Source organism: Streptomyces sp. AV19 (assembly GCF_015999245.1).
Lineage (GTDB): Bacteria > Actinomycetota > Actinomycetes > Streptomycetales > Streptomycetaceae > Streptomyces.
Genome location: NZ_JAEAMR010000007.1, coordinates 881281 through 937938, shown reverse-complemented (window position 1 = coordinate 937938; position 56658 = coordinate 881281). Strand labels below are relative to the sequence as shown.

At 73.1% G+C, this 56658-nt stretch carries 50 protein-coding genes and 2 tRNA genes (1 of these 52 only partly in view); 21 read left to right on the top strand and 31 right to left on the bottom strand.

Annotated features, from left to right (window positions below; genetic code table 11):
• Both I5Q34_RS13995 and I5Q34_RS13990 read right to left on the bottom strand, forming a co-directional pair.
• On the bottom strand, window positions 1–276 hold the 5' end (the start) of the coding sequence (locus I5Q34_RS13995; RefSeq protein ID WP_199892498.1) for an MMPL family transporter. It extends 1977 nt beyond the left edge of the window; 276 of the gene's 2253 nt are visible here — the first part of the coding sequence; it begins with the start codon at window positions 274–276; its stop codon lies beyond the left edge, outside the window.
• Window positions 277–393: 117 nt separating this feature from the next.
• Window positions 394–981, bottom strand: coding sequence for a TetR/AcrR family transcriptional regulator (locus I5Q34_RS13990; protein ID WP_199892497.1), 588 nt, complete (start codon window positions 979–981; stop codon window positions 394–396).
• Window positions 982–1131: 150 nt separating this feature from the next.
• On the opposite strand from I5Q34_RS13990, the gene I5Q34_RS13985 reads away from it, so the two are divergent.
• On the top strand, window positions 1132–4419 hold the full coding sequence (locus I5Q34_RS13985) for a S41 family peptidase (RefSeq protein ID WP_199892496.1): 3288 nt from the start codon (window positions 1132–1134) through the stop codon (window positions 4417–4419).
• A 47-nt stretch (window positions 4420–4466) separates the two neighbouring features.
• On the opposite strand, the gene I5Q34_RS13980 is transcribed toward I5Q34_RS13985, so the two are convergent.
• From I5Q34_RS13980 to I5Q34_RS13970, 3 genes are all read right to left on the bottom strand, one after another.
• Window positions 4467–4655 carry a hypothetical protein gene (locus tag I5Q34_RS13980; protein WP_199892495.1) on the bottom strand — a complete coding sequence of 63 codons (189 nt, stop codon included), beginning with the start codon at window positions 4653–4655 and terminating at the stop codon, window positions 4467–4469.
• 75 nt (window positions 4656–4730) lie between these two features.
• Window positions 4731–5642: an SDR family oxidoreductase gene (locus I5Q34_RS13975; RefSeq protein WP_199892494.1), complete on the bottom strand. Its 912-nt coding sequence runs from the start codon at window positions 5640–5642 to the stop codon at window positions 4731–4733.
• Entirely contained in the window at window positions 5639–7138 is a 1500-nt protein-coding gene (locus tag I5Q34_RS13970) for an NAD(P)/FAD-dependent oxidoreductase (protein WP_199892493.1), read from the bottom strand. The genes I5Q34_RS13975 and I5Q34_RS13970 overlap by 4 nt, the downstream gene beginning before the upstream one ends.
• A 180-nt stretch (window positions 7139–7318) precedes the next feature.
• On the opposite strand from I5Q34_RS13970, the gene I5Q34_RS13965 reads away from it, so the two are divergent.
• Complete coding sequence (locus I5Q34_RS13965; protein ID WP_234428939.1) at window positions 7319–8038, top strand: MerR family transcriptional regulator; 720 nt, start codon at window positions 7319–7321, stop codon at window positions 8036–8038.
• 2 nt (window positions 8039–8040) lie between these two features.
• Here I5Q34_RS13965 and I5Q34_RS13960 read toward each other — a convergent pair whose 3' ends face one another.
• Together I5Q34_RS13960 and I5Q34_RS13955 are read right to left on the bottom strand one after the other, a co-directional pair.
• Window positions 8041–8412, bottom strand: a complete 372-nt coding sequence (locus I5Q34_RS13960; protein WP_199892492.1) for a VOC family protein — start codon at window positions 8410–8412, stop codon at window positions 8041–8043.
• A gap of 70 nt (window positions 8413–8482) precedes the next feature.
• Window positions 8483–9271, bottom strand: coding sequence for an exodeoxyribonuclease III (locus tag I5Q34_RS13955; RefSeq protein ID WP_199892491.1), 789 nt, complete (start codon window positions 9269–9271; stop codon window positions 8483–8485).
• 67 nt (window positions 9272–9338) lie between these two features.
• Here I5Q34_RS13955 and I5Q34_RS13950 point away from each other — a divergent pair, with 67 nt between their 5' ends.
• Window positions 9339–9821 carry a GNAT family N-acetyltransferase gene (locus I5Q34_RS13950; RefSeq protein ID WP_199892490.1) on the top strand — a complete coding sequence of 161 codons (483 nt, stop codon included), beginning with the start codon at window positions 9339–9341 and terminating at the stop codon, window positions 9819–9821.
• Between the two features lie 114 nt (window positions 9822–9935).
• On the opposite strand, the gene I5Q34_RS13945 is transcribed toward I5Q34_RS13950, so the two are convergent.
• Window positions 9936–11186 carry a HAMP domain-containing sensor histidine kinase gene (locus tag I5Q34_RS13945; RefSeq protein WP_199892489.1) on the bottom strand — a complete coding sequence of 417 codons (1251 nt, stop codon included), beginning with the start codon at window positions 11184–11186 and terminating at the stop codon, window positions 9936–9938.
• Window positions 11187–11219: 33 nt separating this feature from the next.
• Window positions 11220–11669, bottom strand: coding sequence for a hypothetical protein (locus I5Q34_RS13940; protein WP_199892488.1), 450 nt, complete (start codon window positions 11667–11669; stop codon window positions 11220–11222).
• Window positions 11670–11877: 208 nt separating this feature from the next.
• On the opposite strand from I5Q34_RS13940, the gene I5Q34_RS13935 reads away from it, so the two are divergent.
• On the top strand, window positions 11878–14067 hold the full coding sequence (locus tag I5Q34_RS13935; protein ID WP_199892487.1) for an alpha-N-acetylglucosaminidase: 2190 nt from the start codon (window positions 11878–11880) through the stop codon (window positions 14065–14067).
• A 386-nt stretch (window positions 14068–14453) separates the two neighbouring features.
• Here I5Q34_RS13935 and I5Q34_RS13930 read toward each other — a convergent pair whose 3' ends face one another.
• The 12 genes from I5Q34_RS13930 to galU all read right to left on the bottom strand — a co-directional run bounded on the left by I5Q34_RS13930 (window position 14454) and on the right by galU (window position 25764).
• Window positions 14454–15890, bottom strand: a complete 1437-nt coding sequence (locus tag I5Q34_RS13930) for a hypothetical protein (RefSeq protein WP_199892486.1) — start codon at window positions 15888–15890, stop codon at window positions 14454–14456.
• 143 nt (window positions 15891–16033) lie between these two features.
• Complete coding sequence (locus I5Q34_RS13925; RefSeq protein ID WP_199892485.1) at window positions 16034–16891, bottom strand: putative RNA methyltransferase; 858 nt, start codon at window positions 16889–16891, stop codon at window positions 16034–16036.
• A 207-nt stretch (window positions 16892–17098) separates the two neighbouring features.
• On the bottom strand, window positions 17099–17548 hold the full coding sequence (locus I5Q34_RS13920) for a hypothetical protein (protein WP_199892484.1): 450 nt from the start codon (window positions 17546–17548) through the stop codon (window positions 17099–17101).
• Window positions 17549–17654: 106 nt separating this feature from the next.
• Complete coding sequence (locus I5Q34_RS13915) at window positions 17655–18578, bottom strand: AraC family transcriptional regulator (protein WP_199892483.1); 924 nt, start codon at window positions 18576–18578, stop codon at window positions 17655–17657.
• A 265-nt stretch (window positions 18579–18843) separates the two neighbouring features.
• A complete protein-coding gene (locus tag I5Q34_RS13910; RefSeq protein ID WP_199892482.1) occupies window positions 18844–19890 on the bottom strand; it encodes an LLM class flavin-dependent oxidoreductase in 1047 nt (348 codons plus the stop codon).
• 554 nt (window positions 19891–20444) lie between these two features.
• A tRNA-Ala gene (locus tag I5Q34_RS13905) sits at window positions 20445–20518 on the bottom strand.
• A 95-nt stretch (window positions 20519–20613) separates the two neighbouring features.
• The gene (gene glpR, locus I5Q34_RS13900) at window positions 20614–21690 is read right to left on the bottom strand and encodes a gephyrin-like molybdotransferase receptor GlpR (RefSeq protein WP_199892481.1); all 1077 of its coding nucleotides are present in this window, start codon (window positions 21688–21690) and stop codon (window positions 20614–20616) included.
• 151 nt (window positions 21691–21841) lie between these two features.
• Complete coding sequence (locus tag I5Q34_RS13895; protein ID WP_199892480.1) at window positions 21842–22477, bottom strand: GNAT family N-acetyltransferase; 636 nt, start codon at window positions 22475–22477, stop codon at window positions 21842–21844.
• Window positions 22474–22980, bottom strand: a complete 507-nt coding sequence (locus tag I5Q34_RS13890) for a molybdenum cofactor biosynthesis protein B (RefSeq protein ID WP_277965486.1) — start codon at window positions 22978–22980, stop codon at window positions 22474–22476. Before I5Q34_RS13890 ends, I5Q34_RS13895 begins: the two co-directional genes overlap by 4 nt.
• The gene (gene moaC / locus I5Q34_RS13885; RefSeq protein ID WP_199892478.1) at window positions 22965–23456 is read right to left on the bottom strand and encodes a cyclic pyranopterin monophosphate synthase MoaC; all 492 of its coding nucleotides are present in this window, start codon (window positions 23454–23456) and stop codon (window positions 22965–22967) included. The genes I5Q34_RS13890 and moaC overlap by 16 nt, the downstream gene beginning before the upstream one ends.
• A gap of 93 nt (window positions 23457–23549) precedes the next feature.
• Entirely contained in the window at window positions 23550–24857 is a 1308-nt protein-coding gene (gene glp, locus I5Q34_RS13880; protein ID WP_234428756.1) for a gephyrin-like molybdotransferase Glp, read from the bottom strand.
• A 4-nt stretch (window positions 24858–24861) separates the two neighbouring features.
• Entirely contained in the window at window positions 24862–25764 is a 903-nt protein-coding gene (galU, locus tag I5Q34_RS13875) for a UTP--glucose-1-phosphate uridylyltransferase GalU (protein ID WP_199892476.1), read from the bottom strand.
• Window positions 25765–25845: 81 nt separating this feature from the next.
• On the opposite strand from galU, the gene I5Q34_RS13870 reads away from it, so the two are divergent.
• A complete protein-coding gene (locus I5Q34_RS13870) occupies window positions 25846–26430 on the top strand; it encodes a 5-formyltetrahydrofolate cyclo-ligase (protein WP_199892475.1) in 585 nt (194 codons plus the stop codon).
• Window positions 26431–26665: 235 nt separating this feature from the next.
• On the opposite strand, the gene I5Q34_RS13865 is transcribed toward I5Q34_RS13870, so the two are convergent.
• Complete coding sequence (locus I5Q34_RS13865; RefSeq protein WP_199892474.1) at window positions 26666–29518, bottom strand: penicillin acylase family protein; 2853 nt, start codon at window positions 29516–29518, stop codon at window positions 26666–26668.
• A gap of 255 nt (window positions 29519–29773) precedes the next feature.
• Here I5Q34_RS13865 and I5Q34_RS13860 point away from each other — a divergent pair, with 255 nt between their 5' ends.
• The 5 genes from I5Q34_RS13860 to mscL all read left to right on the top strand — a co-directional run bounded on the left by I5Q34_RS13860 (window position 29774) and on the right by mscL (window position 35171).
• Window positions 29774–31297: a potassium/proton antiporter gene (locus I5Q34_RS13860; RefSeq protein WP_199892473.1), complete on the top strand. Its 1524-nt coding sequence runs from the start codon at window positions 29774–29776 to the stop codon at window positions 31295–31297.
• Between the two features lie 190 nt (window positions 31298–31487).
• Window positions 31488–32771 carry an MFS transporter gene (locus I5Q34_RS13855; protein ID WP_199892472.1) on the top strand — a complete coding sequence of 428 codons (1284 nt, stop codon included), beginning with the start codon at window positions 31488–31490 and terminating at the stop codon, window positions 32769–32771.
• A gap of 66 nt (window positions 32772–32837) precedes the next feature.
• Window positions 32838–33161, top strand: a complete 324-nt coding sequence (locus I5Q34_RS13850; protein ID WP_199892471.1) for an FmdB family zinc ribbon protein — start codon at window positions 32838–32840, stop codon at window positions 33159–33161.
• 114 nt (window positions 33162–33275) lie between these two features.
• Entirely contained in the window at window positions 33276–34151 is an 876-nt protein-coding gene (locus I5Q34_RS13845) for an S-methyl-5'-thioadenosine phosphorylase (protein ID WP_199892470.1), read from the top strand.
• A 540-nt stretch (window positions 34152–34691) separates the two neighbouring features.
• Window positions 34692–35171 (top strand): large conductance mechanosensitive channel protein MscL, encoded by a 480-nt coding sequence (gene mscL, locus I5Q34_RS13840; RefSeq protein WP_199892469.1) that lies wholly within the window; start codon window positions 34692–34694, stop codon window positions 35169–35171.
• Window positions 35172–35210: 39 nt separating this feature from the next.
• On the opposite strand, the gene I5Q34_RS13835 is transcribed toward mscL, so the two are convergent.
• On the bottom strand, window positions 35211–35375 hold the full coding sequence (locus I5Q34_RS13835; protein WP_199892468.1) for a hypothetical protein: 165 nt from the start codon (window positions 35373–35375) through the stop codon (window positions 35211–35213).
• A 60-nt stretch (window positions 35376–35435) separates the two neighbouring features.
• Here I5Q34_RS13835 and I5Q34_RS13830 point away from each other — a divergent pair, with 60 nt between their 5' ends.
• Entirely contained in the window at window positions 35436–36656 is a 1221-nt protein-coding gene (locus tag I5Q34_RS13830; RefSeq protein ID WP_199892467.1) for a low temperature requirement protein A, read from the top strand.
• A gap of 12 nt (window positions 36657–36668) precedes the next feature.
• Window positions 36669–37775 carry a P1 family peptidase gene (locus I5Q34_RS13825; RefSeq protein ID WP_199892466.1) on the top strand — a complete coding sequence of 369 codons (1107 nt, stop codon included), beginning with the start codon at window positions 36669–36671 and terminating at the stop codon, window positions 37773–37775.
• A gap of 343 nt (window positions 37776–38118) precedes the next feature.
• On the opposite strand, the gene I5Q34_RS13820 is transcribed toward I5Q34_RS13825, so the two are convergent.
• Entirely contained in the window at window positions 38119–39618 is a 1500-nt protein-coding gene (locus I5Q34_RS13820; RefSeq protein ID WP_277965264.1) for an MFS transporter, read from the bottom strand.
• 96 nt (window positions 39619–39714) lie between these two features.
• On the opposite strand from I5Q34_RS13820, the gene I5Q34_RS13815 reads away from it, so the two are divergent.
• Window positions 39715–40707, top strand: a complete 993-nt coding sequence (locus I5Q34_RS13815) for a YafY family protein (protein ID WP_199892465.1) — start codon at window positions 39715–39717, stop codon at window positions 40705–40707.
• Between the two features lie 57 nt (window positions 40708–40764).
• Here the strand turns inward: I5Q34_RS13815 and I5Q34_RS13810 are convergent, their stop codons facing one another.
• The gene (locus tag I5Q34_RS13810; RefSeq protein ID WP_199892464.1) at window positions 40765–41763 is read right to left on the bottom strand and encodes an RNA polymerase sigma factor RpoD/SigA; all 999 of its coding nucleotides are present in this window, start codon (window positions 41761–41763) and stop codon (window positions 40765–40767) included.
• 488 nt (window positions 41764–42251) lie between these two features.
• On the opposite strand from I5Q34_RS13810, the gene I5Q34_RS13805 reads away from it, so the two are divergent.
• Window positions 42252–42713, top strand: coding sequence for a hypothetical protein (locus tag I5Q34_RS13805; protein WP_199892463.1), 462 nt, complete (start codon window positions 42252–42254; stop codon window positions 42711–42713).
• A gap of 91 nt (window positions 42714–42804) precedes the next feature.
• Here the strand turns inward: I5Q34_RS13805 and I5Q34_RS13800 are convergent, their stop codons facing one another.
• Window positions 42805–43563 (bottom strand): dioxygenase, encoded by a 759-nt coding sequence (locus tag I5Q34_RS13800; RefSeq protein ID WP_199892949.1) that lies wholly within the window; start codon window positions 43561–43563, stop codon window positions 42805–42807.
• Window positions 43564–43722: 159 nt separating this feature from the next.
• Between I5Q34_RS13800 and I5Q34_RS13795 the strand changes: the two genes are divergently transcribed.
• A complete protein-coding gene (locus I5Q34_RS13795) occupies window positions 43723–44229 on the top strand; it encodes a MarR family winged helix-turn-helix transcriptional regulator (protein WP_199892462.1) in 507 nt (168 codons plus the stop codon).
• Between the two features lie 131 nt (window positions 44230–44360).
• Here the strand turns inward: I5Q34_RS13795 and I5Q34_RS13790 are convergent, their stop codons facing one another.
• Together I5Q34_RS13790 and I5Q34_RS13785 are read right to left on the bottom strand one after the other, a co-directional pair.
• A complete protein-coding gene (locus I5Q34_RS13790; RefSeq protein ID WP_199892461.1) occupies window positions 44361–45872 on the bottom strand; it encodes an MFS transporter in 1512 nt (503 codons plus the stop codon).
• A gap of 92 nt (window positions 45873–45964) precedes the next feature.
• Window positions 45965–46630: a TetR/AcrR family transcriptional regulator gene (locus I5Q34_RS13785; protein WP_199892460.1), complete on the bottom strand. Its 666-nt coding sequence runs from the start codon at window positions 46628–46630 to the stop codon at window positions 45965–45967.
• Between the two features lie 302 nt (window positions 46631–46932).
• Here I5Q34_RS13785 and I5Q34_RS13780 point away from each other — a divergent pair, with 302 nt between their 5' ends.
• Window positions 46933–48186 carry a M6 family metalloprotease domain-containing protein gene (locus I5Q34_RS13780; RefSeq protein WP_199892459.1) on the top strand — a complete coding sequence of 418 codons (1254 nt, stop codon included), beginning with the start codon at window positions 46933–46935 and terminating at the stop codon, window positions 48184–48186.
• Between the two features lie 78 nt (window positions 48187–48264).
• The gene (locus I5Q34_RS13775; RefSeq protein WP_277965263.1) at window positions 48265–50049 is read left to right on the top strand and encodes a hypothetical protein; all 1785 of its coding nucleotides are present in this window, start codon (window positions 48265–48267) and stop codon (window positions 50047–50049) included.
• On the opposite strand, the gene I5Q34_RS13770 is transcribed toward I5Q34_RS13775, so the two are convergent.
• Window positions 50046–52367 (bottom strand): tetratricopeptide repeat protein, encoded by a 2322-nt coding sequence (locus tag I5Q34_RS13770; protein WP_277965262.1) that lies wholly within the window; start codon window positions 52365–52367, stop codon window positions 50046–50048. The genes I5Q34_RS13775 and I5Q34_RS13770 overlap by 4 nt on opposite strands.
• Window positions 52368–52424: 57 nt before the next feature.
• Window positions 52425–53207 carry a glycosyltransferase gene (locus tag I5Q34_RS13765; RefSeq protein ID WP_199892458.1) on the bottom strand — a complete coding sequence of 261 codons (783 nt, stop codon included), beginning with the start codon at window positions 53205–53207 and terminating at the stop codon, window positions 52425–52427.
• A gap of 75 nt (window positions 53208–53282) precedes the next feature.
• On the opposite strand from I5Q34_RS13765, the gene I5Q34_RS13760 reads away from it, so the two are divergent.
• The 3 genes from I5Q34_RS13760 (at window position 53283) to I5Q34_RS13750 (ending at window position 55443) form a co-directional block, all read left to right on the top strand.
• Window positions 53283–54548, top strand: a complete 1266-nt coding sequence (locus I5Q34_RS13760; protein WP_199892457.1) for a hypothetical protein — start codon at window positions 53283–53285, stop codon at window positions 54546–54548.
• A gap of 92 nt (window positions 54549–54640) precedes the next feature.
• Window positions 54641–54713: transfer RNA gene (locus I5Q34_RS13755), tRNA-Arg, on the top strand.
• Window positions 54714–54909: 196 nt separating this feature from the next.
• Entirely contained in the window at window positions 54910–55443 is a 534-nt protein-coding gene (locus I5Q34_RS13750; RefSeq protein WP_199892456.1) for a GNAT family N-acetyltransferase, read from the top strand.
• A gap of 18 nt (window positions 55444–55461) precedes the next feature.
• Here I5Q34_RS13750 and I5Q34_RS13745 read toward each other — a convergent pair whose 3' ends face one another.
• Window positions 55462–56217, bottom strand: a complete 756-nt coding sequence (locus I5Q34_RS13745) for a GntR family transcriptional regulator (protein WP_199892455.1) — start codon at window positions 56215–56217, stop codon at window positions 55462–55464.
• Window positions 56218–56382: 165 nt separating this feature from the next.
• Here I5Q34_RS13745 and I5Q34_RS34675 point away from each other — a divergent pair.
• Window positions 56383–56658, top strand: a 276-nt coding sequence (locus tag I5Q34_RS34675; protein WP_234428755.1) for a hypothetical protein, incomplete at its 3' end; no start/stop codon positions are given.

The window sequence follows — 56658 nt, the reverse complement described above, 5'->3', positions numbered from 1 at the left end:
CGCCTTGTTCCTGGCGTCGGTGATCTTCTGGCCGTCCGGCGCCCGGAAGACGACGCGCGCGGACGCGGCGTCCGCCTGCTGGCCGGGGTAGCGCTCCGCGAGCAGGTCGAAGGCGTGCTGCGCCTCGGTGCCCGGGATGGAGAAGCTGTCGTCGGTGGACTTGGAGGCGGTGGCTGCGCCGGCGCCGGCGAGGCCCAGCAGCAGCACCCATATCAGGGCGGTGTACCAGCGGCGCCGGAAGGCGAGCCGGCCGATCTTGTAGAGGAACGTGGCCACGAGGCGTTCTGCTCCCGTCGGTTGGGGGGAATCGAGCAACTGGCAGTGGGGAACCAGCCCGACGTCTGGAGCGGTGCGTCAGGTGGAACTGCTGGTGAGAGTGGGGGAGTTGGGGGGTTACAGGCCGAGCGCGGGGAGCAGCGCGGCCTCGACGAAGCGGGTGAGGTACTCCGGGTCCGCGGGCCGGTCCTCGATCAGCGGCCGCACGACGAAGGCGCCGAGCATCATGTGCGAGACGAATTCCAGGGCCGGGGTGTCGGAGGCGATCTCGCCCCGGTCCACGGCCCGTTGGAGCAGCCGCCGCATCTCGGCCGTCTCGGGTTCGATCAGCTCTTCCCGCAGCGCCCGGTTCAGGTCGGCGTTGCAGTGCACGGCATGCCCCAGCCCGCGCAGGATGGCCATGTCCCGCTCCATCCGCCCGGGATCGGCGGCGGCGGCCAGCGCCAGCAGGTCGCCGCGCAGGGTCCCGGTGTCGATGTCCTCGACCTTGAACGGCTTGTGGTGCCGCAGCGCGCTCGCGATCAGCTGAGGCTTGCCCTTCCACTGGCGGTAGAGGGTGGCCTTGCTGGACCGGGTGCGGGCGGCGACGGCGTCCATGGTCAGCCCCTCGTAGCCGACCTCGCACAGCAGGTCGAGGGCGGCTTCGTAGAGCTCGGCCGCCCGCTCGGGGGTGAGCCGGGTGCGCCGGGGTGACGGTGAGTCCATCGATGACGGTGAGTCCATCGATGAGGGGTCCGCGGTCATGACGATGCCAATCGAACGAAACGGTTTCGTACAGTTCGAGCGTAAGCGGACGCGCGAGCGAAACGGGATCGTTTCGCTGTGGGATGGGTCACGGCCCGGGTTGCCGGGCCCATGAGGTCCCGAAACCATGAAACGGTGAGCGATGCCTATCTCCGGTACCCGCATGTGCACGGCGATCTGCTCTGTTTCGTCGCCGAGGACGACCTGTGGCTCTCGCCCCTGCCCGGGCCCGGCGGCGCGGACGGCCGCGCCTGGCGCCTGACCGTCGACCGGACGCGGGCGGGGCACCCCCGCTTCTCCCCCGACGGGCGCCTGATCGCCTTCACCAGCTGGCGCAGCCTCGACCCCGAGGTGCACCTCGTCCCGGTGGACGGCGGGCCCGCCCGCCGGCTGACCTACTGGGGCAGCAGCGACGCGCGGGTCTGCGGCTGGACGCCGCCGGACCACGAGGGCCGCAGCGACATCCTGGCCGTCTCCTCGCACGGCCAGCCCTTCTCCTACTTCTCCTGGGCCTACCGGCTGCCCACCGACGGCTCCCCCGGCGGCCGGCTGCCCTGGGGCCCGGTCTCCGACATCGCGATGCGCGGCACGGGCGACGCCCCGGGCGAGACGCTGGTGCTGGCGGGCAAGCCGCCGCACGAGCCCGCCTCGTGGAAGCGCTACCGGGGCGGGGCCACCGGCCGGCTGTGGCTCCAGGGCGGCACCCGGCTGGTCCCGGACCTGCGCGGGCACCTGGACTCGGTGATGTTCGCCGGCGACCGGATCGTCTTCCTCTCCGACCACGAGGGCGTCGGCAACCTCTACTCCTGCCTCCCCGACAGCTCGGACCTGCGCCGCCACACCGACCACGCGGACTTCTACGCCCGGCACGCCTCGACCGACGGCACCCGGGTCGTCTACCAGTGCGCGGGCGACGTCTGGCTGGTGGACGACTTCGCCCCGGGCGCCGTCCCGCGCCGCCTCGGCATCCGCCTCGGCGGGCCGCGCGCCGGCCGGCGGCAGTACCAGGTGCAGGCCGCCGCGCACGTCGGCGGGCTGACCGTGGACACCACGGGCCGGGCCAGCGCCGTCCAGGTGCGCGGCAGCCTCTACTGGCTGACGCACCGCGACGGCCCGGCGCGGGCCATCGCCGACACCCCGGGCGTGCGGGTGCGGCTGCCGGAGATGCTGGGCTCCACGGGCCGGGTCGCGTATGTGACGGACGCGGAGGGCGAGGACGCGATCGAGATCGCCCAGCTGCCGCGCGCGGCCTCCGCCGGGGAGCCCCGGCGGCTCGCGGCGGGCCGGCTCGGCCGGGTGCAGGAGACGCTGTCGTCGCCGGACGGGAACCTGCTGGCGGTCGCGGCGCACGACGGGCGGCTGCTGCTCGTGGACACTTCCCCCGAGGGCGACGGCGCGGTGGACCAATTGGTCCGCTCCGTCAACGGGCCGGTGCGCGACCTGGCGTTCTCCCCCGACTCGGGGTGGCTGACCTGGTCCCACCCGGGCGTCGGCCGCTCCCTGCGGAAGATCCGCGTCGCCCGGCTCGCGGACCGGCACATCGTGGACGTCACGGACGGCCGCTTCGAGGACGAGCAGCCGGTCTTCACCCGCGACGGCCGCTACCTGGCCTTCCTGTCCTGGCGCGGCTTCGACCCGGTCTACGACGTGCACACCGGCGACCTGTCGTTCCCGCTCGGCTGCCGCCCCTACCTCGTCCCGCTGTCCTCCGCGACGCCCTCGCCGTTCGCGCTGACCGCCGAGGGCCGCCCGGCCGGCGGCGGGCTCGACCTGGACGGGAGCGACGGCGCCGGCCCGATGACCGTGGAGACCGAGGGCCTGGAGAGCCGGGTCACCCCCTTCCCCGTCGCCGCCTCCAAGTACTCGCACCTGTACCCGGTGCACGGCGGCGGCCTGGTGTGGCTGCGCTGGCCGATCTCCGGCGCGCTCGGCGAGACCTTCGCCAACCCCGCCGACACCTCGGGCAAGCCCACGCTGGAGCACTTCGACCTGTGCAAGGGCCGGCGCAGCGAACTCACCGCGTCCCTCGACACGTTCGCGGTCAGCGGCGACGGCACCCGGCTGGTCGTCAACGACGACGGCGCGCTGCGCGCGGTGCCCGCCACCGAGCCGGGCGACTCCGACTCGACCGTCCACATCGACATGCGCCGCATCCTGCACGAGGTGGACCCGGCCGCCGAGTGGCACCAGGCGTACGCGGAGGCCGGCCGCATCGTGCGCGCCTACTTCTGGGAGCCGGGCATGGGCGGCGTCCGCTGGGACGCGGTGCTGGACCAGTACCGGCCGCTGGTCGAACGCGTCGCCTCCCCCGACGACTTCGCCGACCTGCTGCGCGAGGTCCTCGGCGAGCTCGGCACCTCCCACGCCTACGTCGTCGCGGCCCGCCGCAACGAGGGCCCGCCGCACTACCAGCGCGCCATCGGCCTGCTCGGCGCCAACCTCACCCACCGCAAGGACGGCTCCTGGGCCGTCCGCCGCATCCTGCCCGGCGACTCGTCCGACTCCAAGGCCCGCTCCCCGCTGGCCGGTTCGGGCGTCCGCGAGGGCGCCGTGCTCACCCACGTCGACGGCCGGCCGGTGGACCCGGTCACCGGCCCGTACCCGCTGCTGGCCGCCGCCGGCGGCACCACCGTCGAACTCACCTTCCGCTCGGCGGAGGACGAGGGGCACGCCCGCCGGGTCGCCGTGGTGCCGCTCGTCGACGAACGGCCGCTGCGCTACCAGGACTGGGTCGCCAAGCGCCGCGCGGTCGTCCGCGAGCTGAGCGACGGCAGGTGCGGCTATCTGCACATCCCCGACATGGGCGGCTCGGGCTGGGCCCAGTTCAACCGGGACCTGCGGATGGAGATGTCCCGGCCCGCGCTGATCGTCGACGTGCGCGGCAACGCCGGCGGCAACATCAGCGAGCTCGTGGTGGAGAAGCTCACCCGCACCATCATCGGCTGGGACCTCACCCGCGACGCGGAGCCGGTGAGTTACGCCTCCAACGCGCCGCGCGGACCTGTCGTCGCCATCGCCGACGAGATGACCTCCTCCGACGGCGACATGATCACCGCCGCGTTCAAGCTCCAGGGCATCGGCCCCGTCGTGGGCCTGCGCACCTGGGGCGGCGTCATCGGGATGACCGGCCGGCACCGGCTCGGCGACGGCACCGCGATCACCGTGCCCATGAACGCCGCCTGGTTCGACGCCTACGGCTGGTCCGTGGAGAACCACGGCGTCGAGCCCGACATCGAGGTCGACCGCACCCCGCTCGACTGGGCGGAGGGCCGGCACAAGCAACTCGACGACGCCGTACGGCTCGCGCTCGACCTGCTGGAGCGGCACGGCTCCCGGACCCCGCCGGACTACTCCGGCGTCCCGGACCGCGCCCGCCCGGCGCTGCCGCCACGCGCGTGAGGGGCGCGCCCCGGCGAACGGGCGCGCCCCTCACGTCACGGCACCGGCTACTCGTCGCCCTGGATGTCGTCCAGCGACTGCTGCCGGCCCTGCTGTTGCTGCTGCTTCTTCTCACGCAGTTTGTCCTGCGCCTGCTGGCCGCGCTGCTGCGCCTGCTCCTTGGCCTGCTGGGCCTGCTCCTGGGCCTTCTGTTTGGCCTGCTGGGCCTTGCCCTGCATCTCGTCCTTGATGCCCATGCTGTGTCAACTCCCGTGAGTTCGGTGATCGGGCCGCGACCAGCCTCACACGACGGGACATACCGCGCATTTCGATCAGTGACGCTGCGTATGCGAACGCTGGGTAGGCGAACCCTGTGTACGCGCCTTCTCGTCCGCCGCCCCTCCGGCCCCCACCAGCCCCCGCCCGTCCATGCCCGCCAGCCGGTCCCCGAAGTGCCGCATCTCGCGCCGCGCGCCCAGCGCCAGCAGCCCCGGCAGCAGCCCGCGCACCGGCTGCGTCCCGCGCAGCCACCCCTGGGCGTACACGTGCGCCGAACGACGCTCGATGCCCGCCACGAGCCGCTCGACCGCCGGACCCGGCGGATACGTGCGGTTGGCCGGCCACGGCAGCCGCTGCCGCATCTCGCGCATCAGGCCGATCTCGTCGACGCCGCGCACCATGTCCGTGTCGGTCCAGCTCAGATAGCCCACCCCGACGCCGATGCCGCGGTGGCCGACCTCGGCGCGCAGGCTGTGCGCGTACGCCTCCACGCCCGCCTTGGACGCGCAGTACGCCGACATCATCGGCGCCGACGCGATGGCCGCGAGCGAGGCGATCTGGAGCAGATAGCCCCGGCTCGCGGCGAGGGCCGGCAGGAAGGCCCGGCCGGTGGCGGCCGATCCCACCAGGTTGACCTCGACGACCCGCCGCCACACGGCGAAGTCGCAGCCCTCCAGCGGGCCGCCGGCCGCGACCCCGGCGTTGGCGACGACGACGTCCACCCGCCCGAACCGGTCCGCGACCTCCCCGGCGACACGCCCCATCGCCTCCGGGTCGGTCACGTCCGCGTGCCAGTGGGCGGCCTCGGTCCGCAACGCCCCGGCGACCCGGCGCAGTTCGTCGGGCTCCAGCCCGACCAGGGCCAGCCGGGCGCCGCGCGCGGACAGCTTGCGGGCGAGCAGTTCGCCCACGCCGCGCGCCGCGCCGGTGACGACCGCGACCCGCCCTTCGAGCACCGAGCTCATCGCACCGCTCCCGTCTTCTCCACCGGAATCCTCGCCTTCCTGAGCAGTTGGTACTCCTGGAGGTCCACCCGCCGGGTCACCCTGCGGAACTCGGACGTCGTCCCCGGCCAGACCGTCGTGTTGCGGCCCTCCGCGTCCAGGTACCAGCTGTCGCAGCCGCCCGTGTTCCACACCGTGCGCTCCATGCGCCGCTGGAGCATCCGGTTCCAGGCGTTCACCGCCGACGGGCGGGCGTCGAGCGCCGCCCGCCCGCCCAGGACGTCCAACTGCCGCAGGAAGTCCACCAGGTAGTTCAGCTGGGACTCGATGATCAGGATCATCGAGCTGTTCCCGAGGGCCGTGTTGGGGCCGATGACGAAGAGGAGGTTGGGGAAGCCGGAGGCGCTGGCCCCCCGCAGGGCCGCCATGCCGTCCTTCCACGTCTCGGCCAGCGTCCGGCCCTCGGCCCCGGTGACCCGGTGCCCGATCGGCATGTCCGTGACCCGGAAGCCGGTGCCGAAGACGAGGACGTCCGCCTCCGCCGTCGTGCCGTCGGCCGCGACGAGCGCCGAACCGCGCACCTCGGCGAGTGCCGAGGTCACCACGTCCACATTGGGCCGGGTCAGGGCCGGGTAGTAGTCGTTGGACAGCAGGATCCGCTTGCAGCCGATCCGGTAGTCCGGCAGCAGCCTGGCCCGCAGCTCCGGATCGGGGACGCCCCGGCGCAGATGGGCCCGCGCCATCGCCTCGACGAAGCCCAGCCGGTCCGGCTTCTTGGTGAACGCCCCGGTCTGCAACTCCCGGATGCCCCACAGGAGTCCACGGCGCAGGGCGCGCGTCGCGGGAACGCGGGAGTGCAGCCAGCGCTCGGGCGCGGTGATGCGCCGGTCGGCGCGCGGCAGCACCCAGGGCGGCGTGCGCTGGAAGAGCGTGAGCCGCTCCACCTCCGGCTGGATGCTCGGGACGATCTGGATGGCCGAGGCGCCGGTGCCGACCACCGCCACGCGCTTTCCCCGCAGTTGGACATCGTGGTCCCACCGGGAGGAGTGGAAGACCGGGCCGGGGAACGAGGAGAGTCCGGGCACGTCCGGCAGCTTCGGGTCGGCGAGCGGGCCGGCCGCGGAGACGACGACGTCGGCCAGGTACGTCCCCGACGCCGTCTCCAGCTCCCAGCGCAGCTCGCCGGCGTCCCACCGGGCGCTCAGCACCTCGGAGTTGAACCGGACGTGCGGACGCAGCCCGTACGTGTCCGCGATGTTCTCCAGATACGCGCGGATGTGCGGCTGGCCGGAGAAGTTGCGCGGCCACCCGGGATTCGGGGCGAACGAGAACGAGTACAGGTGCGAGGGGACGTCGCACGCGCAGCCGGGGTAGGTGTTGTCCCGCCAGGTGCCGCCCACCGCGCCGGCCCGCTCCAGGACGACGAAGTCGGTCACCCCTTCGCGCCGGAGCCGCACCGCGGCACCCAGCCCGCCGAAGCCGGACCCGATCACCGCCACCCGAACCTGAACGGCCATGCCATCGCCTCCCGGATCGCCCCGCAACCGTGCCAGTAATCGCTGGCACGGTGCGAGGGTAGGGCAGCGTCCTACCCAGCGGTAGGGGTCGCGCACAAGGAAGTTACCGTGGGTTCCCCGGGAATGTGCGCCTACGCTTCCCGGGTGAGCACCGACGAGCAAGCCCCCCGCGAATACCGGATGGCCGAACTGGCCGAGGCGGCCGGCATCACCGTCCGGACCCTGCGCTACTACCGCGAGCGCAAGCTCATACCCCCGCCCCGCCGCGAGGGCCGCGTCGCCTGGTACGGCGACCACCACCTGGCCCGGCTGCGCACCGTCGCGACGCTCCTGGAGCGGGGGCACACCCTCGGCGGCATCGCCGAGCTCATCGCCGCCTTCGAGGGCGGACGCGGCGTGGCCGAACTCCTCGGCCTGGGCGGGGCGATCACCGTGCCGTGGTCCCGCGAGACGCTGGTGCGCCTCTCCCCCGGGGAGCTGCTCGACCACTTCGCGGGCGAGGCCACGCCCGAGAACCTCGCCGCCTCGCTGGACATCGGCTATCTCGCCGTGGACGGCGAGGAGTTGGTGCACGTCAGCCGGCGGCTGCTGGACGTGTCCCGGCGGCTCGTCCGCGAGGGCGTGCCCCTCCCGGCCGTGCTGGCCGCCGGGCGGGAGATCCGCGTCCACGCGGACGCGCTGGCCGCGACGTTCGCCGCCCTGATCCGCGAGCACGTCCTGGCCGGCCTGCCGGCCGGAGCGGCGGAGGGCGCCCCGCCGTCGCCCGAGGAGATCGAGCGTATGACCCGCACGCTGGACAAGCTCCGGCCGATGGCCCGCACGGTGGTGGAGGCGGAGGTCACGATGGCGATGGACCGCCGGGTGCGGACCGAACTCCGGTCCTGGCTCGGGGAGGAGTGACCCTACGCGGCGGTCAGCACCTCCAGGACGTGCCCGTCCGGGCTCTTGAAGTACGTGCCCCGGCCGCCCTTGGCGTGGTAAATCGCGTCGGGCTCGTCGAGCCGGGGGCCGGAGTAGTGCGTCACGCCCGCGTCCTTGATCCGCCGCACGATCGCGTCGAACTCGGCCTCCGGCACGAGGAAGGCGTAGTGCTGCTCGGCGATGTCGAGGTGCGGGCTGGACAGGAAGTCCAGCGTGACGCCGTTGGCCAGGGACAGCGTCACGAACGGCCCGGCCTCCGGCCCGACTTCGAGCCCGAGGACGCCCGCGACGAACGCGGCGGCGGCGTGCTTGTCACGGGAGTGGACGATGGTGTGGTTCAACTCGACGGTCATCCTTGAGCGTTGCACGGCCCCCGCGCACCGGGCGAGGGCCGTTTCCGGCCAAGCGCGGCCCTGGACCGCGCTATGCGAAGACCACCGTCACCGGCGCGTGGTCGCTCCACCGCTCCGCGTGCGACGCCGCCCGCTCGACGACCGCCTTCCGCGCCCGCTCCGCCAGCCCCGGCGAGCAGACGACGTAGTCGATGCGCCAGCCCGAGTCGTTGTCGAAGGCCCGGCCCCGGTAGGACCACCACGAGTACGGGCCGGCCACGTCCGGGTGGAGGGCGCGGACGACGTCCACGTATTCCTCGAAGACCTCGGTGAGCCAGGCCCGCTCCTCGGGGAGGAAGCCCGCGCTCTTGCGGTTGGCCTTCCAGTTCTTGAGGTCGGCCTCCTGGTGGGCGATGTTCCAGTCGCCGCAGACGGCGACCTCGCGGCCCTCGGCCGCGGCCCGCGCCTTGAGGCCGACCAGGTACGGGAGGAACTCGGCCATGAACCGTTCCTTCTCGTCCTGGCGCTCCGTGCCGACCTCGCCGGAGGGGAGGTAGAGGCTGGCGACCGTGACGCCGGGCAGGTCGATCTCGACGTAGCGGCCGCTGCCGTCGAACTCGGCCGAGCCGAAGCCGATCCGGACCGCGTCCGGCTCGCGGCGGGAGTAGACGGAGACGCCCGCGCGGCCCTTGGCGGCCGCCGGGGCGTGCACGACGTGCCAGCCCTCGGGCTCGCGGACCTCGTCGGGGAGCTGGTGGGGCTCGGCGCGGACCTCCTGGAGGCAGACCACGTCGGCCCCGGTGGCCGCCAGCCACTCCACGAAGCCTTTCTTGGCCGCGGCGCGCAGGCCGTTCACGTTCACGGACGTCACAGTGAGCATTCCGGCACGATACCGACTTCCGGGACGGCCCTGTCGCCCCGGGCCCGGCCGCCCCTACCATCCCGGGATGCGGATACTGCCCGTCGCCTTCGACCACCCGGACGCCGTGAAACTCAACGCCGAGGTGCAGGAGGAGTACCGTCGCCGCTACTGCGACGACGGCGACCTCACCCCGCTGGAGCCGGCCCATTTCGCCCCGCCGCGTGGTCTTTATCTCATCGCCTACGAGGACGACGGCACGCCCGTGGCCACCGGCGGCTGGCGGGCGTGGGAGCACGTGGACGACGGGTACGCCGACGGCGACGCCGAGATCAAGCGGATGTACGTGGTCCCGCGGGCGCGCGGCCTGGGGCTGGCCCGGCGGATCCTGGCCGCGCTGGAGGACGACGCGCGCACGGCGGGGCGGACACGGATGGTGCTGGAGACCGGGACCGCGCAGCCGGAGGCGATCGGGCTCTACACCTCGTCCGGCTACGCGCCGACGCCCAAGTTCGGGCTGTACCGGTTCGAGGACGGCTGCCGCTGCTACGCCAAGCCGCTCACGGACTGAAGCCTGTCCGACGGCTCCTGGACCGCCGCCGGGCAGGCCGCATCTGCCACGTGGCGCGGCTCACGAGCTGCCGACCGCCCTACAGGGAGCACCTGCGCCTACGAGGCGGCGGCCTCAGGAGCCGTCGGACACGGCCTGGCCGGGTACCGGCCCACGGACGGCCCCCCGCAGGTCCAGGACCGCCTGCGCGCCGCCGTCCGCCGGGTTCTCGAAGGTCAGCCGGGCGCCCAGCACCCGGGCCTGGCCCGCCGCGATGGTCAGGCCGAGCCCCAGCCCGGAACCGGAGTCCGTGCGGAAGCGCTGCGGGCCGTGGACCAGGAGCTGGCGCGGGAAGCCGGGGCCGCCGTCGCGGACGCGGACCACGCCGTCGTCCACCTCGGCGACGACCGGCCCGGCGCCGTGCCGGAACGCGTTGGTCACCAGGTTGGTCAGTATCCGCTCGACGCGGCGCGGGTCGGTCTCGACGAGGCTGTCGCCCACGACGCGGACCTCGGCCGGGGCGCGGCCGGGCCCGGCCGCGGCGGTCACCGCGGCGACCGCCCGGCGGGTCAGGTCGCCCAGCGCCCGCACCTCGGTGTCGGCGCGCTCGGCGTCCGCGTCCAGCCGGGCCACCTCCAGGACGTCCTCCATCAGGGTGCGCACCCGCCGCGCCCGCTCCTGGACCATCTCGGCGGGGCGGCCCGGCGGCAGCAGGGCGGCCGCGGCGACCAACCCGGCGACGGGGGTGCGCAGTTCGTGGGCGATGTTGGCGGTCACCTCGCGCTCGGCCTGGAGGCGGGCGGCGAGCGCGTCGGCCATGCGGTTGACGGCGACGGTGAGCCGGGCGATCTCGTCCTTGCCGCCGCGCGGGCGCAGCCGCGCCGTCAGGTCGCCGGCGGCGATGCGCTCGGCGGTGCGGGCGGAGGCGTCGATGCGGCGCCCGGCGAAGGCGGCGAGGCTGACGCCGACGATCCCGGAGAAGGCGGTGCCCAGCCCGCCGGCCGTCCACAGGACGTCGTCGAGGTCCTGGATGTTGCGGGTCTCGCGGTGGTAGGGACGGCGGAGGACGATGATGTCGTCGCCGAGGCGGGTGGCCGCCCACATGACGGGCTCGGGGCCGTCGCGGTCCAGATAGGTGGCCGTCTTCCGCTCCTCGGCGGCGCGGCGCAGCGGCTCCGGCATGCGGTCGGGGTTGACGAGGGTGTGCGGGCGGTCGAAGCCGGCGGCGTGGTCCTCGACGGCGGCGGCGAGCCGGGCGGTGATGGTGTCGCGGGCGGTGGCGAGCTGGTTGACGGCCGTGCGGTGGTGCACCACGAACCCGATGAGGACGGCGACCAGCGCGGCGGTGACGGTGATCGCCGCACCGATCTTCGTTCTCAGTCCCATGGGTCAAGGCTCCTCGACGACAGTCGCTGACGGCTAACGCTTCGGCACGAAGAGCCGCAGATCACTCAACTCGGACCGCTGCCGGGCGGGAAGCCCGTCGGCGGTGACCGAGGCCCGGCTGTAGTACGCCCGGTCGCCATGGCCCAGGAGCCCGGCGAGCCGGACGCGGACCCGGACCGGCTCCCGGCGGCAGCCGGGCGCGCACCAGGTGCCCGACACCTCGCCGGTCGCCTCCGCCACCGGCCCGCCCCAGGACGCCCAGCGCAGCCCGCTCAGCCGGACCGTCCCGCCGATCTCGAAGGTCGCCGGCCGGCTCAGCAGCGGCCGGCCCGGGCCCTCGCTGATCCGCACCGGCAGTTCGCCGGTCGCCATCGGCGTCGGCGCCGGGCCGCTCACCTCGATCCCGCCCGGCTCGGCGCAGCCGCCGAGGAGCACGGTCGTGAGGAGGGCCACGAGGACGCCGGCGGCGGTGGGTCGTGGCACGGGGTTCCTCGGGGGCGGAGCGGTCCGAACGGGCGACGGCAGAAGGCCCTGTACAGGGCCATTCGCGTCAAATGTTACCGGTGGGGCGGATTCGTCTCCTGCGGTCTTGACGTTCGTCAGTCGTCGGCTCATAGGATCTCGGCGCTCCAGTGGTCCGTGCCCGTAGCCGACTCCGTGCCCGTAGCCGACGCCGCTTCGGAGGTCACCCATGCACATCGCCCGCCGCACGATCCTCGGCGCCCTCGCCGGCTCCGCGGCCCTCGGGGCCGTGGAGGCCGTGGGGGCCGCCCCCGCGGCGGCCGGGACGCCGACGGGCGGTGCCGCCGCCGCGGCACTGGCCCGGCTGCTGCCCCGCCACCACCACCAGGTCACCTTCCGGACCGTGCCCCGCCGGGGCGGCGCCGACGCCTTCCGGGTGTCGGGCCCGGCGGGCCGGATCCTCGTCGAGGGCACCACCCCGGCCGTCCAGCTCACCGGCTTCCACCGCTACCTGCGGGAGAGATGCCACGCGCACTTCTCCTGGGCCGGCGGGCAGACCGGACTGCCGGCCGTCCTCCCGGCCGCCGGCCGCGCCCTCGCCGCGACGGCCAACGTCCGCCACCGCTTCGCGCTCAACGACACCAACGACGGCTACACCGGCCCCTACCGCGACTGGGACTACTGGGAACGCGAAATCGACGTCCTGGCCCTGCACGGCTTCAACGAAGTGCTCGTCTACGCGGGCGCCGACGCGGTCTACCACCGAACGTTCATCGAACACGGTTACTCGGACGCGGAAGTGCGCGCCTGGGTTCCGGGCCCGGCCCATCAGCCCTGGTGGCTGATGCAGAACATGAGCGCCTTCGGCGGCCCGGTCTCGCGGAACCTCCTCGACCGCCGCGCCGCCCTCGGGCGGCGGATCGTGCGCCGGCTGCGCGAGCTGGGCATGACCCCGGTGCTCCCCGGCTACTACGGCACCGTGCCGCCCGGCTTCGCCGACCGCCACCCCGGCGCCCGCACCGTCCCCCAGGGCGACTGGGCCGGCTTCCGCAGACCCGACTGGCTCGACCCGCGCACGCCGCACTTCGCCCGCGTCGCCCGCACCTTCTACCGCGTCCAGAAGGAGCTCCACGGCGCGACGGGCATGTACAAGATGGACCTGCTGCACGAGGGCGGCACCCCCGGCCCCGTCCCCGTCGGCGACGCCGCGCGCGCCGTGGAGAAGGCGCTGCGCACGGCGCGGCCCGGCGCGATCTGGGCCGTCCTCGGCTGGCAGAACAACCCCCGGCGGGAGATCCTCGACGCCGCCGACCGCTCCCGGATGCTCGTCCTGGACGGCATCCCCGACCACTACCCGCACGTCACGGACCGCGAGAAGGACTGGGGCGGCACGCCGTACGCCTTCGGCACGATCTGGAACTTCGGCGGGCACACGGCGCTCGGCGCCAACACCCGCGACTGGGCCTCCCTCTACCACCGCTGGCGGACCAAGCAGGGCAGCGCGCTCAGCGGCATCGCGCTGATGCCGGAGTCCGCGGACAACAACCCGGCGGGACTGGCCCTGTTCTCCGACCTCGCCTGGACGGACGGCCCCGTCGACCTGGAGAACTGGTTCGCGCGCTGGCCCGTCCAGCGGTACGGGGGCACCGACCGGTCGGCGGCGCGGGCGTGGGACGTGCTGCGGCGGACGGCGTACGGGACGACGCGGGCCGACGGGTGGAGCGAGGCGGCGGACGGTCTGTTCGGGGCGCGCCCCGACCTCGCGGTCAACCGGGGCGGCGCGTGGTCGCCGCGCAAACTCCGCTACGACGCGGCCGAGTTCGAGAAGGCGCTGCCCGCGCTGCTGGCGGTCGCGCCGTCGCTGCGGCACAGCCCGGCGTACCGGTACGACCTGCTGGACGTGGCGCGGCAGTGCCTGGCGAACCGGAGCCGGGCCATGCTGCCGCGCATCAAGAAGGCGTACGAGGCGGAGAACTTGCCTCGATTCCGCGAACTCACCCACACCTGGCTCGACTTGATGACCCTCCTGGAGGAACTCGTCGCCACGGACGAACGCCACCTCCTCGGCCGGTGGGTGGCGGAGGCCCGGAGCTGGGGCTCGTCGGCGACGGAACGCGACCGCCTGGAGCACGACGCGGTCTCGCTCCTGACGGTCTGGGGCCCACGCCCGTCGGCGGACGGCGGCAAGCTGCACGACTACGCGAACCGGGAGTGGGCGGGCCTGGTCGGCGGCCTGTACCGGCTGCGCTGGAGAACGTACTTCGCGGAACTGGAGGCGGCACTGGACGCGGGCCGGAAGCCGAAGCCGATCGACTGGTTCGCGCTGGAGGACGGCTGGACGCGACGGCGTCCGACGTTCCCGGCGAAACCGGTGGGGGATGTACTGGAGGTGGCGCGGCGGGTGGCCGCGCGGCTGTAGGCGTTTCCGCACAGTGCGCTGAGCGCGCTGAGCGGAAACGCCGGACGGGCTGGTTCGTGCGCCTGGGCGCGAAATCCAGCCTGTCTGGGGGTTGCCCCCTCCGGGGAGCTTGAGGACGAGCGGCGGAGCCGCGAATTCAGCCCGTCCGGCGTTTGAGGACGAACGCGGCGCAGCCGCGTTGCGGGGCCCGGGGCGGAGCCCCGAAGCGGGGTCCAGGGGGCGGAGCCCCCGGCGGGGTGCAGGGGCGGAGCCCCGCTCGCCCGCGCGGAGCACGGGCCCGGGGTGCAGGGGGCGCAGCCCCCGCCCCCACCGCGCGAAGCACGGTGCCGGGCCGAGGGGCAGAGCCCCGGAAGAAACGGTGAAAGGGCGGGCCGGGGGCAAACCCCCTACGCCCGCGACCCCGCGAGCTTCCACTCCCGATGCAACCCCGGCAACGCAACCCGCCGCTCGAACACCGGCGTACCGAAAATCTTCAGCTGAAGCTGCAACGCACCGTTCAAATCAACACCCCCGAACGCCGCCCACTTCCCCTTCACCGACTTCTTCCCGTCACTGGAAACATCCCCGCGAACGACCCCCTCCGCCCGCAGATACGGCGACAGATCCCCGACAACACCCACGGTCCCGTACAGACCGACAGCCGCCTCCGCCCCCAGCGCGGCCTTCACCTTGCCGCCCGCCGACGCGGACGCCTTCACCGGCGAACCCTTCAGGGCCGCCCGGCTCACCGGCGCCCAGCCCTTCGCCCGGCTGTAGGAGCCGCCGACCTTGAAGTCGCCCTTGACGTCCTGCTTCACATCGACGGTGATCTTCCCGTCGCCGTCCACCTGCAGATAACACGTCAAGTCGGCATTGACGACGACCGGCACAGGGCCGACCTGGATGACCGGCGTCGCGTGCAGCTTCGCGAACGGCAGCCGCAGCGGCTTGCCGTTCTCCGTCGACGCGGCGGCCCGCCCCTTCAGTTCCCAGGCCGCCTTCCAGTCGCCGGCCAGCGCCAGCGACGCCGTGCCGGGCGCCCGCCCGTCCGTGCCGCGCCCGTCGTACGCGAAGTCGACCTCCGGCGCGAGCTGCACGAAGCCGTTCACGGACGCCTTCGCGGACGCCGGGGCGCCCTTCGCCGTGGCGATCGACGTGCCGACGTCCACCCGCAGGCTGCCCAGCGGCAGCTTCGCGCCCTTCGGCCCGAAGTTCAGGTTGCCCCGCTTCGCCCAGGACACCTTCACCCCGGGAACCAGCGGCCGGACCTTGACCGCCGACGGGTCGACGGCGACCTTGCCGCCCGCCCTCGCGTCGCCGAGCAGCGCGGGGAGCGTGGCCGGCTCGGTACGGACCCTGGTGCCCTTGGCGGTCGTGCCCTCGACCTTGGTGACCTTGGCGAGGACGCCGTTCGGGGCGCCGGGCGCGGGCGCACTGGCGAAGACGTCGCCCACGGCAACGGACTTGGCAGGCGCGGCCCCCGGGGACGAGGACGCGGCACCGGGCTTCTTCGTACGCGCCGCCGTGAGCACGGCAGTTCCGCTCTTCCGGTCGTACGAGGCGACCCGCAGCGCCGACTTGTGCGGCTGCTGCCGACGCGGAGCGGCGGAGGACGGACGGGCCACCGCGCTCGGCGCGGCGCTCCCGTCCGCGGGGGCCGCGGCGACGCCCATCGGCGCGGCGGCGACGGCCATCTCCTGGGGCGCCTCGGAGGCGGCGGAGGACGGCGAGGAGGCCGGCTCCTCGGCCTTCGCGGGGGACGAGCCGGACGCCGAACACCCGGTGACCGCCAGGGACATGGCGGTCAGGGCAGGCAAGAGCACTCTCTTGTAAGGCTTGCGCAAGGTGAATCCTCGGGGGCGTGCCGCACGCAGCGGGACGGACTGCGGTCACCTGCAGGGTTACTTGCAGGTAAGGAACCGCATGATCCTGTCATGCACGCCACGACCCGGAGATCGATCCGACGGCGCGGGGAGAATGATCTGCGTCACAGGGCCCGGTGGACGGAGATGACGCAGGAGACCGTGGTCCGGACCGGCAGGTCCAGCGCCCCGACGCGCTCCCGGAGTTCCTCCGGCGTGATGTGCCGCGCGCTCGGCCCCATGAGCACGAGGTGCTCCACGTCCTCGGCGCCGAGGACGACGGTGTGCTCGTGCACGTCCCGCCCCTCGGCCCGGAAGCGCCCGCCCAGCGTGCGCTCCAGCCGGTCCTCCTTGGCGGAGTCCACGCCCAGCAGCCCCAGCGGGCCGCGGAGTTCGGCGAGGTGGGCCGGGTTCGGCGTGACGACGACGAGCGCGCCGCCGGGGCGCAGGACCCGGTGGAACTCCTCGCCGTTGCGCGGCGCGAAGACGTTGAGCACGACGTCCACGGAGCCGGTGCGCACCGGCAGCCGGCGCCACACGTCCCAGGTGGCGGCCCAGGCCCTCGGGTGGCACCGGGCCGCCTGGCGCAGCGCGTACTTGGACACGTCCAGTCCCAGCCCGACGGCGTCGGGCAGCGCGTCGAGGACGGCGGCGAGGTAGTGCCCGGTGCCGGCGCCGGCGTCCAGCACGGTCCCGGCGCCGAGCGGTTCGACGACGCGGGCCAGCGCCCGGGCGAGCGGGTCGTAGTGCCCGGCGCCCAGGAACGCGCCGCGGGCGCGCACCATGTCGGCGGAGTCGGCCGTCCCGGCCTTCATGTTGCCGGTGAGCAGGCCGACGTACCCCTGGCGGGCGATGTCGAACGCGTGCCGGGCGGGGCAGCGGAGCGCACGGTCCGCGAGGGTGAGCGGCTCACCGCAGTGGGGGCAGGCCAGCACGTCGAGAAGCCGGTGCCGCGTCCCGGGGACGTCGGGGGTGGCTGTCATGAGTGGAGTCCTCCGCGCGAACGATCTCGGGACCGGGTCCCGGCTTCAGCGGTGAGAGACGTGAGGACAGCCGGTGAATGTGGTGGTCACGAGGCTAACACGGGGCGGCGGGGCGGCCGATGGGCTACGCACGGAGGGGCCCGGCTCCCGCCCGACGGGCGGACAGGATCCGGCCCCTGGAAAGCGGCGAAAGGACGTGGCCGGGCCTCAGTCCCGCCCCGGCTCGCGGCGCGGCGGCACCGCACCCCTCATGTCGAACGTCAGCCCGGAGAAGTTCTGCCCCTGGACGACCGGCCCGTACTGCGTCCCCCCGATCACGTTGTTGTGCACGTGAACCCCACCCTCGGCACGGCCCGCCGGCTCCAGCTCGGCGAGCAGCCCCCGCAGCTCCCCCGCGGCTCCCGGATCGTCCCGGAGCGCCTGCCGCAACCGGTCCCGCCAGCGCCGTTCGACCTCGGCCGCCGCAGGACCGTCCTCCCGGGCGGCCAGTTCCTCGCCGTCGCGCCGCAGCTCGTCGTCCACCGCGGCCTCGTCCTCCCCGCCGCGGGCGAAGAACCGCGCCACCCGCCCACGGGCCTGCGACCAGGCGTCCGTCACCATCAAACCCACCAGCGTCGTCGCGCCCGACGCCGCCAGCGCCGTCAACTCGGCCTCCACAGGACCCCCTTGCCGTACCGCATCGGTCGTCTCGCCCGTCCACGGTAGAGAGCCGGGGGATCTTTTGGGTAGCCCCGCACGCACGCCCCGGAGCGGATCGCCACGTTCACGGCCGCTCGGACGGCTCCTCCCACGCCCACCACGGCGCCCCGATCAACTCGCTGGGATGCGCGGACGTCCTGGGGCGATCGGACTCCCACGAGCCGGTCCACTCGGTCGTGAGGGCCCGGAAACTGCTCGGGGTGCAGCCGGTCAGCATCCGGAAGTCACGGTTGAAGTGCGGCTGGTCCGCATAGCCGGACGCCACGGCGGTGTCCGCCCACGAGGACAGCCGGGTGTCCCGCATGAGGAACATGGCCCTCTGCAGCCGCGCGATGCGGGCCACGGTCTTGGGGGACAGACCGATCTCCTGACGGAACCGGGCGTTCAAGTGCTGCCGGGACCACCCCACTTCGTCCGCGAGCGCACCGATCCGCACGTCGCCCGAGAGGGCCGTCAGCCGCTGCCAGGCCCGCCGGACCGGCACGGGCAGTTCCGGCCCGCCGCAGATGCGGGCGATCAGATAGCCGTCCAGCAGCCGGAACCGCGCGGGCCAGTCAGGGGCCTCGGCGAGCCGCTCGGCCAACTGCCGGGCGGCGCGGGCCCCCAGGATGTCGGCCAGGCCGACGCACGTGTTGGCGATCTCGCACAGCGGGAGGCCGAACAACGCGCGGGCCCCCGGCGCGGTCAGCCGCACCGTCAGCCCGTACAACCGCCCGGCCTGCTCGATCGCCATCGGCCGTTCCCTCACCCCCGTCACCGGGGACACCACCGAACACCGGTCCGCCGCCCGGGAGTCGTCACCCACCCTGCGGGCGTGCGGCTCGAAGTCGATGACGAAGAGCACGGTCTCCAACGCCATGACCCGCCGCACCAACGGCCGCGCGAGCGTCCAGTCCTGGCCCGTGTACTCGAGCACGAAGCCGGCCAGCCGGGGATCGGGGACGCAGAAGGCGAGTTCACCCGAATCGGACTTCCGGAGACCGCTCACAGATGCCTGGCTGTCCACATCGCTCCCCTCGGAAGCACAGAACACCGGATCCCTGGCCACGAATCCTACCCACGCCCGGTCCCGCCCCGGCGGCCCCGCTTCTCCGGAACGCAGAAATCCCGTGACGTGGGGCTGCGAAGTCCTTCAAAGATCGTTCCCCAACGGGTTCGAGGAGCGGGCCCGCCCAGGCAGCCTGCCCGCCGCCACGCCGGACAGCCAAAACGGCCCGCTGGACGATCCGACGGCCGTCCTTCGCCGAGGGGTGTCAGACCAGCAGCCGTGCGAGCTCGGCCATTTCGGTCTCCGGGTCCACAACGGGCTGGATCACCAGCTCGTCGACCCCCGACTTCTCCAGCGCGTCGATCCGCCCGGTGACCTCGTCCCTGGTACCGACCAGGCCGAATGTGTCTACCAGGGAGGGCACGATGAGCTCGCGGTCCTCGGGGGACAGCCGACCCAGGTAGTTGCGGTAGAGCGCCTGGTGAAGCCTGGGATCGGTGGAGGTGGTGCCGCGCAACTGGAGCAGACGGCCGACAGCCGCGGCCTCTTCCGGAGGGAGGGCCGCGCGGAAGGCGGGGTCCTCCGCGCCGAGGATCAGTGCGCTCAGTGCGATGTGCCCCATCGAGTCCTTGACCGGATCGCCGTAGCGGTCCTCGCCGTCGGCGAGGACATGCAGGGAGGACATGAGATACGAACGGCTCTTCCCGGCGCTGCCCGCGTCCCGCGCCGCCGCCCGCCGGGCCCGGCCGAGGGCGGACCAGGCCGCGGGGTCGTGCATCCCGAAGGAGATCACTCCCGCGCCGAGCCGGCCGGCGACCGCCGCAGCCTTCAGACCGGACGCGGCCACGACGAACTCCACGGGCGCCTCGGTGTTGACGTACGGCCCGACGTGCAGGAACCGCACCCTGCTGGACCGGGTCCCCTCGCGGTAGTCCGACTCGCGGCCCGCGGTGAGATCCTGCAGGGCGGCCGTGAACGACTCCAGCTCCGCCATCTTCACAGGCCGCATGCCGAGCGTACGGCGCGCCGTGTTGCCCGTGCCGACCCCGCAGACGATGCGGCCGGGGGCGAGGGCGTTGAGGCTGCTGACGGCCGCCGCCGCGGCGGGCGCGGAACGCAGCGCCGGCGAGGTGACACCGATGCCGAGCCTGATCCGGTGGGTGGACTTGGCGCAGAGTGCGAGACTCACGAACGGATCGCCGTGGACCATCGGCGTGTCGTACACCCAGAAACTGTCGAAGCCGAGTTCCTCCGCGCGGGCGGCCAGGTGCTCCACACCCGGCCCCGCTGTCATGACGATGCCGGTCCGCATGGCGACTCTCCTCGCCGTCGAGTGAGGTGGCTGAACCACTCCGGTCGCAGTTCGCTGTCGCCCCTGGCCAAGATCAAGCTCCCCCGTGCGCCAGTGGGCCCACCGCAGCGGTTCCAGGACCGGGAAGGTACCGCGCGAACACGGGGGAGCTTCGTGCGGAGGACCCGCGGGTGGCGCGACAACCGGCCACCGGTGAGGAGGCGTTGAGCCGACTGATCATCACCGGCGAACCGGCCGACGGGGTACCGACTGCGCCCGGGGATGGACGACGAACGTGGCTTTCCCGCCCCGGCCCGCTTCCACACATCGGATGCCCGGACGTTCCCCCGCACCCGCCGACCTCGGGGGAGTATCAGCGGCTCTTCACGGTCGCGCCGCCGCTCTCGCCTGACAGCGTTTCAGAGGCCTGACGGCGATTCAGAGGGCTCTGCCACCCATCCATCACCCCGAACAACCTCGAACGGGCCCCGGAAACGACGAAGACCCCGCACGATCATCATGATCGCCGGGATCTCGTCAACCGGCCCTGAGTGAACTCAAGAACGGCCGTTGTGTGGACCTGAGGGGATTCGAACCCCTGACCCCCTCGATGCGAACGAGGTGCGCTACCGGACTGCGCCACAGGCCCTTGCAACGAGTGAAACTCTAGCACCCCGTCCGGCCTACGAGAAAATCGCCCTCCTGCCGCCCCCTCGCTGGTCAGCGCGCGGGGGCCGCGGGATGTCAGCCGTTGGCCGCGCGCGGGCGCTCGTCGTCGGCGTACTGGTCGAAGAGCGGGGTGCGGCCGCGCTCGCGCGGGCGGCGGCGCGGCCGGGCGCTGCGGCGGTCCTCGGCGGACGCGGCCTTGCGGTCGAGGGCCGGCTCGGCGGTGCTGGAGCGGGCGGAGCTCCAGGTGTCCGGGGCACCGAGCTCGGCCGAGCCCCCGGCGCGCGGGGCGACGGGCGCGGTGACGTACGTCGGCAGCGGGACCGGCACCGGCTCCCAGCCGTCCTCGCCGTCGGTGCCCCGGTCGCGCTGCTGGTCCACCCACTCGGCGTGGTCGGTCTGCTCGACCAGGGCGCGGCGGCCCGCGCTGCGGGCCGACGGCTTCGCGCTATCGGCGGCGGGGGGCGCCGCCTGCAGGACGGTGTCGGAGGGGGCGGCGACGGTAGTGGGGTCCGCCGCCTGCTGAGGGCGGGGCCGGCCCTCACGCAGCCGCTGCGCGGCCAGCTCGGCGCGCCGCTGGTCCATGACGAACGCGAACCGCCGCCGCTCCTGGATCCGCAGGTAGCAGATGTACGCGCTGAGGAGCAGCGCCGGGATGCCCGGGACCCACAGGAACGCCACTCCGCCCACGCCCGCGACGACCGCGCCCAGGGTGAAGGCGAGGAAGAGCACGACAGTGGTGCGGCGCCGGCGGGCGAGCACCTTCGAACGGCGCGCGCGCTCGGCGGCGGCGGAGGAGGCGGAGGCGGAGGCGGAGGCGGAGGAAGGGGACGCCCGGTCGGGCGCGGGCGCGACGGAGGGCCGGACGGTGACCGTGTCGGTCACGGCGTCCGGCTCGGGGGCCGCCGGGGGTTCCGCCTCCGCCTCCGGGCCCGGGGCGGGCGCGTCGGCGGAGCCGGACACGGCGCGCCCCTCGAGGTCCTTGGCGTAACGGCGCTCCATGCCCGCCCGTCCGGACAGGAGCCGGATGGCGGTGCTGAAGCGTTCCGTCGGACGGGCTTCGTTGAGCTCGTCCTGCCTACGGAGCCACATCGGCACCAAGTAGGCGGCCCAGGCCCCGACGATGACTGCGTAGATCAGGCCGCTGCTGCTCACACTGCACACGGTAGAGGGGCTCGCTCAGCTGATTCCGCCAATTGGCGCGGTGTGTCGCACGAATCGGCTCATAGCTCGAACTTTTTTTGTGATTGTTCGGTTCGGTGTCGCCCGGAGGCGGCCATTCGACGGGAAAGTTCGAATATTTGTTTTATTTCATCGACCCATGCTCCCCCCGGGAGCCGTCCCGCGAGCGGTGCCAGCGGGACAGCAGCCCGTCCATCGCCTCGTCGGCCGTGAGCGCGTAGACCAGGTGGTCGCGCCAGTCCCCGTCGATGTGCAGGTAGCGCGGGCGCAGGCCCTCCTCCCGGAAGCCCAGCTTCTCCACCACCCGGCGGCTGGGCGCGTTCTCGGGACGGATGCAGACCTCGACGCGGTGCAGGCCCAGGCCGCGGAAGCAGTGGTCGACGGCGAGCGCGAGGGAGGTCGGCATGACGCCGCGGCCGGCCACCGCCTCGTCCACCCAGTAGCCGACGTGGGCCGAGCACATCGAGCCCCAGGTGATCCCGGCGACGGTGAGCTGGCCGGCCAGCTGGTCCCGGTACTCGATGACGAAGGGCAGCATGCGCCCGGCGTGGGCCTCGGCGCGCAGGTGGCGGACCATCTGCCGGTAGGTGGGCCGGTGGGCGGGCCGGGCGCCGGGCGGGGGCGGCGGGACCGTCGCCTCCCAGGGGCGCAGCCAGTCGCGGTTGCGCCGGTTGACCTCGCGCCAGGCGCGCTGGTCGCGCATGCGGATCGGCCGCAGGACCACGTCGCCGTCGGCGAGGGCGACCGGCCAGGTGCTCATCGCGGGTTCCGGGGGTCCGGTCCGGGGTGGTCACCGCCGCGCAGCTGGTCCACCGCGTGCGGCAGGAGGCGGGACAGGACGGCGAGGCCGTCGCGCACCCCGCCCGTCGAGCCGGGCAGGTTGACGATCAGCGTGCGGCCCGCCACGCCGGCCAGGCCCCGGGAGAGGGCGGCCGTGGGGACCTTGGCCAGGCCCTCGGCCCGGATGGCCTCGGCGATGCCCGGGACCTCGTAGTCCAGGACGGCGCGGGTGGCCTCGGGGGTGCGGTCGGTGGGCGAGATGCCGGTGCCGCCGGTGGTGAGCACCACGTCGTACGCGTCGGCGACGGCGCGGCGCAGGGCGGCCTCCACCGGGTCGCCGTCGGGCACCACGCGGACGTCCGCGACCTCGAAGCCCAGCGCGGCCAGGCCGTCGGCCAGCAGGGGGCCGCCGCGGTCGGGGTAGACGCCGGCCGCGGCGCGGTTCGAGGCGGTGATCACCAGGGCTCTCACGGCCGCCGCCAGTCGCCGGACTTGCCGCCCGTCTTCTCCTCGACCCGGACGTCGGTGATGACGGCCGCCTTGTCCACCGCCTTGACCATGTCGACCACCGTGAGCGCGGCCGTGGAGACGGCGGTCAGGGCCTCCATCTCCACACCGGTGCGGCCGGTGGTGCGCACGGTGGCGGTGATCTCCACCGCGTCGTCGGCCAGCGCCAGGTCGAGGGTGACGCCGGAGAGGGGCAGCGGGTGGCAGAGCGGAATGATCTCGGGAGTGCGCTTGGCGCCCATGATCCCGGCGATCCGGGCGGTGGCGAGGACGTCGCCCTTGGGCAGGCCCTCGCCGCGCAGCAGCTCCACCACGCGCGGCGAGACGAGCACCCGTCCGCTCGCCCGGGCCGTGCGGGCGGTGACGTCCTTGGCCGAGACGTCGACCATGCGCGCCGCTCCCGCGTCGTCGAGGTGCGTCAGCCGGGCGGGTGGGTGCTGGGCGCTGCTCATCGTTCTCCCGGTCCGGGTCGATGCGGTTGGGGTGGGCAGTCACCGTACCCGGAGCGGTGAGCGGTCGGGCGAGAAGGCCGTCAGTCGAGGCCGTCAGTCGAGAAGGACGACGTCGAGCTCCGCCCCGGCCGGGACGGAGGTGGTGTCCTCCGGGACGACGATCAGGGCGTTGGCGTGGGCGAGGGAGGCGACCAGGTGGGAGCCCGGGCCGCCGACGGGGCTCACCCGGCCGTCCTCGTAACGCCCCCGCAGGTACTGCCGGCGGCCCTTCGGCGAGGCGGTGATCCCGTCGGCGCACTCCGCGCGCACCACGGTCCGGTCGAAGGGCGCGAGGCCCATCAGGGCGCGGACGGCGGGGCGGACAAAGAGCTCGAAGGAGACGTAGGAGCTGACGGGGTTGCCGGGCAGCGCGAAGAGGGGGACGCGGTCGGGGCCGAGCCGGCCGAAGCCCTGGGGCTTGCCGGGCTGCATCGCCAGCCGGCGGAAGGAGACGCTGCCCTCGTCCCCGGTCAGCCCGGAGAGGGCCTCCTTGACGACGTCGTAGGCGCCGACGCTCACGCCGCCGCTGGTGACGACGGCGTCGGCGCGGATGAGCTGGTCCTCCAGGGTGGCGCGCAGGGTCTCGGCGTCGTCGTCGACCGCGCCGACGCGGTAGGCGATGGCGCCGGCGGAGCGGGCGCAGGCGGCGAGGAGGTAGCTGTTGGAGTCGTGGATGCGGCCGGGGGCCAGCGGCTCGCCGGGCGGGACGAGCTCGCTGCCGGTGGACAGGACGACGATCCGGGGGCGCGGGCGGACGGTCACGGTGGCCCGGCCGATCGCGGCGAGGAGGCCGAGCTGGGCGGGGCCGAGGACGGTGCCCGCGGCGAGCGCGAGGTCGCCGGCGGCGACGTCGCTGCCGCGGGCGCGGACGTGGGCGCGGGCGGCGGCGGGGCGGTGGACCCGGACCTCGCCCAGCCCCCCGTCGGGGCCCAGCCGGCGGGCGGACATCGTGGTGGCCGGACCGCCGCCGAGGCCGCCGTCGGTCCACTCGACGGGGACGACGGCCTCGGCGCCCGGCGGCAGCGGCGCCCCGGTCATGATCCGCGCGGCCTCGCCGGGGCCGACGGCGGGCAGTTCGTCGCCGCCCGCCGCGACATCGCCGACGACCCTGAGCACCGCCGGGAACTCCTCGCTCGCGCCCTCGACATCGGCGGTGCGGACCGCGTAGCCGTCCATGGAGCTGTTGTCGAACGGCGGCAGGGCCGCGGGGACGGTGACGTCCTCGACGAGCACGCAGCCCTGGGCGTCCAGGAGTTGGAGCTCGATGGGCTCCAACGGGCGGATTCTGCCCAGGATGTCGGCGAGGTGCTCGTCCACGGACCAGAGCCGGTCCGTGGCGGGAGCCGGGGCTGTATCGGTCAAGGCGCTACATCTCCTCGGTGACGTACCGGCGGAGCCAGGCCCGGAAGTCCGGCCCCAGATCCTCACGTTCGCATGCCAGTCTGACAATGGCACGCAGGTAGTCACCACGGTCACCGGTGTCATAACGGCGCCCCTTGAACACCACACCGTGCACCGGCCCGCCGAGTCCCGGCTCGGCGGCGAGGGCCTGGAGCGCGTCGGTGAGCTGGATCTCGCCGCCGCGGCCGGGCGGGGTCTCGCGCAGCACGTCGAAGATGGCCGGATCGAGCACATAGCGGCCGATCACCGCGTAGTTGCTCGGCGCCTCGGCCGGATCCGGCTTCTCCACCAGGCCGGTGACCTCGACGACGTCCTGGGCGTCGGTGGGCTTGACCGCGGCACAGCCGTAGAGGTGGATCTGCGACGGGTCCACCTCCAGCAGGGCGATCACGCTGCCGCCGCGCCGGCGCTGGATGTCCACCATCCGCGAGAGCAGCGGATCCCGGGCGTCGATCAGGTCGTCGCCCAGCAGCACGGCGAACGGCTCGTCGCCCACGTGCGGCGCGGCGCACAGCACCGCGTGGCCCAGGCCCTTGGGGTCGCCCTGGCGCACGTAGTGCATGGTGCCGAGGTTGCTGGACTCCTGCACGCGGGCCAGACGGGAGGCGTCGCCCTTGCGCCGCAGGGCCTCCTCCAGCTCGTAGTTCCGGTCGAAGTGATCTTCCAGCGGGCGCTTGTTGCGACCGGTGATCATGAGGACGTCGGTCAGGCCGGCCTGGACCGCTTCCTCCACCACGTACTGGATCGCCGGCTTGTCGACGACCGGCAGCATTTCCTTGGGCGTGGCCTTGGTGGCCGGCAGGAAACGGGTACCGAGACCGGCGGCAGGAATGACAGCCTTGCTGATCCGACGTCGCGCGTGAGTCATGGGGCGAACACTATCCGTTGCGAATGGGTGGAAGATGCGGCTCCACCGAGTATGGACCGAGAAAAGGAGTTTGTACGAACAATGGTCAAGTCCGATGTCGACAAGGCCGACTTGCGGCGAACACTGCTCGACCGACGCGCGGCGCTGAGCGCCGAAGCCGTCCGGGAGGCGCAGGAAGCACTGGGGAGGCGCGCGCTCGATCTCCCGGAGCTCGCGGACGCCGGAACCGTGGCCGCCTACGTATCGGTGGGCCGCGAGCCCGGCACCCGAGCGCTGCTGGAGGCGCTGCGCGGACGGGGGGTGCGAGTCCTGCTGCCGGTGCTGCTGCCGGACAACGACCTGGACTGGGGCGTCTACCGGGGCCCGGAGCGCTTGGAGAAGGCGGGGCGGGGCCTGCTGGAGCCGGACGGTGAGCGGCTCGGGCCTTCCGCCGTGACGGAGGCGGACGTCGTGCTGCTGCCCGGACTCGCCGTCGACGGGCGGGGTCTGCGGCTGGGCCGCGGGGGCGGGTCCTACGACCGGGTACTGGCGCGGCTCCCGCGGCCGGGGGCGGTGCGGGTGGTTCTCCTGTACGACGAGGAGGTCGTCGAGCGTGTGCCGGCGGAGGCGCATGATCAGCCGGTGGATGCGGTGGTGACGCCGGGGGGTGTGCGCAGGTTCCGCTGACGCGGTTGGAGTGCCCCAGGCCCTCCCTTTCACCGTTTCTTCCGGGGAGACCCCGGGCCCCATTCGCCCTTCGGGCGAAGTCCTCAAACGCCGGACGGGCTGAGTTCCGCGCCTGTGCGCGAAATCCAGCCCGTCCGGCGTTTGAGGACACCCGCGCGGAGCGCGGCGAGAAACGGTGAAAGTGGGGGTGCCCCCTCTGGGGGAGGGTCCGGGGCACAATCCCCCCGCTCAAGCCCTACGGCTTGAGCGTCAATGTGTCCTCCGTCGCCCTCTTCACCGCCCCCGCCGAATACGCCCACGGCAGCAGCTCCCCCCGCGCCCACATGTCCGTCTGGTCGTAGTAGTGCGCGTTGTACGCGTGCCCGGACGCCCCCGTGAGGTTGATCCAGCGCGACTTGTCGAAGTCGTCGAGGTTGACGACCATCCGCATGGACGGCACCCAGAGCACGTCGTAGCCCCCGGCCGCGTTCCAGCCCGCCGCGTTGACCGCGGCCTCGCCGCCCGCCAGGTTCCACGGGCCGCGGTTGAGCAGCCACTTCACGATGGACGGGCCTTCCTTGCCCAGCGTCTGGTTCTTCAGGTTCAGCTGGTGCAGGCGGCCCCAGCTCCAGGACGAGACGTCCTTGCCGAGCTTGGAGGTCAGCTCCCAGCGCGCGTCCTTCATGGCGCGGGCCAGCAGCTCGTCACGGTTCTTGGAGCCCGGGTTGGCGCGGGTGCCGTTGGTCTTCCACCACGCGTCGTCCGGCTTGTCGATGATGGTGCGGACGACCTCGAACCAGCGGTCGCCGCCGTCCGGCTGCGCGTCGTCCGGCTCGCGCTCGCCGCACTCCATGACCCGGCGGGCCTTGCCGTCGAGGTCCTCCTTGGGCCCCGCGTCGTTGGCCGGTCGCACCCACAGGCACTGGCCCTTGACCCGCAGTTCCTTGGGGAGCTTGTTGCCGAAGGCGAGCTTGAGCGTGTTGCGCCAGACGGCGTTGAAGTACGCGGCGGCGGCCGAGTCGGCGTCCTGGTGGTGGTCCCAGTCCTTCAGCAGTTCCTGCGCCTCGCGCAGGTACTTGGTCTCGCGCTCGTTGGGGCCCTTGAGCTTGACCTTGAGCAGGTATGGCGTCAGCAGCTTGGCGATCTCGCTGCTGTTGTCCATCTGCATCTTCTGCATGTCCTCGGTCGAGATCTTCCCGCCGTCCTTGATCTTCGACCGGATGAGCTCGTTTATGCGCTGGCTGCGGGCGCCGTAGCCCCAGTCCGAGGTGAGCGGGACCGGGTACTTCTTGTCGGCGACGGCCTGGTTGGCGGTCACGATGTAGCCGCGCTTGGGGTTGAGATCCCAGGGCAGCGCGGACTGCGGGACGAAGTCCTTCCAGCTGTAGGCGGGGTCCCAGCCGGGGGCGGGCAGCCGGCCGTCGTGCTTCTTGCCGCGCACCGGGATCCGGCCGGGCGCCTGGTAGCCGATGTTGCCCTTGGTGTCCGCGTAGATCAGGTTCTGCGAGGGGACCGCGAAGTCGGCGGCCGCCTTGCGGAACTCGGTGAAGTCCGAGGCCCGGTTCACGGCGAAGACCGCGTCCATCGTCCTGCCGGGATCGAGGGCCGTCCAGCGCAGCGAGACGGCGTAGCCGTCGGCGCGGTCCGGCGCCGAGCCCTTGACCGGGGCGTCCTGGCCGACCTCGGTCAGCTCGTCGCTGCGGTCGGAGACGATCGGGCCGTTGTCGGTCTCGCGGATGGTGAACTCGCGGTCCTTGCCGCCCGCGACCTTGATGGTCTCCTTGCGGGTGGTCAGCGGCTTCTGCTGCCCGCCGTACTGGTACGTGCCGTCGGCGCCGACCTTCTCCAGGTAGAGGTCCGCGACGTCGGCGCCGAGGTTGGTCATGCCCCAGGCGATGTCCTGGTTGTGGCCGATGACGACGCCCGGCATGCCCGCGAAGGTGTAGCCGGCCACGTCGAACGGGCACTGCTCACTCACCTTGGTGCAGTGCAGGCCCATCTGGTACCAGAGCGAGGGCATCTGCGGCGCGAGGTGCGGGTCGTTGGCGAGCAGCGGCTTGCCGGTGGTCGTGTACTTGCCGGAGACGACCCAGGAGTTGGAACCGATGCCGTTGCCGTTGGGGCCGAGCAGCGCCGGCATCTGGCCGAGCGTCTTCGACAGGGCGGACAGGCCGGTGCGCAGCCCGCCGGTGGCGGAAGCGCCGCCGGGGGTGCCCTTGTTGATGCCGCCGGAGGTGCCATTGGGGGTGCCACCGGTGTTCGTCCCGCTGTTGCCCGTCGTCCCGTTGACGGAACCCTGCTGCGTCCCGGAGGGCGAGGAGGACCCCGACGACGTGCCCTTGGGGTCGAACTCCTTGGCAAGGGCGTTGTAGCCGCCGCCCTCGACGATCGGCTTGTTCCGGTCGTACGGGTAGGCCGGGTAGAGCTGCTCGATCTGCTTCGGGGACAGCCGCGTCGCGGCGAGCGAACGGTCGATCTCGTCCCGCAGGTTGGCGCGCAGGTCCCAGGCCATCGCCTTGAGCCAGGCGACCGAGTCGACCGGGGTCCACTTCTCGGGCTTGTAGTCGTTCTCGAACTCCAGGGCCGCGTACTCCACGGACAGCGACTTGCCCTGGTGGTCCTTGAGGTAGGCGTTGACGCCGTCGGAGTACGCCTGGAGGTACTTCTTGGTGGTCTCCGAGAGCTTGGTGTCGTACTCCTCCTGCGCCACCTTCCGCCAGCCCATGGTGCGGACGAATGCGTCGGTCTCCACCTGTCCGGAGCCGAACATCTCCGAGAGGCGGCCCGCCGTCAGGTGCCGGCGGACGTCCATCTCCCAGAACCGGTCCTGCGCCTGGACGAAGCCCTGCGCGCGGACGAGGTCCTCGGCGTTGTCCGCGTAGACCTGGGGGATCCCGTTCCCGTCCCGCTCAACCTTCACCTGGCCCTTGAGGCCCTGGAGCTGGATCGTGCCGGTGGTCTCCGGGAAGGAGGCGCGGACGGTGTCGACGCCCCAGTACGCCCCGTATCCCGTGCCTCCGACGAGCAGCAGCACGAGGCTGATCCCGAGCAGGCGGGTGCGGCGTCCCTTCTTTTTCTTGCCGGAAGGGCCGGTGTTGTTGGAGGGCATCGCTGTCCTTCGCGGGGCCGGGTGGTCCTGGAGTGCTGGAAGCAACCATAGGCGCAGGGCGCCCGGCGGCCGGACGCGGAGTCGTCACCGCCGCTTCGGGCGCCCGTCGGCCGAACCACCGAAGGGCGTTAAGAACCCGTAAAATATTAGGAGAGGAAACGAAATTCCGGTCGTCCACAGGAACGTTCCGTCATGCGACGGCCGGGGTTCTAGTGATGGGAGCGGCCCCTGACTGTCCACCACCTCAACGAACTCATGCTCGTCTGCTCGCTCGTGCTGCTGATCGCGGTGGCGGCGGTACGGGTCTCCTCCCGCAGTGGGCTCCCCAGCCTGCTCATCTATCTCGGCATCGGCGTCGCGATAGGCCAGGACGGCATAGGCGTCAGCTTCGACGACGTCGGCCTGACCCAGGTCATCGGTTACGCCGCGCTCGTCGTGATCCTCGCCGAGGGCGGTCTCGGCACCAAGTGGCACGAGATCAAACCGGCGCTGCCCGCCGCCGCCGTCCTGTCCACCTTCGGCGTCGCGCTGAGCGTCGGCGTCACGGCGGCCGCCGCCCACTACCTGGCCGACGTGGAGTGGCGTCAGTCACTGATCATCGGCGCGGTCGTCTCCTCGACCGACGCGGCGGCGGTCTTCTCCGTCCTGCGGAACGTTCCGCTCCCCTCCCGGCTGACCGGTGTCCTGGAGGCCGAGTCCGGCTTCAACGACGCCCCCGTCGTCATCCTCGTCGTCGCCTTCTCGGCCGCCGGACCGGTCGAGCACTGGTACCTGCTTCTCGGCAAGATCGCCCTGGAGCTGGCCATCGGCGCGGCCGTGGGCCTGGCCGTCGGCTTCCTCGGCGCGTACGCCATGCGGCACATCGCCCTGCCGGCCTCCGGCCTCTATCCCATCGCGGTGATGGCCATCGCGACCGTCGCCTACGCGGGCGGCGCGCTCGCCCACGGCTCCGGCTTCCTCGCCGTCTACCTCGCGGCGCTGATCCTGGGCAACGCCAAGCTGCCGCACTGGCCGGCCACCCGGGGGTTCGCCGAGGGGCTCGGCTGGATCGCCCAGATCGGCATGTTCGTCCTGCTCGGCCTGCTGGTCACCCCGCACGAGCTGGGGGACGACATCCTGCCCGCGCTCGTGGTCGGGCTGGTGCTGACGATGGTGGCCCGGCCGGTGTCGGTCTTCCTGAGCACCGCCCCGTTCCGGACCCCCTGGCGGGAGAAGGTCCTGCTCTCCTGGGCCGGGCTGCGCGGTGCCGTGCCCATCGTGCTGGCCACCATCCCCATGGTGGCGGCCGTGCCCGACAGCCGGCGGATCTTCAACATCGTCTTCGTCCTGGTGATCGTCTACACCCTGGTCCAGGGCCCGACGCTGCCCTGGCTGGCCCGCCGGCTCGACCTGGGCCGGGCCGAGGCCGAGGACCTGGGCATCGAATCGGCCCCGCTGGAGCGGCTGCGCGGGCACCTGCTGTCGGTGTCGGTCCCCGAGGGCTCCAGGATGCACGGCGTGGAGGTGGCGGAGCTGCGGCTGCCCGCCGGATCGGCCGTCACGCTGGTGGTCCGCGAGGGCGCCAGCTTCGTGCCGGGGCCGACGACCGTGCTGCGGCAGGGGGACGAACTGCTGGTGGTGGCCACCGACCCGGTGCGCGACGCGACCGAGCGGCGGTTGCGGGCGGTCGCCGAGGGCGGCAAGCTCGCCGGCTGGCTGGGCACGGGCAATGGGACGTCCGTTGCCGTTCCGGGGAAAACCGGCCGGAAACGTGCGCCAGGTATGGTAGGGAGGAAGTAAGTACTTCCTGCTCAATACATCGAACCAACTCTGCCTGATGCAGAGCTGGCGCGACCGCACGGCGGCCGCGGCCGCGACAAGGCGGCCGGAGCGGTATCTACCACGGTCCTGCGCGAGAGGACAGCTCTCGGCGCGCTCCGTGCGGTGATGCCGTGCGGGGCGTGCTACCAGGCGGCGGAAAGGCCAGGCCGTGGCAGGCACGGTCAACGAATCCGCCGGGGCGCGTCCCGGGTACGGTCAGCTGCTGCGCACGCGCGGCGCCTGGACGTTCCTGCTCCCCGGCTTTCTGGCCCGGCAGCCGTTCGCGATGCTCACCATCGGCATCCTGCTGCTCGTCCAGAACACCACCGGCTCGTACACCACGGCGGGCGCCGTCTCGGCGACCGCCGGTGTGTCGATGGCGCTGTTCGCACCGCAGGGCGGCAAGCTCGCGGACCGCTTCGGACAGGCCGCCGTGCTGCTGCCCGGCGTGATCGTGCACGCGGCCGCGATCTCGCTGGTGATCACGCTGGCGCTGTCGGACGCGCCACTGTGGGCGCTGTTCGCGGCGGCGGTTCCGGCCGGCGCGTCCACCCCCCAGATAGGCCCGATGGTCCGGGCCCGCTGGGCGGCCAAGCTGGACGGGTCGCCGCTGATGGCGACCTCGGCCGCCTTCGAGTCCGTCACCGACGAGTTCACCTTTGTGATCGGCCCGGTGCTGGCCACCGCGCTGTGCACCGGGGTGCACCCGTCGGCGGGCCTGGTCGCCGAGGCGGTGCTGACCGTCGTCGGCGGCCTGCTCTTCGCCACGCAGCGGCGCACCCAGCCGCAGGCCAGCCGGGCGGCCGGCGCGGGCAAGCGGGAGAAGGGCGCCTCGGCGCTGTCGGTGACGGGCGTGCGCGTCCTGGCGATCATCTTCCTCGGCATCGGCTCGGTCTTCGGTGGCATGCAGATGTCGCTGACCGCCTTCACCAAGGAGATCGGCGAGCCGGGCATCAACGGTCTGCTCTACGGGGCGTTCGCGGCCGGGAACATGATCGCGGGCATCGTCGTCGGCACCGTCGCCTGGCGCAGCAGCCCGCAGCGCCGGCTGCTGATCGCCTACCCGCTGCTGGCCCTGGCCACCACGCCGCTGTGGGCCGCGCACTCCGTGCCGCTGCTGGGCGGGCTCGGCCTGATCGTCGGCCTGTGCATCGCCCCGGCGCTGATCACCGGCTACACCCTGGTCGAGAAGCTGGTCCCGGCCGAGTCCCGCACCGAGGCGTTCACCTGGCTCACCGGCGCGGTGGGCCTCGGCCAGGCGGCGGGCTCGACGGCGGCCGGCAAGCTGGTCGACAAGTTCAGCGCGCATACCGGCTTCCTGGTGCCGCTGTGCGGCACGGCGCTGGCGCTGCTGGTCCTGCTGGCGCTGCGGCGCAGCCTCACTCCCCCGGCCTCGGTGTCGCACGTCGCGGCACGTGGGGTCGGTCACCGCGAGCTCGTCCCGGTGGACTGACGCGCGGGAATACTGCACTATGGAGCGTCGTTAGCACTCATCGAGTGAGAGTGCCAGGAGGAGCAAGTGCCGACTTACCAGTACCAGTGCACCGAGTGCGGCGAGGGCCTCGAGGCGGTGCAGAAGTTCACCGATGACGCCTTGACCGTGTGCCCGAGCTGCGACGGACGCCTGAAGAAGGTGTTCTCCGCGGTCGGCATCGTCTTCAAGGGCTCCGGCTTCTACCGCAACGACAGCCGTGGCGCGTCGTCGAGCAGCAGCCCGGCGAAGTCGTCGTCCACGTCGTCTTCTTCGTCGTCGTCTTCCTCGGCCCCTGCTTCGAGCACGGCCTCGTCGAGCTCCTCGACGAGCTCCTCGACAAGCACGAGCAGCAGCTCGTCGGCCGCCTGACGCACTCACTCCCGCGCATCCTTCGACGGAGCCCGTCGCCTCTTCGCGAGGCGGCGGGCTCCGTCGCGTCCGCGGGCTTGATCGGCTCTCGGGGGCGCGGGCTAGGGTGACGGCATGGTCAACACGAGCACGGCCGATGCTCTCGGCCAACGGACGGGTCCCCGGGCGGAGATAGGCGTCATCGGGGGATCCGGTTTCTACTCCTTCCTCGACGACGTGACCGAGCTCACCGTGGAGACGCCCTACGGCCCGCCGAGCGATTCCCTGTTCCTCGGCGAGGTGGCGGGCCGCCGGGTCGCCTTCCTCCCCCGCCACGGCCGCGGCCACCACCTGCCGCCGCACCGCATCAACTACCGGGCCAACCTGTGGGCCCTGCGCTCGGTGGGCGTGCGCCAGGTGCTGGGCCCGTGCGCGGCGGGCGGGCTGCGGGAGGAGTACGGACCGGGGACGCTCCTGGTGCCCGACCAGCTGGTGGACCGGACGAAGGCGCGGGCGCAGACCTACTACGACGGCGAACCGCTGCCGGACGGCACGGTGCCGGAGGTCGTCCACCTCCCCTTCGCCGACCCCTACTGCCCCGTCGGGCGGGCCGCCGCGCTGGCCGCGGCGCGCGGGCGCGACTGGGAGCCGGTGGACGGCGGGACGATGGTGGTGGTCGAGGGGCCGCGCTTCTCGACCCGCGCGGAATCGCGCTGGCACGCGGCGCAGGGCTGGTCGGTGGTCGGCATGACCGGGCACCCGGAGGCGGCGCTCGCCCGTGAACTGGGCCTCTGCTACACGTCGATGGCACTGGTCACGGACCTGGACGCCGGTGCCGGGACAGGGGACGGCGTCACGCACCACGACGTGCTGCGGGTCTTCGCCCAGAACGTGGAGCGGCTGCGCGGGGTGCTCTTCGACGTGGTGGGCGCCCTTCCGGCGGACGGGGACCGCGACTGCCCGTGCACGCACGCGCTCGACGGCTGGGAGCTGGGCATCCGGCTGCCCTGACCCTCGACCGTCGCCCCTCGCCCCTCGCTCCGGCTGGGGTCTCACCCTGCGGGGTGACCGGGTTTTCCACAAGCCGCGGTCTGTCCACAGGCCCCAGCGGGATCCGGGAAAAGCCGGGATCGTGGGGAGCGTCCTTCCGGCTCCACGGAACTCCACGGGACTTCCGGGAGTCCTTGGAACTCCCCACGACGGGCGGTGGTTTCCGTGTCCCCTTTTCCTTCTCCCTCCCCCTGCTCCTCTCCCGCGTCCTCGCACACGTCCGGGCCGTCCTCGCCGGGCTCGCTTCCCTCCTGGGCACCACCCCCGGCGTGCGCGGTCCCGCACTTCGCGCCGGTGCGCATCGGGCGCCGGCGTGGTGCGGCGGCGGGATGGGTAGCGCTCGTGGCCGGGGTGGTGATCCCGTGCTCGGCGCTGCTGGCCTGCTGGGGTCTCCGCTGATCGTGTTCGCGGATTGGACACACCGGGCGGACGTTCTCGTATGGTGTGCAGTCCACTATTCCGGGACATCCGGTGCAGACGAGTGCGGAGAGAGGCTGTTCGGTGAGCGAGAAGAGGACGGGGATCCTCGGGGGCTTCAAGGCGTTCCTGATGCGGGGCAACGTGGTCGACCTGGCGGTCGCCGTTGTCATCGGCGCGGCGTTCACCAACATCGTGAACTCTGTGGTCAAGGGCGTGATCAACCCGATCGTGGGCGCCTTCGGCACCACGGACCTGGACCGTTACGCAGCCTGCCTCAAGGGGCCGTGCGAGAAGAACGCGGCCGGGGAGGCGACCCAGGGCGTCTACATCCAGTGGGGTTCGGTGGTGAGCGCCTCGCTCACCTTCCTGATCACCGCGGCGGTCGTCTACTTCCTGATGCTGCTCCCCATGAAGCGCTGGCAGGACCGCCAGGCGGCCCGCCGCCCCGCGGAGAACGGCCCGGCCGAGCCGACCGAGATCGAACTGCTGGCGCAGATCCGGGACACGCTGATCGAGCAGCGCCGCGGCCCGGGGACGGACTCGGTGCCCGCACCGCGCTAGCCGGGTGCGCCGCCCCTCGGATCATTCGGATCCTTCGGCTCAGAGGTGGTGCGGCGGCTTCTCGTCCAGGAAGCGGGCCAGGTCGGCGGCGGCATCGGTGCCCGTCGGCCGCTCGCCCCAGCCCCGGTCCGTGTCGTCCTGGGAGGGACGGTCCAGCGGATCGTCGAAGACGAGGGCGGGCCTGGGTTCGGGGGCTGTGCTCATGGCTCCAGGGTACGGGCCGCCCCGGTCGCGACGGATCGCACGGGCGGCGACAATCGCCGCATGAGCGATACGCCGCACCGGCCGCTCCCGGGTCACCACGGCGTGCTGCGCCGGATGACCGCGCGCGGCCGCGAGGAGGCGCACCGCACCGCCACCCCGCTGGAGCTCTTCTTCGACCTGTGCTTCGTGGTCGCGGTGGCCCAGGCGGGCCGCCAGCTGGTGCACGCGCTCGCGGAAGGGCATCCGGGGCACGGCATCCCGGGCTACGCGATGATCTTCTTCGCGGTCTGGTGGGCCTGGATGAACTTCACCTGGTTCTCCTCCGCCTACGACACCGACGACGTGCTGTTCCGCGTGGTGACGCTGGTCCAGATCGCCGGGGTGCTGGTGCTGGCGGCGGGCATTCCCCGCGCGTTCGACAGCGGCGACTTCCGGGTGGTCTGGTTCGGCTACCTGGTGATGCGGCTGGCGATGGTCACCCAGTGGCTGCGCGCGGCGCTCTCGGCGCGGGGCGCGGAGCGGCGGACGGCCCTGCGGTACGCGATCGGGGTCGCCCTGTGCCAGGTCGGCTGGCTGGGGCTGCTGTTCCTGCCGGCCCACGCCAAGCCGTGGCTGTTCCTGGGGATGGCGGTCTGCGAGACGGCCGTCCCGGTCTGGGCCGAGCGCGGACATCCGACCGGCTGGCATCCGCATCACATCGCCGAGCGGTACGGGCTGTTCACCATCATCGTGCTCGGCGAGACGGTCTCGGCGGCCACGGTCGCGGTCCAGTCGGCGGTGGACGAGCACCAGGGGCTGGGCGCGCTGCTGCCCATCGCGGCCGGCGGACTCCTGATCATCTTCGCCGCCTACTGGATCTACTTCGCCGTCCCCATCCATCTGCACCTGATCTCCAACCAGCAGGCGTTCCTCTGGGGTTACGGGCACTACCTGGTCTTCGGCTCGGCCGCCGCCATCGGCGCGGGCATCGAGGTGGCGATCGAGGAGGCCACCGGCAAGGCACACATCTCGACGTTCGAGGCGTCGGCCACCGTCACCGTGTCCGCGGCGCTGTTCATGTTCACGGTGTGGCTGATCCACTCCCGGCACCAGAAGCGGGGCCTGGTGCAGCAGTTGGTGCTGCCGGTCTCGGCGGTGCTGGTCCTGGCCTGTACGTTCGGCGGGCGCTGGGCCGTCCTGGCGGCCGGGTGCGTCGCCGCCGTCACGGTCGCGGTGGGGGTCACCCTGACGGCGCGGACCGGGGACCGCCGGGCGGCCTCCCGGGCGGGCGGCGGTGCGTGATACGCATGGCGCATGACTGATGCCGGCAGCACACAGAGCTCCGTACGCACCGGCCCCCGGGACGCGCTCACCGACGTCGGCGGACTGCGGGTCGGGCACGCCGAGTTGAGCGGCGAGGGGGCGCTGAGCGGTACGACGGTGATCCTCACCGAGCCCGGCGGGGCCGTGGCCGCGGTGGACGTCCGCGGCGGCGGGCCGGGGACGAAGGAGACCGACGCACTCGATCCGCGCAATCTCGTCCAGCGCGTCGAGGCCGTGGTGCTCACCGGCGGCAGCGCGTTCGGGCTGGACTCCGCGTCCGGGGTGATGGCCTGGCTGGAGGAGGCCGGCCGCGGGGTGCGGGTAGGGCCCGACCCGCAGCATGTGGTGCCCGTCGTCCCGGCCGCCGCCCTGTTCGACCTCGGACGCGGCGGCGACTGGCGGGCCCGCCCGGACGCGGCGCTCGGACGCCGGGCGGCCGAGGCGGCGGCCCGGACGGAGGCGGGCGCTCCCGTCGCGCAGGGCAACGTCGGCGCGGGCACGGGCGCGGTGGCCGGCGGGCTCAAGGGCGGGGTCGGCACGGCGAGCGTCGTGCTGCCCTCGGGGGTGACGGTCGCGGCGCTCGCGGTGGTCAACGCGGCGGGCTCGGTGGTCGATCCGGAGACGGGCGTGCTGTACGGGGCGGACCGCCGGGCGGCCGTGCCGCCGGTGGAACGGCATCGCGCGGCGGTCTCCGCGCTGGCGGAGGCGCGCGCGGAGACCGGGCGGAGGCCGGCCTCGTCGGCGCGGCCGCCGCTCAACACGACGATCGCCGTGGTCGCCACGGACGCGGCGCTCACCCGCGCCCAGGCGCAGAAGCTCGCCGGCACGGCCCACGACGGGCTGGCCCGGGCGGTGCGCCCGGTGCATCTGCTGACCGACGGGGACACGGTCTTCGTCCTGGCCACGGGCGCGTCCCCGCTGCCGGCGGAGGACGGCCTGCCGGCCGGGGTGGACTACGCGCTCGGCGCGGTGAACGAGATCCTGGCGGCCGGGGCGGATGTACTGATGCGGGCGGTGGTGAAGGGGATCCTGGCGGCGGAGGGGGTGGACGGGCCGGGGGGTGTCTTCCCGTCGTACCGGGAGCTGTACGGGGTGTGAGGGGCCCCGGCCCCGCCCTTTCACCGTTTCCTCCGGGGAAGACCCCGGGCCCCTCCGCCCTTCGGGCGGCACCCGGGGGCTCCGCCCCCTGGACCCCCGAAACCGCGCTCCGCGCGGTTGTCCTCAAGCCGCCCGAAGGGCGGAGGGGCCCGGGGTCTTCCCCGGAGGAAACGGTGAAAGGGAGGGGCCGGGGGTACCCTCCCCCTCCCACATGCCCAGCCTCATCGCCGTGGGCCGGCGGCCAAGTCCCGTCCGGAAGAGCGCCTCCGGCATCACGGCCGGCACAACGGCGCGGCCCCGCCCGGACGTTCCGGACGGGGCCGCGCCGTACGGCACTCACCGCTCAGGCCGCTATCGGCTCCCCCGACTCCACGGCGGCCGGCGCACCGGCCCCGGCGGGGGCCTCCTTCGGCCGCCGCGGCAGGGCGAACATCAGGGCGAGGACGACGGCGAGCAGCCCGGCCACCCACCACATCGCGTGCCGGTACGCGTCCGCGAAGGCCGTCGCCGCCTGCCCCTTCGCCACCGCGCCCTCGTCGAGCACGCCGAAGAAGACCACGGACACCAGGCCGAGACCGACCGCGTTGCCCAGCTGCTGGGTGGTGTTGATCAGGCCGGACGCGGAGCCCGAGTGCTCGCGGGGCACCTCGGCGATGACCGCCTCGGTGAGCGGCGCCACGATCAGGCCCATGCCCGCGCCCATCACGACCAGCGGCAGCGCCATCTGCCAGGGCTGGATGTCCGCGCCGTAGTGCCCGACCTCCCAGATGTAGCTCAGTACGCCCGCCGCCATGACGAGGGCACCGGCCTGCAGGACCTTCCGGCCGAAGCGCGGGACGAGCTTCTGCACCGACATGCCGGCGGCCACGGACACCGCGATCGAGAACGGGATGCCGGTCAGGCCCGCGCGCAGCGGGCTCCAGCCCAGGCCGAGCTGCATGTACAGCGTCCAGCACAGGAAGAAGATGCCGCAGACGATGCCGAAGGCGAGCTGCACGCCGATGCCGCCCGCGAAGCTCTTCACGGAGAACAGCGAGAGCTCGACCAGCGGCGAGCCGTCCTTCACCTTCTTGTACCGCTCGTAGCGGACGAACAGGGCGAGCACCACCGCGCTGCCGGCCATCGACAGCCAGCCCCACAGCGGCCAGCCCAGCTCGCGGCCCTGGGTGAGCGGGTAGAGGAACATCACGATGCCGAGCGTGGCCATCGCGACGCCGGCCAGGTCCAGCTTGAGCGCGTCGGCGCTGCGGGACTCGGAGATGAAGCGGCGGCCGAGGATCAGCCCGGCGATGCCGACGGGCAGGTTGACCAGGAAGATCGGCCGCCATTCGAGGCCGAACAGGTTCCACTCGGTGAGCAGTGCGCCGAGGATCGGGCCGGAGACCGCGCCCAGGCCGACGATCGCGCCGAACATGCCGAAGACCTTGCCGCGCTCGTGGGCGGGGAAGGTGGAGTGCACGATCGCCAGCACCTGCGGCACCATCAGCGCGGCCGTGCCGCCCTGCAGGATCCGGGAGGCGACCAGCACATGCGGGTCGGCCGCGACGCCGCAGAGCATCGAGGCCACGGTGAAGCCGGACATGCCGAGCAGGAAGATCCGCCGGCGTCCGAATATGTCGCCCAGACGGCCACCGGTGATCAGCCCGGCGGCGAAGGCCAGCGCGTACCCCTCGGTGATCCACTGGAGGACGCTGAACGAGGCGCCCAGGTCCTTACTGATGCTGGGCATGGCGATGTTGACGATCGTCACGTCGACGAGGTCCATGAAGGACGCGGTCAGCACGACAGCCAGCGCGATCCAGCGGCGGCGGTCGAGGGGCGGATCGGTGCTCACGGAGCTCACGGGGTTGGGCCTTCCACTTTCGATTTCCAGGCGTGTCCCCACGTTATCCAGCCATTAGGTCAGACCGCGTCCTAGTTCCCTGGCAGGCTGAGTGGCATGACCGACACACCGGTACGGCTGCTGAATCTGCTCTCCCTCCTCCAGACCCCCCGCGAGTGGCCGGGCAGCGAGCTCGCGGAGCGGCTCGGCGTGAGCCCCCGGACGATCCGGCGGGACATCGAACGGCTCCGCGACCTCGGCTATCCCGTACAGGCAACGATGGGAGCCGTCGGTGGGTACCGGCTGGCCGCCGGGGCGGCGATGCCGCCGCTGGTCCTCGACGACGAGGAGGCGGTCGCCATCGCGGTCGGTCTGCGGGCGGGCGCGGGCCACGCCGTGGAGGGCATCGAGGAGGCGTCCGTCCGCGCCCTCGCCAAGCTCGAACAGGTGCTGCCGTCCCGGCTGCGCCACCGCGTCACCGCCCTCCAGGCCGCGACCGTGCCGCTGACCTCGGGCGACGGGGCGACCGTCGATCCGCGGACGCTGACCGCGATGGCCTCGGCCGTCATCGGCCACGAGCGGCTGCGGTTCTCCTACCGGACCGGGGACGGGACGCCGAGCAAGCGGCTCGTGGAGCCGCACAGCCTGGTGAGCACGGGACGCCGGTGGTACCTGGTGGCGTTCGACAACGACCGCGACGACTGGCGGACGTTCCGGGTGGACCGGGTGAGCGAGCCGTTCCCCACGGGGGCGCGCTTCGAGCCGCGCGAGCTCCCCGCCGAGAACGCGGCGGCGTTCGTCAAGGGCTCCCTGACGCGGGACCGCCCCGCGTACCGGGTGGTGGTGACGCTGCACGCCCCCGCGGCCTCCGTCGCGGCCCGGCTGCCGGGCACCCTGGGCACGCCCGAGGCGGTGGACGAGGAAACCTGCCGGCTGGACGCGGACGTCTCGGACCCGGTGGAGTGGCTGGCCCTCCGGCTGGCCGTGCTGGACTGCGAGTTCACGGTGCACGAGCCGCCGGAGCTGGTCGCGCACATACGGGCGCTGGGGGCACGGATCAGCCGGGCGGCGGGGAACACCCCAGCCTCCCCGGGGAACAGCCCGCGGTGACCGGGGGACAACCCCCGGACCCCCGGCCGGTGACGCCCCGGGGCCCGGCGGACCGGTTCACGCCGCCGCGTCGAAGCCCGTGTCGTGGGCCATCTTCTTCAGCTCCAGCAGCGCGTGCTTCTCGATCTGCCGGATCCGCTCGCGGGTGAGCCCGTGCTGCTTGCCGACCTCGGTGAGCGTGCGCTCCCGCCCGTCCTCGATGCCGTACCGCGCCTTGATGATCGACGCCGTGCGGTGATCGAGGCGGCCGATGAGGCTCTCCAGCTCCTCGCTGCGCAGCAGGGCGATCACCGACTGCTCCGGCGAGACCGCGGAGGTGTCCTCCAGCAGGTCGCCGAACTGGGTCTCGCCCTCGTCATCGACGGACATGTTGAGGCTGACCGGGTCGCGGGCCCAGTCCAGCACGTCCCCGACGCGCTCGGGGGTGGTGCCCAGCTCCTCGGCGATCTCCGTGTGCTCGGGATCGCGGCCGTTCTCCCGGTTGAACTCGCGCTGCACCCGGCGGATGCGGCCGAGCTCCTCGACGAGGTGGACGGGGAGCCGGATCGTGCGCGACTGGTCGGCGATCGAGCGGGTGATCGCCTGGCGGATCCACCAGGTCGCGTACGTGGAGAACTTGAATCCCTTGGTGTAGTCGAACTTCTCGACCGCGCGCACCAGGCCGGCGTTGCCCTCCTGGATCAGGTCCAGCAAAGGCAGCCCGCTGCGCGGGTAGCGGCGGGCGACAGCGACCACGAGGCGCAGGTTCGACTTGATGAAGACGTCCTTGGCACGGTCGCCGTCGGCGGCGATCGCCTCCAGCTCCTCGCGCGAGACGTCCCCGGAAGCGCCGGGCTCCAGGCCGTCCAGGAGCTGCCGGGCGTAGACGCCCGCCTCGACGGCCTGCGACAGCTCGACCTCCTGGGCGGCGTCGAGCAGGGGCGTACGCGCTATCTCGTCCAGGTACATGCCGACCAGGTCGCGATCGGCGATTTCCCCGCTCGAGGCGCGAACACTGCTTGCCCCGCCTGAGCCCCTGGTTGCGGACTGACGACGGGCGACGGCACGGGTTGCCATGCGTACTCCCTTGCGATGAGACGGTCGCGGGATGGTGGAGGGCTCGCCCAGCGAACCCGTCCGAAGAAAAGAACGGCCGGAATCCGGACAGAATTCCCCAGGGACGTCTTCTTTTTTACGATCATGCAGTACCCTGCCCGCCGCGAAGGGGACCACAGGGTGAGGAGACCGGCGCACGTCCTGGTCAGACCCGGTGCCACGGAACGCGTGGCCCGCACGGGGGATCGGTGACCACCGCGTCCGATGAGACGACCGTCACCTTCGACCGGCCGGGCTCCTGTCCAGTAGACGTCGTTCCACGGCGTCCGGTTGCGCGGGACGTCCCGGAACGCCGGATTCACAGGTACCTCACAGGCGCCTCACAGGCCGCCCTTTCCGGCCGCACCGGGTGCCGGGCTGATCGATTTGCCGCCGCACGGGCGCGGGTGTGCGCTGGTATCCACGGGGGTGGCGAACGAGAGGGGGGTGGCGAACGAGAGGAGCCCGCCATGCCGGCGCACTCGATCCTGCCGCACCACGCCCACGACGCCCCCGGCCCCGTCCCCCTCGGCGCGCGCCTGCCGGCCCGCCGGACGCAGGCCGGTCCCGTACCGGACCGCGGCCGCCCGGCCTGGGCGGTGCCCGCGTGCGTGGGCGTGGTCCTCTTCCTCTACACCGTCTTCCTCGCCCACGACAACGGCTTCTCGCAGGGGACCGGCTGGCTGCTCGGCCTGGTCGTCGCCGCTGTCGCCACCGGCATCGGCTACGTCCTGGTGCGGGAGCGCAACGCGATGATCACCGAGGTCCGCGCGTTGTCCTACGGCGCGCTCGCCGGCATCACCACCGGCTTCCTGCACAGCCTCTCCGGCGGGACCTGGCTGCGGTCGCTGGGCATCGGGCTGGCCTGTGGCGTCCTGGTGGGGCTGCTGTCGTACAACGTCTTCCACTGGAACGAGCACCACGAGCACTGAGCGCCCGGACCGGCCGGACGACCCCGAACCGGAGGCGTAAGACCGCAGACCGTTCCGGCACGCCGACGGGCGGCCTAGCGTGGCCGTGTGATCAGCCGAACTGCACCGACCGCTTGGCCAGTCCCATCCAGAAGCCGTCAATGACGCTGCGCTGGCTGCCGAGTTCGTCCTCGGCGGCGCCCAACGTGACGAAGAGGGGGGCGAAGTGCTCGGTGCGCGGATGCGCGAGAGAGGCGGCGGGGGACTTGTGCGCGAAGTCCAGCAGGGCGTCGACGTCCTGCGCGTCGAGCGCCTCGCGGCCCCAGTGGTCGAACTCCGCGGACCAGCCCGGCGTTCCGCCCCGGTAGCGCAGCGCGGCCAGGTTGTGGGTGAAGAACCCGCTGCCGACGATCAGGACGCCCTCGTCGCGCAGCGGCGCGAGCCGGCGGCCGATCTCCATCAGCCGCCCGGGGTCGAGCGTGGGCATCGAGATCTGGAGCACCGGGACGTCGGCGGCGGGGTACATCTCGACCAGCGGGACGTACGCGCCGTGGTCGAGCCCCCGGTCGGGGACGTCGTGGACGGGCGTGCCCGACCCGCGCAGCGCCTTGCGCACCCGGTCGGCGAGGGCGGGCGCGCCCGGGGCCGGGTAGCGGACGCGGTAGTAGTGCTCGGGGAAGCCCCAGAAGTCGTAGGTGAGCGGCGCCGTTTCGGTGGCGCCCAAGGCGAGCGGGGCCTCCTCCCAGTGCGCGGAGACGATCAGGACGGCGCTGGGCCGGGGCAGTCCGGCGGACCAGGCGGCGAGCTGGCCGGGCCACAGCGCGTCGTCCGCGAGCGGAGGGGCGCCGTGGGAGAGGTAGAGGGCGGGCATGCGCCCGGCGGGGATCTCGGTGGTGGACTGCACGGTCACTCCGGTCGGACTGGGACAGTTCTTGAAACTTCAAGCTCTCTCCCGTCCGACCTTAGACCTGCTTTATTTAAACTTCAAGCATTGAGCGGCGAGCGATCAGCGAGTGGAACAGTGGATGCCATGAAGAACCGACCCGCACCGGACCCGGCGGAGCCGCGCTGGCTCAGCGCCGACGAGCAGGCCGCCTGGCTGGCCTACCTCCACGCCACCACGCTGCTGGAGGACCACCTCGACCGTCAGCTCCAGCGCGACGCGGGGATGCCGCACATCTACTACGCGCTGCTGGTCCAGCTGTCCGAGGCACCCCGGAGACGGATGCGGATGACCGAGCTCGCCGAGAAGACCAAGATCACCCGTTCCCGGCTCTCGCACGCCGTCGCGCGGCTGGAGAAGAACGGCTGGATGCGCCGCGAGCACTGTCCCTCCGACAAGCGGGGCCAGTTCGCCGTGCTCACGGACGAGGGTTTCGCGATGCTGGAGCGCTCCGCGCCCGGCCACGTCGCGGCCGTCCGCGCGGCGATCTTCGACCGGCTCACCCCCGAGCAGGTCACGGAGCTGGGCGAGATCTGCGGGACCATCGCGGCCGGCCTCCAGCCGGCCGGTGCCGACCTGCCCTGGCTGCGCTGAGTACCGCGCCACCGGACGCACGCGTGAGGGCCCTGCACGGACGTCCGTGCAGGGCCCTCGCATTGCGGCAGGCAGGTCCCTCCGTGACCGGTGGAGCCGGCGGGCTCAGTGGGCCCGGTGGCCCGGCGGGCTCAGTGGGCCATCACCGGAATCGCGTCCTCCGCGCTCTCGGCCTCCGCGCCCTTCGCGTTCCCGCCCGGGCGGCCGGCGTTGACGAAGACCAGCGAGACGAGGGAGGCCAGGGTCAGGATGCCGACGGCCCAGGCGATGCCGGTCTGGAAGCTGTGCACGGTCGCGTTCAGCCCGACCAGCTTCGCGGCCTGCGGCGACGTGGCCTCCGCCGCGTGGGACTTCAGGTAGTCGGTGACGGCGCTGGCGGCGATGGTGTTGAGCAGGGCGGTGCCGATCGCGCCGCCGACCTGCTGCGAGGTGTTGACCATCGCCGAGGCGACACCGGCGTCCCGGGCCTGCACCCCGTGTGTGGCCAGGCTCATCGCCGGCATGAAGGCCGTGCCCATGCCCAGGCCCATCAACACCAGGCCGGGCAGGATGCCCGTCGCGTACGGGGTGTCCACGTCGATCCGCGTCAGCAGCAGCTGGCCGACGGCGGCCAGCAGGAAGCCCGGGAACATCAGCCAGCGGGCCGGGACCCGCATCATCAGCCGGGCGCCGATCTGGGTCGAGCCCGCGATCATCGTGGCCATCATCGGCAGGAACGCCAGACCGCTGGAGACCGGGCTGTAGTGCTTGATCCCCTGCAGGTAGTACACGAGGAACAGGAACAGGCCGAACATGCCGATCGAGGCGAGGCCCAGCGCCGCGTAGACGCCACCGCGGTTGCGGTCGGCCACGACGCGCAGCGGCAGCAGCGGCGAGGCTACCTTGCGCTCGACGACCACGAAGGCCGCCAGCAGCACGGCGGCCGCGACGAACAGGCCCAGCGTCAGCCCGGCCGTCCAGCCGTCGGACTCGGCGCGGGTGAAGCCGTAGACCAGCGAGACCAGGCCGAGGGTGGCCAGGATGACGCCGGGGACGTCGAGCTTCGCCGGGTTGCGGCTGCCCGCGGGCTCGTGGACCACCGCGAGGGCGCCGACGACGGCGATCGCGGCGATCGGGATGTTCACGAAGAACGTCCAGCGCCAGTTGAGGTACTCGGTGAACACGCCGCCGAGCAGCAGGCCGACGGCGCCGCCGCCACCGGCGATGGCACCGAAGATGCCGAACGCCTTGGCGCGCTCCTTGGCCTCGGAGAACGTCACGGCGAGCAGCGACAGCGCGGCGGGCGCGAGCAGCGCGCCGAAGGCGCCCTGGAGGGCGCGGGCGGACAGCAGCATGGCCGTGTTGACCGCGACGCCGCCGAACGCGGAGGCGAGGGCGAAGCCGACCAGGCCGATGACGAACGCCCGCTTGCGGCCCCACAGATCGGCGATGCGGCCGCCGAAGAGCAGCAGACCGCCGAAGGCGAGGGCGTAGGCGGTGATGACCCACTGCCGGTTGCCGTCCGATATGCCGAGGTCGGCCTGGGCGGAGGGCAGGGCGATGTTCACGATGGTCGCGTCGAGGACGACCATCAGCTGGGCCAGCGCGATGAAGATCAGCGCTTTCCAGCGCCGGGGATCGGGGAGGGGGGTGGTTTCTGGCATGGAGGGGCCTACCTCATGGTGCGGAACAGGTGCGGAAGCGTGGGGAAGCGTGGGGGGTGGGGAAGTACGGGCGCTGCCGGAGGTACGACGAACTATGGCAGGGGGGTGTGACAACCGGCCGACGCCGACGGCCGGTTGCGGCGCAGGTCGTCGAAGGTCACGGCGCGCCCGGGGAGTTCGGAGCGGGGCGGGTTCATCAGCCCGTCCAGGAAGAGCTGGAGGTGCCGCTGGACGAACCGCTCGAACTCCGGGCAGCCCTTGCCCGGCAGCGGCCTGGTCAGCTGGGTGATCGCCACCATCAGGTCGCCCAGGGCGATGTCGGGGCGCAACTGGCCGGACGCGTGCGCCGCGTCCATCAGGCCCTGCACCCCCGCCTCCAGCCGCTCGCGCGCGGCCACGAGGTCCGGATGGTCGTGATCCACATAGCCTTCCAGCAGCGGGCACAGCGCGCCCACCCGTTCGGCGGCGGCCGCGTGGACGAAGCGCCTCAGCGCGCGGAAAGCATCGGGCTCCTCGGCTCGTGCCGCCTCGATCTGCTCCGCGATGCGGCCCATGACCGAGAGGGTGACGTGATGGATCAGCTCGCGGCGGTCCGCGAAGTGCCGGTACAGCGTGGCATTGCCGACGCCGACACGTCGAGCGATTTTGTCGAAGGAGAAGTCGCCGCCGTCCTCGACGAGCACCTCGCGGGCGGCCGCGATGATCCGCTCCCGGTTGCGCTGGGCGTCGGCGCGCAGGCGCGGCTGCGTGGCTGTCACGGACGGTGCTCCTTCGTAAGCGGGGAAAGGCTCCCCGTTTACGCGGGGACGTGAGGTCAAACGGGGAGAACGTCCCCGGATATTTCCCGGCACTCCTGTGGCATGCGTCACGGTGCGTCATCACGTCCCCGGAGCGGGCCGTCGCCACGTTCCCCGGAACGGTCCGTCACCACGTCCCCGGAGCGGGCCGTCGCCGGAGCGGGCCGTCCCCGGAGCGGGCCGTCGCCCGAATGCCGTAGCCCCGAAGGCGTACGGGCGTGCGACGGCCCAGGGTGTTAGTCAGCCAGCAGGAGGTGACCGGTATGAGATCCCTGGCCATCCCCGTGGTGGCGGCCGCCCTGTTCGCCCTCACCGCGCCGGCCGTGTCCACGGCGGGCGCCCACGAACCCGTGGCCCTCCCCGCACTGCCCGACCCCACCGGACGGCGCCCCTCCGGACCCTGCGCCCTGCGCTCCGCCGGCCGCACCGTCTCGGAGAGCGCCCGCACCCCGCGCGGCTACGCCCGCTCCAGCGGGACGGTCCGCGCCGTCACCCTCCTCATCGACTTCCCCGACGCCCCCGGCCGGAGCAGCCCGCGGCAGCGGTACGCCGAGTTCTTCCCGGCCGTCGCGGACTTCTACCGGGCCAGCTCGTACGGGCGGCTCGACTACCGCTCCACGCCGCTGCTGCGCTGGATCCGCATGTCGCGCCCGTACGCCGCGTACGGCATCCGGCGCGGCACACCCTTCGACACCCGCAGCGACACCGGCTATCACGCGCTCGCCCGGGAGATCCTCGCCGCCGTCGACGGCTCCGTGGACCTGCGCCGCTACGACCTGGTCAACGTCCTGGCCAGTCCGGAGGCCGGGCCGCCGGCCACCGAGGACGTCCGCTCGGTGACGTTCGCGGGCGCCCCCACGGGCCTGCGGACCCGGCACGGCGCCGCCCTGAAGAACGTCTCCTTCATCTGGAGCCGGCAGACCGGCGACAGCCCCTACCGCGTCCTCGTCCACGAGAACGGCCACAGCTTCGGCCTCCCCGACCTCTACGCCACCGGCCGCGGCGACCGCGTCGCCTCCCCGGTCGGCCACTGGGACCCCATGGACGAGGACTGGGGGCCCTCCAACGACTTCCTCGCCTGGCACAAGTGGAAGCTCGGCTGGCTGGCGCCGCGGCAGGTGCAGTGCGTCACCGTCGCCGGCAGCCGCACGTTCACCCTCAGCCCCACCTCGGTGCGCGGCGGCACCAAGCTGGTCGTGGTGCCGCTCTCCGGCCGCCGCGCCGTGGCCCTGGAGGCCCGCGCCCCCGGCCCCCTCGACCACACCGTCTGCCGCCCGGGCGTCCTGGTCACCACCGTCGCCACCGACCGCCCCTCCGGCTCCGGCCCGATCCGCGCCGTGGACTCCACCCCGCGCGGCCGCGGCTGCTACACCACCGACCCCAACGTCACGGCGGGCCTGAGCGACGCGCCGTTCACCGCCGGCCGCCGCTGCGTCGTCGAGGGCGTCACCGTCGAGGTGCTTGGCCAGGACGCGCGGGGCGGCTGGCGGATCAAGGTGACGCGGGGCCGCCGCTGACGTCCGTCAACTCCCCGTTCCCCTCCGCCCGGTCCGGACCAGTAACGTTCGGGGAGGTGAGGGCGGGGAGGTACGGACGTGACCGGCGGCATACAGGCGCGACTACGGGTCCCGGTCGGCGAGGACGCCGGGCGGTGGGTGACGCGGCGGACGCGCCGGAACGCGCTGTTCGTCGTGCACAACGTCACCTCGGCCACCCGCCTGCTGGACGTCCTGCCCCTGATCGCCGGGGACCTGCGCGTCCAGACGCTGGCGACCTGCACCGGGTCGTCGCCGTTCCTGGCGGGCGTGCCCGAACTGCTGGCGGAGGCCGGACTGCCGGTGGTGCCGTGGGAGCAGGCCCGGCGGCTGCCGGTCGACCTGGCGGTCGCCGCCAGCTACGGCGGTGAACTGGAGTCCTTCGCAGGGAAGTTGGCCGTCCTCTCGCACGGGATTGGCTACAATAAAAGGCTCGCGACACCGGACACCGGACACCGGACACCGGACACCGGACACCGGGCGTCCGCGTCCATATCCACGCCTGCTCCCGCCCCCGTCTTCGGGATGTCTCCCGAGTGGCTCCTCCACGACGGCCGCCCCCTCGCCGCCGCGACCGTCCTCTCCCACCCCGAGCAGCTGGAACGGCTCCGCGCCGGCTGCCCCCAGGCCGCCCCGACCGCCGTCCTCGCCGGCGACCCCTGCTACGACCGCCTCCTCGAAGCGCTCCCGCACCGCGAGCGCTTCCGCCGCGCGCTCGGCGTCGGCCCGGGCCAGCGGCTCGTCCTTCTCAACTCGACCTGGTCGCCCCGCTCCCTCTTCGGGGACGACGACGTCCTGCCCTGGCTGCTCCCCCGCCTGACCAGCGAACTCCCGGCGGACGAATACCGCGTGGCCGCCGTCCTGCACCCCAACATCTGGTACGGGCACGGCCCCGGGCAGCTCCGCGCCTGGCTGGACCGGGCCCGCCGGGCGGGGCTGACCCTGATCGACCCGCTGGGCGGCTGGCGCCAGGCGCTGATCGCGGCGGACTGCGTCCTGGGCGACCACGGCAGCGTCACGTACTACGCGGCCGCGGCCGGCAGGCCGGTCCTCCTCGGCGCGTTCCCCGCCGCCGACCTCGATCCGCGCTCGCCCGTGGCCGAACTCGGCCGGAGAGCACCGCGGTTGCGCCCGGAGGAGGATCTGCGCACCCAGATCGACCGGGCCGTCGACACCCACGACCCGCTCCGGTACGCGGAGTTGGCCGACTGGACCACCTCCGCGCCCGGCCGGTCGGCGGAACTGCTGCGCCGCGCCCTCTACCGGCTCATGGACCTGCCCGAGCCCGCAGGCGGCCTCGCCCTCCTGGAACCGCTGCCCCTGCCGGCCTTCGAGCCCGCCGAACGCACCGCGCCCACAAGGGTCCTGACCCGGCTGCGCCCCGCCGCCCCGCCCGAGGTCACCGTCGGCCGCTACCCGGACGCCCCGTACGAGCCCGAGGAGCCCTGGGCCGAGGCCGCGCACACGGCCGTGCCCGAGGACACCCGCGACAGCGGGCTGCTCACCCTGGCCGACGTGATCGTCCGCGCCGCCCCCGAGGACGACCCCCGGCTGGGCCCGCCGTCCGCCTGGACCGCCGAGGTGCTCGCCCGCCACCCCCACTGCGGGCTCGCCACCTACGTCACCGGCCCCGGCCGGTGCACGGTCCGCACCCGCGCCGGCGACCTGCTGCGCCTGACCGCCGCGCCCGGCCCGGACGGCCGGTCCGACCTCTGCGACCCGGCGGCGTACGCGTCGGCGGTGTACGCGTGGACGGGCGGCGGCGGGAAGGCGCTCGGTGACGGGGACGCGGAGCTGGTGGTGATCACGGGCCGGGCGCGACACCGGGTCACGGTGGAGCGTTAGCCCTGCTCCGCGAGCCGCGCCCTGATGCGGGCGAGGCCCGTCCCGTCCCCGCCCTTCTCGTACAGTTCCTCCGCCCTCCGCAGGAACGACGTCCGCTCCTCCGGCCCCGCCGCGCACAGCGCGCGCAGCTCGGCCGCGTCCGCGTGCTGGAGCTCGGCGCCCTCCCGGTCCATGACCTCCAGGGCGTCGTCGAGGCAGACCCGGGCCGCCGCCGCGTCGCCCGCGCCGAGGTGCGTCTCACCCAGGCTCATGTAGACCCGGCCCTCGTTGTAGAGGTCCCGCTCGGGCAGCGCGCGGAACATCGCCAGGGCCGTGTTCAGCCGGGTCACGGCCTCGGCGAAGCGGCCCCGGCCGCGCAGGGCACGCCCGATGTGGTCCTCCAGCAACGCCAGTCCGCGCGGCACGTCGCCCACCCCGTCCTCGCCGGGCCCGATCTCCCGCCAGAACCCCTGCGCGGCGCGGAAGCACTCCTCGGCCTCCGCCCACCGCCACTCGCGCAGCCGCAACAGCCCGCGCGCCTCGGCGGCAGTGGCCAGGCCCCGCCGGTGCCCGGCCGCCGCCTCCGCCGCCATCGCCTCGTCCAGCGCCGCCCCGGCCTCGGCCCACGCGCCCCGGCCCATGTGACCGAAGGCCGACTGGACGAGCATCCGGCCCAGGAACCGGGCGTCGCCCGTCCCCTCCTCCACCAGGCGGCGAGCCGCCTCGACACCCAGCCGGTGGGTCTCCAGCCACTGGTCGTGGAAGCCCAGCCGCAGATGCAGCGCCCAGCTCGCCTCGCACAGCTGGCACACCAGCTCGTCGGCCCCGTGGGCCTCGGCGGCGCGGACGGCCGCCGCGATGCCCGCGCGCTCGCGCCGCAGATCGGCGAGCGCGTTCCGCGCGTCGTGCCGGTCGCGGACCTCCGGCAGCGAGAGCCCCGCATAGGCCCGGCCGAGCCGCCAACGCCCGGGCATCACGCGGTAGTCGGCGGACGCGGCGGACGACAGGTACCAGCCGGCCACGCGGCGCACGGCGGCGCTCCGGTCCGCCGGGCGCTCCTCCTCCCGCGCCCGCCGCTCGGCGTGCTCGCGCACCAGGTCGTGGAAGCGGTAGCGCTCCTCCCCCACCTCCTCCAGGAGGTGCACCCCGGCGAGCTCCTCCAGCAGCACCCGCGCCGCGCCCTCGGTGGTCTGCGCCGCCTTGGCCGCCGCGCCCGGACCGATGCCCGGCCACGGCCACCCGGCCAACAGCCGGTAGAGCCGGGCCGCTTCGCGGCTCAGCTCGCGGTACGAGAGGTCGTGGCTGCGCCGGACGGCGTCCGTCCCCCGGTCTCTGTCCACGCCCTCATCGTTCCCCGAGAGCCTGCTCCCGACCGTCTCCCAGCTGAGGTGCCGGCGCACGGCGAGGAGCGAACCGGCGCCGCAGAGCGCCAGCGGCACCCCTCCGCACCCCCGCGCCACGGCCGCCACACCCGCCGCGTCCCGCGCCGCCGGCCGTCGGCCGGCCGCCGCCACGACCCGTTCGAGGAGCAGGGCGGCGTCGTCCTCGGCCAGGGGCTCCAGCGCGAAGAACCGTGCCCCCGGATCACCGGCCAGCCCGCTCAGCCGGTGCCGGCTCGTCACCAGCACCAGGGACCCGGCAGCCGCCGGGACCAGCGCCCTGACCTGCGCCTCCGACCCGGCGTCGTCGAGCAGGACGAGCAGCCGCCTCTCCGCCGTCAGGTCGCGGTAACGGCCGCGCTGCCGCGTCAGGTCGGAGGGGATCGCTCCGGCGGGCTCCCCGAGCTGGGCCAGCAGCTCGGCCAGCACGTCGGACGGGGTCACCCCACCGCCGAGCCGTACGTACAACTGCCCGTCCGGGAACCGCTCCGCGAGCCGGTGCGCGCAGTGCACGGCGGTGGCCGACTTGCCGATCCCGCCCGGCCCGCAGACGACGGCGACGGCGGCCCCGCCCGTCCGCGCCCCCTCCACCAGCTCCACGAGGCCGGCCAGGACGTCGTCCCGGTCGGTGAACACGCCGTTGGCCGCCGGCAGCATCCGGGGCGGCCCTCCGCGCGGCCCCGTGCGCAACAACTCCGTCTCGCGCATCCACTGGAGCAGCACGCCCGCGAACTCGGGCCGCGCGAGGGCCCGGGCCCGCAGCTCCTCGGCGACCCGTGCCTGATCATCACCGGTGACCGGCAGCCCGTCCTCGTCCTCGTTCCCTCCCCGCCGCAGCAGCCCCACCAGCCCCTCGACGGCTCTCCGCCCCGCCTCCCCCGCCGCCCCGTTCAACGCGGACGACACGGCCGTCTCCACGGCCGCGAGCACGGCGTCCACGCCGATCAGCCCGAAATCCACAGCCCCTCCCCGACTCGACGGGCGCCCACGCTATCGAGGGGCTTCACTGACGGCCAGTCAGCCGGCACAGTGCGCGATCACGGCCGGCCCGGCCCAGCCGGGCAGGGTGCGCAGCACGGCGGCGCGCTGCCGCACCAGCTCGATCTGCAGCCCCCCCCCGGCGAAATCGTCGCGTCGCGCGGACAGTTGCCCCGGATGCTTGCGGTAGCGCAGCGTGGGCGCGTCCACGAGCACGCCTTCGGCGGTCGCGGAGGCCGCCATGAGCAGACCGGTGTCCTCCATGCCGTGCAGCGCGGACCAGCCGCCGAGCGCCAGCAGCAGCGAGCGCCGCCACATGACCCCCGCCGGGTGCACCGGCAGCCGGTAGCCGTCCTCGCCGCCCGTGGACCACGCGTCGAGCAGGGCACCGCGCGGCAACGTTCCTGCACCTAAGGGGAGTTCGCGCCGGCGCAGCGCCCCGCCGGGCAGGAGGTCGCGGGCGTGTCCGACGGCGAAGCCGGCGCGGGGCCGCCCTGCGAGGGCGCCCGCCAGGAGGGCGAGAGCGTCCGGCTCCAACTCGTCGTCCGCGTCGGCGTTCTGGACGAGCTCGGCCTCCGCGCGGCCGAGGGCCACGTTGCGCGTGACGGCCGGGCCCTCGCCGGTGCCGTTGGCGGCGACGTCCACCCGGTCGTCGCGTGCCGCGCCGCAGTCCGCGAGCGCCCGCAGCACCGCGTCCGCCGGGCCGTCTATCTGCACGAGCCAGCCCCAGTCGCCGTGGCTCTGCCGCCGCAGCGACTCCCAGGCGGCGGGGAGGAACACGGCGTGGGGCGCGTGGACGGCCGTCACCACGTTCACCAGCATGATCCGCATGATATGGCCCCGAGATCGACGTGGACATGATAGGCAGGAGCGGATCCGTCGACCTTGGGGGGAAGCATGGATTCCGCGTCGGTCCCGGCACGGCTGGGCGCGGTCTCGGCGTCCGACTCGCGCGAGCTGGACCGGGTCTGCGAGGAGGCCGCCGCCGCGCTCGTCCGCGACGGCGTCGAGCCGCCCTTCGACGTCCGGTCCGCCGACTTCGCCACCGATCCCTATCTGATCTGCGCCGACCGCTACTGGCGGCTGCGCTTCCTGGCCCTGCCCGGCATCGGTACCGCCGCCGACTGCGCCGCCTGGCTCGGCACGCACGTCGCGGCCGCGCACCGCACCGAGGTGCGCGAGAAGTGGAGCCTGGGGTACGCCTTCATCACCAAGGACACCGTCGAGTCGCCCCGCGAACTCGCCGAGGCGGCCGAACGGATCGTGGGCCGGGACTCGTCGTCCGGCGACATCGCGTACTTCGCCACGCTCTACCACGCGGGCAAGCTCCGCTCGAATTTCGCGGCGGAGGAGCTCCACCAGTTCCTGGACGCCTCCCTCCTCGCCCTCGCCGCCGGACAGCACCGGCAGGACCCCCTCTTCACCGCCCTGCGCGCGTTCGCGGCCTTCGCCCACGGGGCCTTCACCACCGAGCACGCCACCGGGCTGCTGGACGAGGCGTGGAACTCCCCGCGCCGCACCCGTCACGTCGTCGACATCTGCCTCAACGGCCTCCAGATGGCGGCCCCCTTCGACGGCCAGGGCGAGCTCCTGCGCTCCCGTGCCGAGGAGGCGGTCCGAGCCTTCCCCGGTGACCACATGTTCCACTTCCGCCTGGCCTGCGGCGAGCACGAAACGGGCCACCACGACGCGGCCCTCACCCGCGTCGATCAGGCCCTCCGCCTCCTCCCCGCCATCGGCACCCGCGGCAGCCACGAGCTCCTCCAGGGCCAGTACCTGCGCAAACGCGACGGCATCCTGGCGGCCGGGGCCCGCGCCCGCCTCGACGCGGAGCACGCCCGCCGCCTCGCCGAACGCGAGGCCGAGCACCAGCGCCGCTGGGAACGCCTGGAGGCGGACCTCCGCGACCGCGAGGAGCGCCAGTCCCGCTCCCACCAGGCCCTCCAGGAGTCCGCCCGCGCCAACGCCGTCCGCGCCGTCGAACTGGTCGCCGTCTTCACCGCCGCCATCGCCTTCGCCGTCGGCTCCCTCCAGATCACCCTCAACGGCGCCCTCTCCCTCCACGACCGCCTCTGGCTCATCGCCGAGCTCTGCGCCGGCCTCACGGTCTTCGCCCTCCTGGTGATCGGCGGCACCTGGCTGATCACCCGCCCCCGCACCTGATCCCACCCCTGCGGCCCGGACCACCCGATCTCCCCGCCGCTCCCGGAAACCGGTAGGCTGACCTCGGCTCCCGTCCACCGGACCGGGGCCATGCCTCCGTAGCTCAGGGGATAGAGCACCGCTCTCCTAAAGCGGGTGTCGGCAGTTCGAATCTGCCCGGGGGCACGCGGTGAAGGGCCAGTTCGGAGGTGCGAACCTCCCGAACTGGCCCTCTTGCGTGATCAGTCCGTGCCACAACACCCTCCGTCGGCGGCGGCCGTCATCCGTTCCCGAGCGGCGCCCGGGACGTGCCGTCCGCCCTGGGCCCCGGGCGGACGGCACCGATTTCCGCCGAAGGGCCGCTTTCGCGCAGGATGGCTGTATGACCGAGATCCATACTCCCCGTCTCCTCCTCCGGCGCTGGCACGACGACGACATCGCCTTCATGGCGGAGATCAACGCGGACCCCCGGGTCATGCGCCTGGTCGACGACGGCTCGACGCGCGACCTGGACGCCACCGCCGAGGACATCGAGCGGTATGAGGAGGAGTGGGACGAGGAGGGCTTCGGGCTCTTCGCCGTGGAGTTGCTGGGCTCGGGGGAGCTGATCGGGTTCACGGGGCTGTCCGTGCCGGAGTTCCTGCCGGAGGTGCTGCCCGCCGTGGCGATCAGCTGGCGGCTGGGCTCGCAGTTCTGGGGGCAGGGGTACGCGTCGGAGGCCGCCCAGGCCACGTTGGAGTTCGCCCTTCAGGACCGCGGGCTCGACCGCGTCATCAGCATCAGCCGGCTGAGCGACACGGCGTCCGCGAATATCGCGGACAAGCTCGGCATGGAGGTGGAGCGGGAGACGACGCACCCGGTGCATGGTTTCCCGCTGGTCGTGCACAGCATCGATCTCACCGAGTACGAGGGCTGATCGGGAGCACCTCGGAAGTCAACGGGCCACCGGGAAACGGTAGATGATCTCGCACAGGGCGGACGGGACGACGATGTCCGCCGTCTCGACGGCCCGGCCGTCGTCGCTGTAGTAGGTGCGCTGGACCCTCGTCACCAGGGCGCCCTTCTGGATGCCGAGGAGATGAGCCTCGTCGGCGTCCGCGTGTCCGGCCTCCGGCCGTTCCTCGACCTCGGCGACGGTGATGCCGATCTCGGCCATCCGGCGGACCACGCCCGCGCCGGCCAGCGGCCCCGTCTCGGGCAGGATGACCAGCGAGCCGGCCGTAAGGCTGTACGGCTCCCAACTCGTCAGGAGCTGAACGGGTTTGCCGTCCGCCAGGTATTCGTACGAGGTGCGCACGCAGTAGTCGCCCTCGACGATGCCGAGCCGTGCGGCGATATCCCGCGTCGCGGGCACCATGCCATCGGTGCGGCTCTCGGATGTGCCCCGCTTACCGAGCGCGGCCATGTCCACGTAGAACGGCGCCTGCCCGGCCCGCTCGCGTTCGGGCGAGCGGACGACGCGTACGCGCTCGCGCCGTTCCGCAACGTACGTCCCTGAACCGACGCGCCCGGTCAGCACGCCCTGCGTGATGAGCCACTCCTGTGCGCGCCGGACGACGTCGGTGGTTACGCCACCCTCGTCGGCCAACTGAGCCCGGGAGGGCAAGCGTTCGCCCGGCTTCCACTCCTCGCTCTCGATGCGGTTCCGAAGGACCTCAGCGAAACGGCGGTACGGCGGCTGCTCACGCATGCGGGCAAATCTAGGGCCCGAGGTTCGATTTTGGCAGCTCCCTTAAGTTAGGCACCGCATTATGTGATCTAGGCTACTCTGCTGCCTAGGTCGAGGTCCGGATCTCCGGGCCTGTCCGGGTGCCGCTCCACAGCCATTGGCCGCACAGCGACGGAGGAACGCCCTGTGCCCTCGCCCCAAGTCCGCGTCGACCGCATCACCGCGCTTCTCATCGCCGCCGGATACGCCCCACGGGTGACCGACCACAGGACGCATGTGCACATCGAGTCCGAACTGCCGGACGCCCTGCCCGGCGAGGTGTTGCGCGGGCTCATGGCGGCTCTCCTCCCCACGGACTCATGGTCGTTCGTTCACGGCGCCAAGAGCGGCCACGCAATAGGGATCACTGAGCTCTTTCAGCGTTGCCGCTCCAGGGTGAGGACGGCCGCGGCGATGGACGAC

Excerpts from the sequence above, each read along its gene's own strand:
- I5Q34_RS13990 (WP_199892497.1), bottom strand. The coding sequence starts at position 981 with ATGGACTCACCGTCACCCCGGCGCACCCGGCTCACCCCCGAGCGGGCG.
- I5Q34_RS13985 (WP_199892496.1), top strand. The coding sequence starts at position 1,132 with ATGAGGTCCCGAAACCATGAAACGGTGAGCGATGCCTATCTCCGGTAC.
- I5Q34_RS13980 (WP_199892495.1), bottom strand. The coding sequence starts at position 4,655 with ATGGGCATCAAGGACGAGATGCAGGGCAAGGCCCAGCAGGCCAAACAG.
- I5Q34_RS13975 (WP_199892494.1), bottom strand. The coding sequence starts at position 5,642 with ATGAGCTCGGTGCTCGAAGGGCGGGTCGCGGTCGTCACCGGCGCGGCG.
- I5Q34_RS13970 (WP_199892493.1), bottom strand. The coding sequence starts at position 7,138 with ATGGCCGTTCAGGTTCGGGTGGCGGTGATCGGGTCCGGCTTCGGCGGG.
- I5Q34_RS13965 (WP_234428939.1), top strand. The coding sequence starts at position 7,319 with ATGGCCGAACTGGCCGAGGCGGCCGGCATCACCGTCCGGACCCTGCGC.
- I5Q34_RS13960 (WP_199892492.1), bottom strand. The coding sequence starts at position 8,412 with ATGACCGTCGAGTTGAACCACACCATCGTCCACTCCCGTGACAAGCAC.
- I5Q34_RS13955 (WP_199892491.1), bottom strand. The coding sequence starts at position 9,271 with ATGCTCACTGTGACGTCCGTGAACGTGAACGGCCTGCGCGCCGCGGCC.
- I5Q34_RS13950 (WP_199892490.1), top strand. The coding sequence starts at position 9,339 with ATGCGGATACTGCCCGTCGCCTTCGACCACCCGGACGCCGTGAAACTC.
- I5Q34_RS13945 (WP_199892489.1), bottom strand. The coding sequence starts at position 11,186 with ATGGGACTGAGAACGAAGATCGGTGCGGCGATCACCGTCACCGCCGCG.
- I5Q34_RS13935 (WP_199892487.1), top strand. The coding sequence starts at position 11,878 with ATGCACATCGCCCGCCGCACGATCCTCGGCGCCCTCGCCGGCTCCGCG.
- I5Q34_RS13925 (WP_199892485.1), bottom strand. The coding sequence starts at position 16,891 with ATGACAGCCACCCCCGACGTCCCCGGGACGCGGCACCGGCTTCTCGAC.
- I5Q34_RS13910 (WP_199892482.1), bottom strand. The coding sequence starts at position 19,890 with ATGCGGACCGGCATCGTCATGACAGCGGGGCCGGGTGTGGAGCACCTG.
- I5Q34_RS13895 (WP_199892480.1), bottom strand. The coding sequence starts at position 22,477 with ATGAGCACCTGGCCGGTCGCCCTCGCCGACGGCGACGTGGTCCTGCGG.
- moaC (WP_199892478.1), bottom strand. The coding sequence starts at position 23,456 with ATGAGCAGCGCCCAGCACCCACCCGCCCGGCTGACGCACCTCGACGAC.
- galU (WP_199892476.1), bottom strand. The coding sequence starts at position 25,764 with ATGACTCACGCGCGACGTCGGATCAGCAAGGCTGTCATTCCTGCCGCC.
- I5Q34_RS13870 (WP_199892475.1), top strand. The coding sequence starts at position 25,846 with ATGGTCAAGTCCGATGTCGACAAGGCCGACTTGCGGCGAACACTGCTC.
- I5Q34_RS13865 (WP_199892474.1), bottom strand. The coding sequence starts at position 29,518 with ATGCCCTCCAACAACACCGGCCCTTCCGGCAAGAAAAAGAAGGGACGC.
- I5Q34_RS13860 (WP_199892473.1), top strand. The coding sequence starts at position 29,774 with ATGCTCGTCTGCTCGCTCGTGCTGCTGATCGCGGTGGCGGCGGTACGG.
- I5Q34_RS13845 (WP_199892470.1), top strand. The coding sequence starts at position 33,276 with ATGGTCAACACGAGCACGGCCGATGCTCTCGGCCAACGGACGGGTCCC.
- I5Q34_RS13835 (WP_199892468.1), bottom strand. The coding sequence starts at position 35,375 with ATGAGCACAGCCCCCGAACCCAGGCCCGCCCTCGTCTTCGACGATCCG.
- I5Q34_RS13830 (WP_199892467.1), top strand. The coding sequence starts at position 35,436 with ATGAGCGATACGCCGCACCGGCCGCTCCCGGGTCACCACGGCGTGCTG.
- I5Q34_RS13825 (WP_199892466.1), top strand. The coding sequence starts at position 36,669 with ATGACTGATGCCGGCAGCACACAGAGCTCCGTACGCACCGGCCCCCGG.
- I5Q34_RS13815 (WP_199892465.1), top strand. The coding sequence starts at position 39,715 with ATGACCGACACACCGGTACGGCTGCTGAATCTGCTCTCCCTCCTCCAG.
- I5Q34_RS13810 (WP_199892464.1), bottom strand. The coding sequence starts at position 41,763 with ATGGCAACCCGTGCCGTCGCCCGTCGTCAGTCCGCAACCAGGGGCTCA.
- I5Q34_RS13805 (WP_199892463.1), top strand. The coding sequence starts at position 42,252 with ATGCCGGCGCACTCGATCCTGCCGCACCACGCCCACGACGCCCCCGGC.
- I5Q34_RS13800 (WP_199892949.1), bottom strand. The coding sequence starts at position 43,563 with ATGCCCGCCCTCTACCTCTCCCACGGCGCCCCTCCGCTCGCGGACGAC.
- I5Q34_RS13795 (WP_199892462.1), top strand. The coding sequence starts at position 43,723 with ATGAAGAACCGACCCGCACCGGACCCGGCGGAGCCGCGCTGGCTCAGC.
- I5Q34_RS13790 (WP_199892461.1), bottom strand. The coding sequence starts at position 45,872 with ATGCCAGAAACCACCCCCCTCCCCGATCCCCGGCGCTGGAAAGCGCTG.
- I5Q34_RS13780 (WP_199892459.1), top strand. The coding sequence starts at position 46,933 with ATGAGATCCCTGGCCATCCCCGTGGTGGCGGCCGCCCTGTTCGCCCTC.
- I5Q34_RS13765 (WP_199892458.1), bottom strand. The coding sequence starts at position 53,207 with ATGCTGGTGAACGTGGTGACGGCCGTCCACGCGCCCCACGCCGTGTTC.
- I5Q34_RS13760 (WP_199892457.1), top strand. The coding sequence starts at position 53,283 with ATGGATTCCGCGTCGGTCCCGGCACGGCTGGGCGCGGTCTCGGCGTCC.
- I5Q34_RS13750 (WP_199892456.1), top strand. The coding sequence starts at position 54,910 with ATGACCGAGATCCATACTCCCCGTCTCCTCCTCCGGCGCTGGCACGAC.
- I5Q34_RS13745 (WP_199892455.1), bottom strand. The coding sequence starts at position 56,217 with ATGCGTGAGCAGCCGCCGTACCGCCGTTTCGCTGAGGTCCTTCGGAAC.